Below are 56,617 nucleotides of genomic sequence, written 5' to 3'. Positions count from 1 at the left end.
AGCCAGGATCAAACTCTCCAATAAAGAGTTGATTAGCTCTAAAATAAAAAATAAGTTTAAACGTTGACGTTTTTTGTTCGTTCAGTTTTCAAAGATCAATTCTCTCGTTAGCCTCTTTTATTTTAGAGGCGACTTTTATAATATAACATTTGACGTTTTAGAAGTCAATATGTTTTTTAAAAAAGTAATATCCATCAGCTGTGAATTTCTCTTAGATCGTTTCTCAGCGACGGATATTAATATACCAAGTATTTTCGTAAAGGTCAATAGCTTTTATATTTTTTTAATATAATTTTTTCGAGAGTGTATAGTATCGATGATAGACTCCTTGCCCCTTCGTCTCTTTCATCACTACTTCAATCATGCTTTTATCGATTAAGTATTCTAGAAGCATGGTTAAATCTACATTATATAAGCTTACCTCTTCATGATTAATGATCTCATTAATCGACCAAAATTCTTTTTCAGCAAGAACGTCAACTAGATGATTCGTCCCACTTTTCATTTTTGAATGGATGAGGAATTCACTTGCTAAAAATAATAATTCTAACCTTTTATCTAATGGTTCCTCACTCGTTACTAGTTCTTCATATAGCTTCGTAATTTCTGGATCTATTTGTTTCACCTGCTGCCAAACTGTGACCTCGGGATGAAATCCTTGCTCAACAACTGCTAATCTTGCGAGATGATGAAGTGAATGAACAACATGATTGTATGCATCAAGATAATGCCCATTATCAAAAAATGCTCGTCCATCCATATAGCGACGGATTAATTTAGCAAATTCTAATCCCATTTTCAATTTTCGGCCATAGAAAGGAAATTCGATTAATTCTTTTTTTATGCCATGAATATATTCATTGCGGTCAAAGAGAATCTTTCCATTATATAACCAATCAAATATTTTCTTATTCGATCCTAGCAACAGCCATTCATTCAACTGTTGATCTGTAACCATGTACAATGCTGCCTTTTTTCCATAATACGTATAATGTTTCACAAATACAGGAACTTCAGCTTCCGAAACTAATACTAATAGAATGGAATCGAATGTATCTGTAACCGGAACGTCCTTTTCACGTTTATTTATCATTACTATACCAAGTGTATTTGCTTGGCTTGCCCGTTCTTGATAAATGGGACGGAGAATGTCTTCCATCATCATTCCTCCAATTTATTGATGAATATATCTTCGACAAATTTCTTCGATTTCCTGCTTAACTATTTCAAAAATCGTTTTCATTCTTTTTATTTATCTTCTACCAGTCTATATGATATAGTAATTCATTAGGAGGGACATACATGGTTAAATATTCTAGTAAAATTAATAAAATCCGGACATTCGCCCTTGCCCTAATTTTCGTTGGGTTTATTATAATGTACGTAGGGATTTTCTTCAGAGAATCTCCAATACTTATGACGGTCTTTATGTTCTTCGGATTCCTCTTTATGATTGCAAGTATTATTGTATACTTTTGGATTGGTATGCTTTCAACCAAAACTGTTCAAGTAGTTTGTCCTAATTGTAAGAAGCATACAAAAATACTTGGACGGGTGGACATGTGTATGTATTGCAATGAACCATTAACACTTGATCCAAAGCTTGAAGGCGAAGAGTTTGATGAAAAATATAATAAGAAACGGCAGTAACAGGCCGTTTATAAAGTAAGAATCTCCTAGATATACTTAATTATCTATAACAGAAAAGAGGCATCCAAAAGTAGAGATATGACTTCGGGACGCCTCTTATTTATTTAGATAACGAAACTTGCTATTTCATATTTTATCGTTCCAATTTTTGCACGCTTCCATTTTCCCTTAAAAAAGAGACTTCCATTTAAGCTACAGCTTCAGCAAACACAAACATAATCTAGGATCAAAAGAGCATGCGATAACTGCCCCTCTCCACGATATGCGCGAGCTAACCGCGATTGGCGCAATCGTTGCGGAGCAGTACTGAAGTTTAATAGGCGAAAGGTACCGAAGCTGGACGTAGACTAAACTAGTCATAAAGTTATATACAATATGCGATTTTATCATTTCCTAAACAAAAAAACTGTCAGCACAAAGGCTAACAGCATTTTTTTGGCAATATTTATTTAATGAGTTTCCATGTTAGGACATTCAGGACATACTCCGTAAATTTCCATTCGGTGATGACTAATTTTAAATCCTGTTACATGTGAAGCTAAGTGCTCCACCTCATCCAAGCCTGGATAATGGAAATCTACAATTTTCCCACACTTCTCACAAATTACATGATAATGATGAGATGTGACAAAATCAAAGCGACTAGATGAATCCCCATAAGTTAATTCCTTAATAAGCCCTACTTCTCGAAATACTCGCAGGTTATTGTAAACAGTTGCGACACTCATGTTAGGAAATTTTCCTTCTAGTGCTTTATAAATATCGTCGGCAGTTGGGTGTGACATTGAGTTAATTAGATACTCAAGTATCGCATGACGCTGTGGTGTTATACGCACTCCAGTATCTTTTAAAGTATCCAACGCTTCCTTTAATTCAATATGTGCCACCGCCATGCACCTCTTTTCTAAAAAGAATTCTTACTTTATAATCTTTATAAATAGTGTACTCATTTAATAACACTTTTGTCAACATAACAAACTCCAATATACATAAGATTCTCTAATTTAATTTCAACTTTTTGCTCAATAATTCGCAAACCCTCCCTCTTATTATTCGTTTATTATTAATATATGTATGAGGGCAATGTTTAAAAACTGAATGAGTGAGAAACTTAGTTTATTTTTAAAGCTCTTACTAAGTGAGTGTTGCATTTGAATCAAATTTTTAACTAACTAGGTCGGTTGATTGGAGCGGAAGATGCGAGAAACTACTTAAAAATGCTGTCGCATTCCCTTCGTTCGGTGTCAAATCAGGAAACTTAGGACAGCTAAGCCCCACTGATATCAACCTTCACCATCAATGTTCAAAAACAGCAAAAAAAAACGAATCCATTTAGATTCGTTTCAATATTGAGGAGGTATGCCCTAATACAATGATATTCAAATGAAGGTCAGTTGAGTGGACAAAAGCCTTGTTATCTAAAAATAGGCAAGCAAATCATCATGAAAGCTCGTCTCTAATAAATTGAAGGGCTTCTTCCACATGCCCCTTCACCTTGACCTTACGCCATTCCTTCACTAACTCGCCCTCTTTATTAATAATAAAGGTAGAACGTTCAATGCCCATATATTCTTTTCCAAAGTTTTTCTTTAGCTTCCATACATCGTACGCTTCTGCTACTCGATGATCCTCATCTGCAAGTAATACAAACGGCAGTTCATATTTGCTTATAAATTTCTCATGTCGAGTAAGTGAGTCCGGACTAACACCGATAATGACTGCATTTACATCTGCAAAACTTTCGTATTGATCTTTAAAATCACATGCCTGTGTCGTACAGCCTGGTGTCATATCCTTTGGATAAAAATAAAGAACGACATGTTTTCCACGATAATCTGATAACTTAATGGTTTCTCCATTGCTTCCAGCCAATTCGAATGCTGGAGCAAGCTCACCAATTTTCGCTGTCATACGTATTCCTCCTATTCAAGCGCACTTCTTTTCTTCCTATATAAGCCTATCCAATTTCTCTTTGAAAAACAATTATTTCGAATCCATTTCAAATACTGCCCTAAACACAAAGGCAGCAGGAATCGTGTAGCCGATCAACGCCTCAAGAACAGCAATCATTCTGCCAATCCCAATCGGAGAAATATCTCCATATCCGACGGAAAATAAAGTAACCGCACTGAAATAAAAACCTGTTTCTAGCCGCTGGATAAATGGCCCATACCATCCTTCCGTATCTTCCATAAACACATTAAAACCATTTAATTCTAGAAGAATATAAATTAAACCAAAGCCAATCATCACAGTTAAATAAATACATGCTAAATATAAAAAATTCTCAAAGGAAACCCGCTTCCCTTTAATCTTATGTGGCAAGAATAATGTTCGTAAGCTCATAAGCATACAAAATACAATCAGCACTAGGGATATATAAAATACCATACCGCTCCCTCTTTCCCACTTTACTCTCTTCATTTATACGCTACATTGAGATTTTGTATGACTGCTCGTACCGATTTACGACTGTTATAAAGTTGATTTACAGCAATCTCCTCATGAACATGATAAGATAATAATGCTTATCATCTATTCGTTAATTTTCAAGGAGGATCTATATGCAATTTACAAATTCTGAACGTATACATAAAAAGGCACTTGAACACATCGTTGGTGGTGTGAATAGTCCTTCCCGCTCCTATAAAGCCGTTGGCGGCGGAGCACCTGTTGTCATGGAACGCGCACAGGGTGCTTATTTCTGGGATGTAGACGGAAATCAATACATCGATTATCTCGCTGCTTACGGGCCGATTATTACGGGGCACGCACATCCACATATTACTGAAGCAATTAAGAAAGCGGCAGAAACTGGTGTGCTTTACGGAACACCTACCCCTCATGAGGTGAAATTTGCAGAAATGCTAAAGGAAGCGATGCCTAATTTAGAAAAGGTTCGCTTCGTCAATTCGGGAACAGAAGCAGTAATGACAACCATTCGTGTAGCCCGCGCCTATACAGGAAGAGATAAAATCATTAAATTTGCTGGCTGTTATCACGGGCATTCCGATTTAGTATTAGTCGCTGCTGGCTCTGGTCCGTCTACATTAGGAACACCTGACTCTGCTGGCGTACCGAAAAGTATCGCTCAAGAAGTGATTACGGTTCCTTTCAATGATATCGAACCATATAAGGAAGCGTTAGAAAAATGGGGCGATCAAATTGCTGCCGTTCTTGTCGAACCGATCGTCGGAAACTTCGGCATTGTTGAACCTAAACCTGGCTTCCTTGAGCAAGTGAATGAATTAACACATGCAGCTGGTGCACTTGTCATTTACGATGAAGTCATTACAGCCTTCCGTTTCATGTATGGTGGCGCTCAAGATCTCTTAGGTGTGACACCAGATTTAACAGCAATGGGGAAAATTATTGGTGGCGGACTGCCAATTGGCGCTTACGGCGGGAAAAAGGAAATCATGGAAACAGTGGCACCATTAGGTCCTGCGTATCAAGCAGGAACAATGGCAGGAAACCCTGCTTCCATTCTTTCAGGCATCGCCTGTCTTGAAGTATTAAAACAAAATGGCGTGTATGAGCATCTAGATCAATTAGGTGAAATGCTTGAGGCTGGCATTGCTTCCGCTGCGAAAGACTATCACATTCCAATAACAATCAACCGCTTAAAAGGCGCGTTAACCGTTTATTTCACGAATGAAAAAGTCGTTAACTATGAACAAGCAGAAAACACAGATGGAGAAATGTTTGCTCAATTCTTCAAACTAATGTTACAGCAAGGAATTAACTTGGCACCTTCTAAATATGAAGCATGGTTTGTAACTATTGCCCATACGAAGGAAGACATTGATGCAACGATTCATGCTGTTCGGAATGCATTTGAACAATTAGTAGAAAAATAATCCAAAATGTTAGAATTGGAGCGATGATTCGCTCCTTTTCCTTTAAATTTTCCGCAAAGAGAAAAGTTCAAAAAAATGCCCATTGTACTTCTTTCATTATCCATGTATAGTACAGTAATGTTGTATACTAATCAAAAGAATCATATATATGGATTATCATAACAAGAAGGGAAATATAGACATATGAAGCTTGGCGCCCGCATTTTCAAAACGGGAATTGCAATTATTCTATCATTGTTTTTATCTGAGATTTTTCAGTTTCCATCCCCTGTTTTCGCAGCCATCGCAGCCATTTTTGCGGTACAGCCGACAATCTATCGTTCATTCATTACGATTATTGAACAAATTCAAGGGAATGTAATTGGAGCAATTATTGCTGTACTATTTGTCGTGTTATTCGGAAATGATATCGTCATTATTGGACTAGCTGCAATTATCGTCATTACGATTAATTTAAAGCTAAAGCTCGAAAACACGATCTCTTTGTCACTCGTTACTTTAATTGCCATTATGGAAACACCTGGAGACGAATTTATCCAATTTGCTATCATTCGTTTTTCAACGATTATGCTAGGAGTTTTTGCTGCTTTTGTCGTGAATTTAGTTTTCCTTCCGCCAAAATATGAAAAGAAGCTCTATTTCAAGGTTTCAGATATTACAGAAGAGACAACGAAGTGGATTCGACTAACGATCCGACATGCTTCAGAGCATCGCTTACTTAAAAATGACATAGAAAAAATGAAAGAGGCCGTTAGAAGCCTTGATAATTTATATGTTATGTACAAGGAAGAGCGAAATTACTTTAAGAAAACAACACTAGCCAAATCCCGAAAGCTTGTCATCTATAGACAAATGATTTCAACAGTCAAACGATCACTTGAAATGCTTAGAAGGCTCCATCGCTTCGAGAATGACCTTCAAGAAATGCCGGATGAGTTCCAGCATGCGGTCCAACAGCAGCTTGATTGCCTCATTCATTACCATGAACATGTCATGTTGAAATTCATTGGCAAGGTGCGGCCAAATGTAACATTTGAAGAAGGAGAAATTATCTTAAATAGCAAAGAACTGCTTAATCTCTTTTTCTCTCACCAAAAAGAAGCAAAAGTCGAAGATGAAATGATTCTCTCACATACGATGCAAATTCTCTCCGCCATTATCAATTACGATGAGCAGGTCGTCCATCTGGATAAACTAATTACAAGCTTTCAAACCTATCATAAAAAAACAAGTGAGATTACTATTGAAGAATAAAAAAAGCAGCTGAGGTCAGCTGCTTTTTTATGTTTAACTTTTCATCCTCGGATCAAGCGCATCTCTTAGGCCATCACCCATTAAATTAAATCCTAAAACGGTTAACATAATCGCAATCCCTGGGAAAACCATTGTCCAAGGAGCTTGCATTAATAATGGTCTTGCATCTGAAAGCATTTTCCCCCATTCTGGGTTCGGAGCCGTAGCACCTAATCCAAGAAAGCCTAATGCAGCCGCTTCAATAATTGCTGTTGCAATTGCAAGTGTTCCTTGCACAATAATTGGCGCCATACTATTAGGGAGAACATGCCTGAACAAAATACGGTTATTTTTCATTCCGACTGCTTTTGCAGCCATAATATACTCTTCCTGCTTTACACTTAGCACCCTCGATCTAATCAATCTCCCAAAGTTCGGCACATTGATAATCGCAATCGCAATTAAGGCATTTTTAAGGGAAGGCCCTAAAACTGCGACGATCGCAATCGCTAATAGAATACTTGGAAAAGCGAGCATAATGTCAAAAATTCGAGAAATAATTGTGTCCACCCATTTGCCATAATAGCCTGCAATAATACCTAGCAAACAGCCGACAACAATGGAACCCATTACAGCAAGAAAACCAACCCATAATGAAATTCTTGTTCCATAAATGACCCTTGAAAAGATATCTCGTCCAAAATCATCGGTTCCAAACCAATGCTCTCCAGATGGTGCCTGTAAACGTTTCGAGAGCATTTGCTCATTAATGCCTTGTGGGGCAATGAATGGTGCAAAAATAGCAAGAACAATAAAGAAAAGGACAATTAATGCACCGATTAAAGCTAATTTATTCTTTCGAAAGCTTCTCCATGCTTCAAGCCAGGGGGAAACTACTTTTTCTTCTTCTGGTATGACAGGTGGCTGTAAATTTTTTTGAGTAGAAAGTTCCAAGTATGCTCCCCCTCTCTAGTTATACTTAATACGTGGATCAATTGCAGCATAGAGCAAGTCCACGACTAAGTTAATCATGACAAATATAAAGGCAATGACTAGAATTCCAGATTGAATGACAGGATAATCACGAGCGTTAATTGCATCATAGATATATCGACCCATTCCCGGCCAGCTAAAAATCGTTTCTGTTAAAATGGCTCCCCCTAATAAAAGACCCGATTGCAAGCCAATAATCGTAAGCACTGGAATGATCGCATTTTTTAAAGAGTGCTTATATACGACCCAAAACATTCTTAATCCCTTTGCTCTCGCTGTACGAATAAAATCAGATCGCATGACTTCAAGCATGGAGGAACGTGTAATCCTTGCAATGATTGCCATTGGAATGGTTGCTAGTGCAAAGGCAGGAAGGATTAAATGCTTAATTACGTCCCAAAATTGATCCATTCTTCCTTGCAATAGTGTATCAATCATATAAATATTCGTAATCGACTCCACCGGGTTCCTAACTTCCTCTCTCCCTGAGGTTGGAAGCCAATCAAGATTAATCGCGAAAACCCATTGCTCCATTAGACCAAGCCAGAATATCGGCATCGATACACCGATTAATGCAAGGACCATCGCAATATAGTCAAACCATGAATTTTGGTACCATGCACTAATGATTCCAGCATTGACACCAATGAAAATCGCGATTGCCATCGCACATACCGAAAGCTCAATTGTTGCTGCTAAATAGGGCCAGATTTCTTGGCTGATAGCTGTCTTTGTCTTAATTGATTCACCTAAATCCCCGGTAAGAAGCCCACCAAGATATGTAAAGTATTGGATATACCAAGGCTGATCAAGTCCAAGCTGCTTGGTTAATTCAGCGACTGCCTCTTTTGTAGCCAGCTGCCCAAGGATAATTTGTGCTGGATCCCCAGGAATCGCTCGAATCATAAAAAAGACGATTAAGGATAAACCTAGTAATACAGGTATTAATGACATAACCCGTTTAATTGTGTATGAAAGCATATTCTCACCTCACTGGAAGGTTGTCCAAAGATTATTTTCTACATAGAAGGAATAGAAAAGGGAGTCACTGCTGAACTCCCTTTTCATTTGCTTATTTTAATTCAACGCCTGAAAGTAAGTCAGATCCTACTGGATGTGGAAGGAAATTAGAGATACCCGCTTTACCCGCAAGGATTGGTCTTGAGTGAACAAGTGGAATCCATGGAGCATCATCTTTAATAATGACTTGTGCTTGCTTATAAAGTTCTTCACGCTCCGCTTGATCAGGGCTTGCTTGAGCTTTTAATAATAAATCATGTACTTCATCGTTTTTGTAGTATGTGTAGTTATTTGAACCAATTGCATCCTCATCTAGAAGTACATATAAGAAGTTGTCTGCATCCCCATTATCACCCGTCCAACCAAGTAAGAATGTATCTGCTTCTCCATTATTTGCCTTTTCTAAATAAGTACCCCACTCATACGATACAATTTCTGCTTTTACGCCAATGGCAGCGAAGTTTGCTTGTAATGCTTCAGCAACCTTCTGTCCATCTGGCATGTATGGACGTGGAACAGGCATTGCCCATAGTTCCATTTCAAAACCATTCTCATAACCTGCTTCTTTCAATAATTCTTTTGCCTTTTCTGGATCATACGCATAATCTTCAACCGCATCATTGTATCCAGCTACTACTGGAGGCATTGGGTTGATTGCTGGATCTGCTGCACCAGCATAGAATGCGTCGATTAGCGCTGTTTTGTCAACAGCATGGTTAAGTGCTTGACGAACTAGTTTGTCTTGTAATGGACCACGAGTATTTGTCAAACCAAGATACGCAACATTAAGTGTTGGTCTTTCGAATACTTGTAAATCAGGGTTTCCTTCGATTGTTGGCACATCACTAAAGTTCACACCATCGATTAAATCAACTTCTCCAGAAGCAAGTGCATTCAGACGTGCTGAGTTTTCTGGAATGGATCGGAAAATAACTGAATCTAATTTTGGTAATCCTTCTTGCCAGTAATCAGCAAATTTTTCAATTGTAATACGGTCATTACGCTTCCACTCTTTGAATACGAATGGACCTGTTCCAACTGGGTTTTCTTGGAATTTCTCCCCATGTGTTTCAATTGCAGTTGGGCTCGCAATGCCGAAAGGAGACATCGCTAAGTTTTTGTAGAATGGCGCGATTGGTGTATTTAAGTTAAATTCCACCGTATATTCATCAACAGCTACTACACTATCGATTTTGTCGCCAAATTGAGAGTTATAGTAATAGAATTGCTCTGCATTCCCTGCGCTCCAGCGTTCAAAGTTGAAGACAACAGCCTCTGCATTGAAGTCTGTTCCGTCATGGAACTTAACACCTTCACGTAATTTTAATGTGTGCTTTAAACCATCTTCACTCGTATCCCATTCAGTAGCAAGTCCAGCTTCGATTTCAGTGTCTTGCTCGCCAAAGTTAATCAATGTTTCAAATAAGTTTACTGTTACTTTAAAAGCTTCACCTTCTGTTGTTGAAGCTGGGTCAAGTGAAGTTGAATCTCCTCCGCGACCGAATACAAGTGTGCCACCAGTAGCTGTTTCTTCTGGCTCTTCTGCCACTTCTCCTGTTTCCCCATCCTTATTGCTGTCTGTTTCCTTCGGAGCATCCGTTTCTTCGCTTTTGCTACATCCAATCAATGCTAAGGATAATAGCAAAGCAAACACTAGCCATAAAAATCCTTTACGCTTATTCATCGTTTTCCCCCTTTTTTCTATTACCAGAAGCTTCAACTTCTGATTCTTGCAATCTATCATTCATGCAGAATTTGTCATTTGCAAAAGCTTAATTTGTTTTATACAAATGACAAGCTACAAAATGACCAGGCTCGATTTCCTCTAATTGAGGCCTTTCCGTTTTACAAACAGACATGCATTCCTTACATCTCGTATGAAAAGCACAGCCCATTGGTGGATTGGCTGGACTTGGGATATCACCTGTCAAAAGCTCCCTTTCCTTTTTCAAGCTAGGATCTGGGACAGGGACAGCACCTAATAATGCATTTGTATATGGATGCAACGGCTTTTCATAAAGCTTTTCAGCCGTCGTAATCTCTACTAATCTGCCAAGATACATGACACCTACTCGATCGCTAATATGTTTCACTACTCCAAGATCATGTGCGATAAATATGTATGTAAGCTGAAACTCCTTTTGTAGATCCTCGAGTAGATTTAATACTTGTGACTGAATGGATACATCCAATGCAGACACAGGCTCATCAGCAATAATCAATTTCGGTTTCGTCATTAATGCCCGGGCAATACCAATCCGCTGTCTTTGTCCTCCACTGAATTGATGGGGATAGCGCTTGGCATGATAGCCGCTTAAGCCAACAACCTCAAGCATTTCCTTGACCCTTTTCCTTCGTTCCTCTTTATCGCCTATGCCATGAACAATTAGCGGCTCTTCCAATATCTTTTCAACTGTATGACGTGGGTTCAATGACGCGAATGGATCTTGAAAAACCATTTGCATTTCCTTCCGCATCTTCCGCATTTCACTATCAGATAGATTCGTTAGTTCTTTTCCTTCAAAAAGTACTTTCCCCTCTGTCGGTTCAATGAGACGCATTAACATTCTGCCTGTTGTCGATTTCCCACAGCCAGACTCTCCTACAAGGCCAAGTGTTTCGCCTTTGTTAACGAAGAATGTAATATCATCAACAGCCTTCACTTCCCCAACCTTTTTGCCAAAAATACCACCTGTGATCGGAAAGTACTTTTTTAATTGATTGACTTCAAGCAATACCTCAGCCACTAACTGCACCTCCTTGTTCATGCAAGAAACACCTTACAGTGTGCTCCTCAGCGCCATTCACTTTATACAGTGGAGGATTATCTGTTAGACAGCGATCATGAACAAATTCACATCTTGCTGCAAACCGGCAGCCCGTCTTAATCGACCCTGGTTTTGGTACATTGCCTGGTATGGAATAAAGACGTTCTTTATTTTCACGGACATCTGGCACAGACTGCAATAAACCAAGAGTATAAGGATGCTTTGGGTTTTTAAATATTTCCATTACTGGTGCTTCCTCTACTACCTTTCCTGCATACATGACGATTACACGTTCACATACTTCAGCAACTACACCTAAGTCATGGGTAATGAGGACAATCGCCGTATCAAGCTTTTCATTAAGATCTTTCATTAATGAAAGAATCTGCGCTTGAATAGTTACATCTAGTGCAGTAGTCGGTTCGTCCGCAATTAGTAATTTAGGATGGCAGGAAAGAGCCATCGCAATCATTACCCTTTGTCTCATTCCCCCTGAAAGCTGATGAGGGTAGTCATTCATAATTTGTTCAGCTCTTGGCAAACCAACGAGTTTAAGCATATCCACCGCTTGCTGGAAGGCTTCCTTTTTCCCTATTTTTGTATGTATTTTGATTCCTTCGATCAGCTGATTCCCAATCGTGAAAAGCGGATTTAATGAAGTCATTGGCTCTTGAAAAATCATTGCCACTTCATTCCCTCTAATTTCACGCATCCTTTTTTCTGATGAAGCAACTAAATTCTCACCATTCAGTAAGATTTCTCCCCCAACAATTTTCCCAGGAGGCTGTGGGATTAGCTTCATGATCGATAATGAAGTCACACTTTTTCCGCAACCAGACTCTCCTACAATGCCAAGAATCTCTCCTTTATTAACAGAGAAACTCACTTCATCTACTGCAGGTATTTCTCCATCTTCTGAAAAAAATGATGTTCTTAACTGTTTTACATCCAATACTGGAGCATTAGTCACAGTGATACTCCTTTCTAGGTGTTCCACCCGTTGAATAGATTCTGAAAAATCAGAACCATATATCATTTGTTTTTTATTCTATTAAAAAAAATTATAGAAGTCCACATATTTCGCCTGAATTATATGAATATATTAAAAATTTTATATTTTTCGACAGGACGTGGCAAAAAATGACACCTTTCTCCTGATGCCCTTAACCTATACTAGTTTATGATTTAGTTAGGCAAATATGACTAAAAGCAACAAGCTTGAGTACCGCAAGCAGACTAATAATTGGAAGACATTCGAAAATTGAAAAGTAGCTTGCACTAGAACATTCATTGACTCAAAATTATTCGTTTTGTAAAAAAAAGGGTTGACTCACTGATTGAGTCAACCCTTTTTGCTTACTTTTCCAACTGCTGAACTTGAAAAAGCTTATAGTAATTCCCTTGTTTATTCATTAAATCTTCATGACTGCCAACTTCGACAATTTCTCCATGCTCAATTAAGATAATCCGATCCGCATGAGTAATTGTTGATAAACGATGGGCAACGATGAAGGTCGTCCGATCCTTTGCTAACTGCTCAAGTGCCTCTTGAATTAAATGCTCACTTTCTAAATCTAGTGCGGAGGTTGCTTCATCTAATACTAAAATAGGGGGATTCTTTAAGAACACTCTCGCAATTGCTACTCGCTGCTTTTGCCCACCTGAAAGCTTCACACCGCGTTCCCCTACTTTTGTATCATACCCTTCCGGCAAATTCATAATAAATTCATGGGCATTGGCTGCCTTTGCAGCTTCAATGACCTCTTCATCAGTTGCATTAGGCTTTCCAAGAAGAATATTTGTTTTCACAGATTCACTAAATAGAATATTATCTTGTAATACCATCCCAATTTTATCCCTTAACGTACGTACTTTAAATGAACGAATATCATTGCCATCTAGAAGGATTCTTCCTTCCGAAACATCATAGAAACGGGGGATAAGTCCGACTAAGGAGGATTTCCCGCCTCCGCTCATCCCTACAAGGGCAATTGTCTCTCCTTTTTGGGCATGAAGGTTAATGTTCTTTAAGACTTGTTCTTCCTTTTCACCATATGAAAAACTCACCTTTTCAAATTCAATATTCCCTTGAATATTCTTGCATTCGATTGCGTCTTTTGAATCTGTAATATCGTATTTCTCGTCGATTAGATCAAATACTCGGTCCATCGATGCAATGGCTTGAGTTAATGTTGTTGATGAATTCACAAGTCTTCTTAACGGATTATACAATCGATCAATATACGCAATGAATGCAGCCATTGTTCCAACAGAAAGATTCCCTTGAATGACTTGATAGCCTGAATAGCCAATGACGATTAAAGGCGCGATATCTGTAATTGTATTCACGACGGCGAAAGCTTTCGCATTCCATTTCGTATGATCAATTGCCTTCGATAAAAAATTGCTATTTTGTTTATCAAACTGTGTTTGTTCATAGTCTTCAATGGCAAAACTCTTAATAACTGCCATCCCCTGGACTCTTTCATGTAAATAGCCTTGCACCTCAGCAAGTGCCTGTGATCGCCTTCTCGTCAGCTTCCGTAAATTTCCGAAAAAGTATTTGACCGAAAAGCCGTAAAAAGGAAATAGAATTAAGGAGACAAGCGTTAATGTCGTATCCATTTGCCACATAATAACAATCGCAATGATAATGGTTGAAATATCTAACCATAAATTCATAAGCCCTGTAACAACAAAGGTCTTCGTTTGTTCGACATCATTAATGATCCTCGAAATCACTTCCCCAACTCTTGTATTTGAATAATATTTAAAACTTAGCTTTTGAATATGTGTGAACAGCTTATCTCTAATATCGTATAAAATTTTGCTTGCGACCCATTGGGCAAAATATTGCCGATAATATTCAATTGGCGGGCGTACAATCACAAAAATAATAATCATGATACCCATAATGAGAAATAGCTTGCTCGTTTGTTCCGCACTGCTTAAATTCGGATTACCTGCTATGTCATCGATCACATATTTGATTAATAACGGCGTCATTAAAGGGATCGCAAATTTTATTATACCAATAATGAGTGTCACTATAATTTGTAGCCGATATGGTTTTACAAATTCCATATAACGCTTAATACTGTCCAACTTTTTCCTCCTCTTGCCTTTATCTCTCCCCACATAAAAACCTGTTGATAGTAAGCTCAACAGGCATTATGTCTGCATTCATTTCCTTTTTAATAGCGTCTGTAAGTTAAATACCTTTCATACCACATATCAATAAAATCTGGTGCAAATGGACCTTTTCTTTGACGGATCCAGTGAATTAATTGATCCACATTGGATTTAAGAATCCGATCAATCGGCTCAGGGTAATTCATCTCTTGACGATGCCGTTCATACTCATCCTCGTCTAGCAAGTTAAATGTCATGTCTGGAAACACTTTAATATCAAGATCATAATCAATATACTTGACGGCCTCTCCATCAAAAATAAATGGTGAGCTAAGATTGCAATAATAATAAATGCCATCTTCACGGATCATGCCGATCACATTGAACCAGTATTGTGAATGAAAATAACAAATGGCTGGTTCCCTTGTCACCCAGGTTCTTCCATCTGATTCAGTTACAATCGTCCGATCATTTCCACCTATTACTAGATTTTGTGTTCCTTTTAATATGGTTGTTTCATCCCAGACGCGATGGATGTGCCCATTATGCTTATAGCTATGAATTTGTATTGGTTCTCCTTCTATGGGTACGGCCATTCTTCTCCCCTACTTTCATATACCCGGGCTTTGAACCCTAGCTAGAAATGCGCAAAGCACCTCACCCAAGGGCGCCAAACATAAGATAAGCCAGCAGAAAGGTTGTCCTTAACCTTTCGACGGATTAGCTATGACTTGGATCCCTTAGGCGCTGAAGCTAGACATCGCCTAGTTCATCTAGTTGCTATACGAATTTCAAAAAACAAAATATTTCCCTAATTCAACTAAAGGCTACAAAGTACGAATCCTTTTTCTATCTATTATAACGGTTATAGGCAGAATTTAAAACAAAGAGCCATTGAAAACATCAATGGCTCTTTGAAAAAATTGCAGGAATGATTAACATATGTATTCTATACAGAAACATTTACCTCCTGATAGGAACGAATGACTTCCTCTGTTTGACTCTCAAATATTTTGTGAATTTCTCTTAATTCATTCTTCTTATTGGCAATTTCCATTTGTAAACTTTCTAGCTCTGTTTCCTGCTGCAGCATTTTTAACTGCTCTTCAATTTCCTCGCACCGCTCAAGCTCACCTTGTAAATACAAAAGTTTCTCCATCGTTTGCATTTGTTCTGTTACTAAATGGTCAAAGCTTTTCATTGTTTGTCACCGTCCCATTTATTTTTCAATTGTATGTATTCGTTCTTCACTCTTTACTATCCTTTGACTAGTTATGTTGAGGAAAAGGAAGTTTTGTCGAATGGAGAGCCACCCTTATCTATACTAGTTATTTCTCTTCTTTCGGTAATCTAAACATAGGAAAAGCATAGGCGCTGGAGCTAGACAGTTCTCTATCTCAAAAGATATACTATTTTATCTTTTTAAAAGGATGTTTTCGCAAACTTTGTAGCTATTTTACACATAATTTTGGTAAAGGTTGATTTCCACTCCAGGTTGCTCCCTTTCCGCGGGGTAGGCGCTGAGCCTCCTCGTGCTCACGCTCCTGTGGGGTCTCAGCTGTCCTACGCATCCCGCAGGAGTCTCGCTACCTTCCGCTCCAATCAACCGATCTATTTGGTAAACCATTCATTCTAACATTTGATTTAAAAAAACAATCTTATAGAACTAAGCCTTAAAAAAAAGCATGACTGAGCTTTATTTCAGCAGCTTGTGATTATTTTATTCGGCTTTATGCAAGTTTACAAAAAAGCGAAAAGGCACCCTTCCGATTGAAGAGCGCCTTTTCCAAAAATTATTGATTGAAGTTACCAGAGTTTTTCCCTTTGCGGGCTTCTGCTTGTTGATTTTGTTGTCTTACTTCTTGTGCATTTGTTTCACTAGCAAATTCTGTACCAAATTGGCCTTGTCCCGCAGATTGTGCATTTTGTTGTCTCACTTGTTGAATATTCGTACCAGCTTTTGATTGATTTGGTTGTTTTGCCATCGTTATCACCTCCACGCATATTAATTTATCCAAGCGTGGAGGAAATATCCTCATCTAATAAAATTTTTTCTGGGCTTATACTAATAAAGAGATGCCCCCGTCAACAATGATCGTTTGACCGCGAATCATACTTGATTCATCCTTTAATAAAAACATAACCGCATTTACCATATCATCAATTTCAACCATTCGGCCTGCAGGTGTTTTTTTCCTTGCCTCAGCCAGCAGTTCTTCACGATTAGGAAAATGCTTTAATGCTTCCGTATCAACCGCTCCTCCAGAAACCGCATTGACAGTAATATTTTTTTCTGCCAACTCGACCGCTAAATAACGTGTCAATGCTTCCAATGCAGCTTTTGACACACCAACCACGGTGTAATTTTCTAAATAGCGAATCGATCCTAGCGAGCTTATACTTACAATTTTCCCGCCATTATTCTTCTCCATTAACTTGGCTGCTTCTTGTGCACAGAACAATAAAGCTTTGCTATTAATATTCATTGTCCAATTCCAATGTGATTCTTCAAGCTCCATAACAGGGCGCTGAACACCTGATGCCGCATTATTAACGAATACATCTAGTCTGCCAAATTCTTTATCAATTTCTTCAAAGAGATGTTTGATCTTTTCTACATCTCCAACATTTGCTTTCACAGTTAATGCCTTTCTTCCGAGTGCTTCGATTTCTGCTGCCGTTTCTAATGCTGCTGTTTTACTTCGAGCATAGTTGATAACAATATCATAGCCTTCCTTCGCAAGCTTCAATGCTGTTGCCTTCCCGATTCCTCTACTGCTTCCTGTAACTAGTGCTACTTTCTGTGTCATTTAAAAAACCCTTTCCTTTTCAGCGAATCAACGGATTGAACGCATCTATTATTTTTTTATTTTAGCTTTTCGATGTATATGAAGCAAACTAGAACAAACCATATAGAAGACTTGAATGAATCCTCTCCATCTGAATTATGAAAGGAAGATGAACATGTATAACGGGCGCGATATGACCGAATTATCAATGATGGCGAAAACAGATTGGGCGAATGACGAGCTTGCCTTTTTCCATCACTCTTTCCAACAGATTGTCCCCTATTTGAATACAGAAGGTCAAACAATCCAAAGGGAAATCATCGAAGAAATTCAAAATCGCGGAGGGCTAAAAAAACTTTAGCTACACCCATTTAAAAAAGGGGCGGTCGTGAATGATTAGCCCTCTTTTTCTATATGTTGAATAAATTGCTGAAAAATCTTCTGGTGTGATACAGAAAAGGTATATGCCTTCATTTCTTCGGCTGTTACTAATTTTACTTCTGCTGATTCCTTTGCAATCGATCGAACCTGCCCTTGATATGCATTAATATTCCACGTCAAATGTGAGAAAACATGCTCAATTTGCCCGATCATTTCTCCTATTTGAATCTCTGCTTCATATGCATCTTTGACCATTTCATTTAATTGGTCCTTTTCATTAATAAATGCTTGAATGACTTCTGTATTCGGAAATTCCCAAAGATTGGCTAAAAGGCCTTTATCCGGTCTTTTATGAATAAGAAATTTCCCTTCCGCATTCTGTAGAACAGCTGCGACAATTTGCACATGACGATGTTTTTTCTTCCTCGTTTTGACAGGCAACTCATTCTGCGTACCTTCACGGAAGGCATCGCAATGCTCTTGGACTGGGCATAGTAAGCAGCTTGGTGAGGTAGGTGTACAAATTAAAGCCCCTAGCTCCATTAACGCCTGATTAAAATACGAAGGATTATCATGAGAAATTAAAGCTCTAACTGCCGCTTCAAATACTTTTCTTGATGAAGCTTTCGCAATATCGTCCCATATCGATAATATTCTTGATAAAACCCTCATCACATTTCCATCAACTGCTGGTTCTGGAATGCCATATGCAATACTGAGAATCGCACCAGCTGTATATGGGCCTACCCCTTTTAAAGAAGAAATCTCTTGTGGGTCTGCCGGTACTTTCCCATCGTAATTCTCATACACTTCTTTGACAGCTGATTGAAGATTTCGTACCCTAGAGTAGTATCCAAGTCCTTCCCATGCCTTTAGTACTCGTTCTTCCTCCGCATTTGATAAAGCTTCTATCGTTGGAAATTGCTCAATAAATCCTTGAAAATATGGAATCACAGTATCCACTCGGGTTTGCTGCAGCATGATTTCTGATACCCATATTTTATACGGATCCTTGTCCTTTCTCCACGGCAACTCTCTCTGCTCTGCCTCAAACCAGCTAATTAAATCTTGTTGAAATTTATCAATATCGATGTTTTCTAATTGTTTTACTTGCGCTTTCTTCACGGTATTTCCTCCATATTGCTTTTTCGTTTGGATAATCACCTCATAAATTGGGAAAATTTATGACAGGATTTTCTTTGCCCTTTTGTCTCAAAAATTCCCCTATTTTTCACTAGTGTAACATGTGAAATAAGGATAATATTATAGTAAGGGATCTATTTGTTCACTACCTAAATAAAGGAGGTTTTTCCCTTTGGATACAGGTACTCATATCGTTATGGGCCTCGCACTTGCAGGCATTTCTACCCTTGATCCAGTCGTTGCTGAAAGTTCAGCAGCTACAACAAGCGTCATGATAGGAGTCGTTGTTGGCTCACAAATCCCTGATATCGATACCATTTTAAAATTAAAAAATAATGCTGTATATATACGCAATCATCGCGGAATTACCCATTCAATTCCGGCTGTTCTATTATGGCCAATTGCATTGACCGCTCTTATTTATCCTTTTTTTCCTGAAACTAATTTGCTCCATTTATGGCTTTGGACTTTTTTAGCTGTTTTCCTTCATGTATTTGTCGATATTTTCAATGCGTATGGAACCCAAGCATTAAGGCCCTTCTCATCAAAATGGGTAGCTCTAGGAGTCATTAACACGTTTGATCCCTACATATTTGGGATTCATATTATCGGTCTCATTATTTGGGCCTTTGGTGCAAACCCTGGCTATACATTTATTTATATATACGGTTTATTAATCGCCTATTATTTCCTGCGATTCCGTGCACGGCACAAAGTATATAAGGAAATTAAAACGATGATTCCTGATGCAACTGAAATTATTATCGCTCCTACAATGAAATTTAGCCAATGGCGAATTGCCGTCATGAACAAACATCAATTTTTCGTTGGTCGAGCAGAAAACAATCAAGTGCAAATTCTGGATCAATTCAATCGTGTACCCGTTCCAGAAACACCTGTACTCAATGCAGCGAAAAAAGATAAAAACTTATCTGCCTTCTTATCCTTTTCACCTGTATACCGCTGGGAAATTGATGAGTATGATGAGTATTATGAAGTACGCTTCATTGATCTTCGTTATCGCAGCAATGACTATTACCCATTTGTTGCCGTCGTTCAACTTGATCCTCAGTTTAACATAATTACATCCTATACTGGGTGGATTTTCAGTGAGGAAAAGCTAAGGAAAAAGCTTGAAATTATTCCGAATTAAGAAAAGCGTAAGCGCCTAAGGTCTCGGCCGTACAAACTGGAATGGACAATGATAGCGATAAAGGAAACACAGTGAGTGTGAGCAAACCCCGTTTGACGCAATCGTTGCAAAGGTGACCTGCAGTTCGATAGGCGTTAGATGCTTGAGCTAGACAATTCTCTCTCTCACAAGCTTTCTTATCTTTTAAAATATTCAGGCTGCCTCAAATAGTGAGACAGCCTGTATTAATGCCATTTATTCATATCATCTTCAAGCAAATGCTTGTATTTCGGGTTATGGGCAACAAATTCATGGAGCTTATCGCCATAATATTCAATCCATTGACTGACAACCTTCACTGTCATTTCATTGCCTTTGTATTCCCTGCCTGCTTTTGCATAAGTCGCCTCAAAATCTTCCCAAAGAAGCTCTACCCATGTCTGAGCTTGATTTGCTGATAATTGATCATTAATCTCTAACAAGCGCTCGAATAATCGCTTTTGGTATTCATTCATTTCTTCACCCCCATTACCAATAACTAACCATCATACCTTTCGTAAAGAAACCAATACTATAATTACGTGACCAGCATTCTTCAATTGTTTGCTTTTCACGGTTTTATTAAGGGTCAGGAGGAATAGCCATGCGTAACAAAGTTAAAAACTTCCCGAACCAAAATAATAATAAATTTGAAGGCGAGCCTAGAGCCAAAGCAGAATACGCTTCAAAAAGAGCAGATGGGACCATCAATACACACCCACAAGAAAGAATGCGGGCATCGACTAACCGTGATAGTGATACACCCGACTTCTAAAAAAAGCCAATCTGCATAAAAATGACTAGGAGGTTTGATGATGGGAAAACCAAAAAATTTCTTCCATACAAAATTCAATGCACCTAATTTTAGACCGAAACGTGCACACTCACAAGTGAATGGAGAAACCCAATTATCACAAAACCTGATCATTTTAGAAGCACAAACAAGAAAAAGATCTTAATTAGAAAAGCGAAAGTGCCTAAGGTTTCGCGGTACAAACTGGAAGGGCTCCGAACGAGATAAAGGAAACACGGTGAGATACGAACCGGTGTTGACTTATCGAAAAGTTTGATAGGCGATAAGGCACTGAAGCAATAAGGAGAAAGAGGCTTGTCCTCTTTCTTCTTACTTTTTCAATAATGAAATTGGCAATGCTTCTTCTGCTTTGTCTCCATTTAAACGATAGCCCCAGGCAAAGACACCATTCATGTAATCAATTTTGAAATAGGAGCCTGGATCGCCTTCAATCTCATAAATTTCTCCAGCTTTATAATCATCTGGATTTAATAAATATGACTTAGCCATCACAACTTTTCTTTCCATTACCGCAAATTCATTCACCATGCCCATTTGTTCGGCTTTTCTCGCCTTTTCATTCAATTTAGAGATCTCCTGCTGAAGCTCATATTGTGTCATTGAGCTATATCTTTTTACCTGTGTCATAGTGTCCACCCATCCCTGTCTGTATGTATATCCATTTATATTTTAATAATAGCATTTGAACATCATATTAAGTATAGTGAATAATATAGGCTTAGAAAAGGGAAAAGCATGATTCTCTTCCTTGAATAAAACGATAGAAGGAGAACAACAACAAATGAAAACAATCATTATTACAGGTGCTGGATCAGGTTTAGGGAAAGAGTTGGCATTACAATATAGCAGTAAAGGATACCATCTGCTCTTAATCGGGAGAACAGAATCAAAATTAAAAGAAATCGAAACGCAAATAAAAGATAAAGGCGGATATGCTGACTCCGTTGTACTTGATATTACTAATGATGAAGCCGTCCACTCGTTCGTAAGGATGGCACATAATCAATTTGATCTTTATGGATTAATCAACAACGCAGGAGTCGGTCACTTCGGTCCTTTCGAAAAAATGACTGCTACAGAAATTATGGAAATGCTTCATACGAACGTCTTGGGCACCATCTACATGTCACAGGCACTTCTTCCAGTTCTACAAGGAAAAGAGGAAGCACTCTTGATGAATATCATTTCAACAGCTGGACTAAAAGGAAAAGTAAATGAGGCTGGCTATGTCGCCTCCAAATTTGCTGTGCGTGGATTGACAGAAAGCCTTCAAAAGGAATATGAACATACGAATGTAAAAATTAAAGCGGTATACATGGGTGGAATGGATACCCCTTTTTGGGATCATAACGATCATATTCAGGATAAATCCCGCCTGCGCTCACCTGCGGACGTTGCCGAAATGATTATCGCTAATACCGCAAAGGATGAAATTATTATTGAATCTAAATAACGTAAAAAAAGCTGTTCATTTTATGGACAGCTTTTTACATTAAATGATCGTATTTTAATGAAATTGGGCTCAAGTTTATTGCCACTTTTCCTGATTTAACGGCTACTCATTAGTAAGCACAACTTTTTTAAAACAACGTCCATTACTTTTCTGCAAGCTCTTCCAACACCAATTCGATCTGTTCAAGTGTAAAGCCTTTTCGATAAAGGGTTTGTTTCATTTTTTGCTTATATTCAAACTCGGGCAGATTTGCATATTTTCGATGGGCCTTTTCTGTTTGTGTGCGCAAGGCCATCATTTCTTCATCCTCTGCTTTTTCCATATTCGCTTCAGCAATGGCCGCTTGGATCATTTCAAATGAGTAACCCTTTCGTGTAAGCATCATTTCTAGCTTTTGCTTCATTATTTTCGAGGAATCACATGAGTTTTTTTGAACAAATTTCTCACTAAGGGCAATCGCTGTTTCTAGTTCCTTCTCATAAGGGTATTCTTGTAATGCACGATCAATCGTATTTTCTAGAATCCCCTTCTCACGCAGCTCCCTGTGAATCAGTTCTTTCCCTTTATCGGTCGTGTTCATTTGAGTTCTTACGAAAGCAATAGCAAATTCCTCGTCATTTAAGAAGCGATATTGATGCAATCGATGAACGACTTCCTGAATAATCGGTTCATCTACTTCCTTTTCCTTCAAATGCTTTCGCACTTCCGCTTCTGACCGCATTCTCCTCGACAAATACTGGATGGCCAAATTATATGATTTTCGAATGTCATCCTGATAGGCAATTTCTGAAAGCTGGAACTCATCTAGCTCCATTCCCTTTTTAAGCTGATGCTTAATTAATACATCTTCATCAACACTGAAAGCATATTTTTCATCTAAAAAGATATTATAGCGATCTGTCTTTTTTTGCTGGATTGATATTTTCGTTATGATAGGCATTTTCTTCACCTCTCCATTAATGTAACACATTTTTTTAAAAGGGATTATGACTTATTTGAAGAAAGTAACTCTATATCGTTTTGCAGACATAGGAAGAGGAGGTTAGAAATGAAAATTGCCATTTCAGGTGGAACAGGATTTGTCGGCCTTTCATTGACAAAGGAATTGATCGATAAAGGGCATGAGGTTTTTATCTTAACTAGAAGCATTAAAAATAAAAAGAATACGGAGAAAATGACTTATGTACAATGGCTGAATGAAGGTGATCACCCCGCTAGAGCATTAGAAGGCATTGATGTACTGATTAATCTTGCGGGTGAATCGATAAATAGCGGCAGATGGACAGACAAAAGGAAAAAGAACATTTTAGATAGCCGAATTTTTACAACAAAAGAGATACTAAACATACTGAACCAATTTCAAAAAAAACCACAGGCATTCATCCAAGCGAGTGCCATTGGTTATTATGGTTTATCAAATACACTTACTTTTACAGAAGAATCCACTCATACTGGTTCAGACTTTCTAGCGCAAACGGTTCAGAAGTGGGAATTACAAGCTTCTGCAGCAAAGGAAGAGAAGATTCGAACTGTTTACTGTCGTTTCGGAATCATCCTTGATAAAAATGGTGGAGCGCTGCCGCGTATTGCTATGCCCTATTCATTTTTTGTTGGTGGTACGGTTGGCTCGGGAAAGCAATGGGTATCTTGGATTCATTTGCACGATGTTGTAAAAGCGATTGAGTTTGTGATAACTACGAATGAAATAGAAGGACCTGTTAATTTCACAGCACCAAATCCCGTTTCGATGAGAGAATTTGGCAAGACGCTTGGAAAGGTGCTGGAGCGCCCACATTGGATACCAGCACCAGCATTTGCTTTAAAAATAGCATTAGGTGAGATGAGCATACTCGTGCTAGAAGGACAAAAGGTCATTCCGAACAAGCTCGTATCACACGGCTTCACCTTCAGCTTTCCAAAGCTAGACGATGCGTTAAAGGATATTTATCGGCCTGTGACCAATTAGGAAATATTATCGATTCACCTGTATCAATCCTTTCTAATTAGGGAAAAATAAGAAGTGTGTAAATTAACCTTATTTTGAAAGGATGATTGAAATGGATAAGAAAACAAAAGATAAAAAGAAACGATCATTATCGAGTATGCAAGAGGTTCTTTACTCACGTGAATTTAAGATGGCCGATCGAGCTGGGGGCTATGTCGGAAGAAACACCAAACATTAATTTCCATACATATCACTCCTTAAAAAGGCAAAAATAAAAAAGGAAAGCATATGCTTTTCGCGATTATTTATGCTGAAAGGGGTTTTGGCAATGGGTCGTTCACGCGGACAAAGATCTCGTGATAAAAACAAAGCATCACTGCCACAAGTACCACAAAACATGAAATCCGATGGAATTGACGAAGAGTACTCAGCAGAGCTCGCTGATCAAGCAGATTTGGAGGCACAAGCCCGAGCAAATGCTGCCAATCAACGAGTAAAAGGTAAACAGAGAAAGAGTTAAAAAATAAAAAAAGGAAGCAAATTTCCTTCATCTTGGAAATCTGCTTCCTTTTACATTTATTTATAAGAGGGTTAATTCGTATTCGCTGCTTCAGTCTTATCTCCACGTTTGTTAATTAGGTTTTTCACGTATGGGATTGCAAAACGGTCAACACCCCAGAAGTAAGCGCCAGTACCAGTAAAGAGTAAGATGATTGCTGTAGTATAAAGAACTGGATTAGTGCTGACTGTACCTGCTAATAAGAAGTTAAGATTCATGAATGCTCCTGCAATTAATGCTGGAATTGTTGCTGCACCAAGGATAAGACCAATACCGACTAATACTTCACCATATGCAACCAATGTGCTGAATAAATCTGCATTCGGTAATGCTACTGTTTCAATAAAGCCTGCATACCAGCCTTGCACTGTTGGGTTTTCCCCTGCAGCCTTTGCAATAGCTCCTTGCATAAATCCACTTGCATCAAATCCGTCAACCACTTTATGCCATCCACCTTGAATCCATTGTACACCTAGCCAAATTCGTAAGATCGTCCAAACAACTGCTACTTGAGGAGTTTTCCACCATTTCATAGTAATCATCTCCAGATTTTTATTTTATTGTGATGTGATTCACAATGTTTGCGAAATTTTTTTACCCATTCAAGGGTGTTAAGCCGGCCAGCTTATTTTAGTAGAAAGCTATTTAAGTGACTTAGCTATTTTTGTGAAATGTTTCACTTGCTTTCTACACTTTTAATATACGCTGTATTCATCCTATTTGCAATCGACTTCACATATCTTTCACATAAGTTCTTTTGAATTTGAACAAACTGTGAATTGCAAGTTATGCACAATCCTGTGGGTAATGTGAATAACACCTTGAAACCCTATTATATCAATACTTTTAGCAACTATTAAATTCCTCGCTTCTTACTGTGGATAATGTGGAAAAGTCTGTGGATTACTTATGATTTCTACATTTTTAATGTTGATAAATACTCGGATAACTTTTCGCCTTTTTCATCGAGGGACCCTTTAGTTTTCAGAATCTTCATTCCTCGCTCGTCACCTTTTATGGTACATTAATTATATACTTGTCACACAAGGAGGATGTTCAAATGAGTTCAATCAGCTTACTAAAAAAATCCGCACAAATTGTTTTGGAAAAAAAGAATTTAACGAATGTTTCAGCAAGAGTTGCACTTGTTTTGGATATTTCAGGATCGATGCGCCGGCTTTATAAAAACGGAACGGTTCAAAAAGTAGTCGAACGTATTCTTGCTGTTGCTAGCCAATTTGATGATGATGGATCATTAGATGTTTGGGTGTATGATAACGAGTTCTCCAGACTAAAACCTGTGACAGAAATAGATTTTGCTGGCTATGTAGACGATTATATTTTAAATAATTCCCTTATTCATAAGTTTGGAAGAAATGATGAACCACCTGTAATGGAGGATGTCATCCATAAGTATACGGTAGAAGATCCTAGTGCTGATCCTGCTTTTATCGTATTTATTAACGATGGCGGATGCAAAAGAACGATAAAAAGACCTGTCGTCTCATCTTCTAATAAACCTCTATTCTGGCAGTTTGTCGGCATCGGCGACTCTAATTTTGAAGTGCTGGAAAAATTGGATACGATGGAAGGCCGATACATCGATAATGCTAACTTTTTCCACATAAAAGACATCGAGAAAATAACAGATGATGAGCTCTATCAATTACTGTTAAATGAATTTCCTGAATGGCTAGAGGAAGCAAAGGAAAAAGGGGTACTTTAAAATAAAAAAGCCAAGAAGAATGATCAATCATCTCTTCCTGGCTTTTTTGCTTGGGAGCTCCTTAGCGACCGGGTAATCGATTTTGAATAAATATCGGTCGACATGGGAGCTCCTTGGCGACCGGGAAGTCGAGTTTGAACTATTATCGGTCGACATGAATGCTTCATAGCGACCAGGAAGTCGAGTTTGAACAATAATCGGTCGACATGGGAGCTCCTTGGCGATCGGGTAATCGAGTTTGAACTATTATCGGTCGACATGAATGCTCCATAGCCCCCCAATATTAGAGAAGCGGAGAAACTCCCTTTTCAAACATCCTACATTCAGTTTTAACAACAGGTTCTTTCCTTAAAACGATGCAGCGGACTTTCCGTGCAGCTGATAATAAAAACCTTCCCTCTCAAGCAATGTTTCATGTGTGCCTTCTTCAATGATCTGCCCGTCATCAAGGACAAAGATTCTGTCTGCATTCTGAATGGTATTCAAACGATGGGCAATTACAAAGCTTGTTCTTCCCTTCATTAATTCCTGTAATGCCGCTTGGATCTTTAATTCAGTAATCGTATCGATGCTGCTTGTCGCCTCATCTAATACTAAAAGTGAAGGTCTCGCAAGAAAGGCTCTTGCAATCGAAAGCAATTGTTTCTGCCCTTGACTGATCCCGCTCCCATCCTGACTTAATAACGTATCATAGCCATCCGATAGCTTTGTTATAAAAGAATGAGCATTTGCGAGCTTTGCAGCCTCCACTACCTCTTCATCTGTTGCCTCAAGCCTGCCGTAGCGAATATTCTCCCGAACGGTTCCTTGAAAGAGAAAGGGATCTTGGAGAACAAAACCCATTTGCTTGCGTAAACTTTCTTTTTTCACATTAGCAATATCAACACCATCAATCAATATTTGGCCGCTATCTACTTCATAAAATCGTGAAAGTAAATTGATCATCGTTGTTTTCCCTGCACCTGTCGGACCGACAAACGCTGCTGTTTCACCTGGATAGACATGGAGATGTACATTCTTAACCGTTTTACTTTCTTCTTCATATGAAAAGGTTACATTGCTAAAGACAACATCCCCCAAAACTTTTGATAATTCTTGAAGCCTGCTTTCTTCTTTAAATTCTCCCTCTTCATCGATGATTTCAAACACTCTCTCTGCACCTGCAATAGCAGAGAGTAAGGTATTGAACTGATTAGCAAGATCATTCAGAGGACGAGTGAACTGACGTGAATACTCGACAAAAATGACAATCACACCGATCGAGATCGCTCCATTTAACGCAAGGATCCCGCCAATCCCAGCAATAACAGCAAAACTAAGATTGTTTAATACGTTCATCAGCTTCGGAATAAAGCCAGAATACGTCTGTGCCCAAAAACCTGCTACTCTCAGTTTTTCACCTTTCTCCAAAAATTCCGCCGTCACCTTCTCTTCTTGTGAAAAGGTTTTAATAATTCGCTGGCCAGAAATTGTTTCCTCGATAAACCCATTTAATTCACCAAGGTTCTTCTGCTGCTCCTTAAATAATCTGCCCGTGCGTTTTGTAATCCACTTCATTCCGAAATACATTAGCGGAACAATGATTAACGTTAATCCTGTCAATAACGGGCTAAGCCAAAGCATGACAGACACTGTACCTATAAGGGTAAGTATGCTAGAAAAAATCTGAATCACAGAGCTATTCAGGGTCGAGCTGACATTTTCAATATCATTTGTGATTCGGCTCATTAATTCGCCATGCTGGCGTTTATCAAAGAAAGGAATCGGCAGCTTATGAAGATGCTTAAAAAGCCGCATCCTCATCGTATTCACCGTATTTTGTGCAATCCCAATCATCCAATAGTTTTGAAACCATAAAGCTAAAGAATTGAACACATAAATACATGCCAATCCAATAAGAAGAGGAATAAATCCCTCGATTTTTCTAGTGACGATATAATCATCAATCGCCATCCCAACCAAGAATGGGCTAAGCAACCCAAGAGCTGAGCTGACAACAACTAATAACAGGACAATATATAGCAGCCCTTTATTCATAGAGAGGACTTGCCAAATTCTTTTTAATGTCCGTAAATAATTTTTTGATTTTCGCTTTTTCTCATTTTCTTCATCTGTGATCTTCTCATTTTTAAGAATTCTTTCATATTGAAAAGGCCTTTTAAGCTCTTTAAGCATAATCTCTCTCCTCTCTCGACTGGGAGTGGAAAATTTCCTTGTATAGCTGAGAAGTTTGAAGCAAGGATTGATGGGTACCTTCTGCTAACAATTTGCCATCCTCTAAAAGAATGATTTTATCTGCTTCCATTGCTGTACTAATTTTCTGAGTGATTATGAGCGTTGTACAAGTATATTTTTTTAATGCTCTCAGCAAGTTTGCCTCCGTTTTCATATCTAGCGCACTTGTACTATCATCAAGAAGCAATATTTTTGGCTTTCTTATGAGTGCCCGTGCAATCGAAAGGCGCTGCTTTTGGCCACCTGATAGATTCACGCCTTTTTGTCCAAGCTTTGTTTCAAATTGGTTTGGCAGTTTTTTGATTGTTTCATAGATTTGTGCATCCTTTGCCGCTTCAATGATTTCGTCCATTCCTGCATTTTCCTTGCCCCACGCAATATTTTCCTTCACACTCCCTGAAAACAACAGTGCTTCCTGCGGGACAAAGCCAATTTTCCTTCGCAAGCTTTCTATTTTCAGTTCACGAATGTCCTGTCCGTCCACAAATAATGTTCCATCATTTACATCATAGAGTCTTGGAATTAATTGAAATAGCGTTGTTTTCCCCGAGCCTGTTGCTCCTAAAATCGCTACAGTTTGACCTGGCTGCAAAGTAAAGCTAATGTTTTCTAATGCCGGTGAATCGGTGTCTGGATATTGAAACATAACATGATGAAATTCAATTTTTCCATATGTAATTGTTCCATGAGGATCCACATCTGTCCGGTCGATTAGATCGGCTGGCGTTTCTAGGACTTCAACGATTCGATTCGAAGACGCCTTTGCTCTTGAAAAAGCCATAATAATAAATGAAAAGACAGAGAATGCGCCTGTGATTCGTGTCGCGTAATTGACGATGGCCACAACTTCCCCTACCTGCACGCCCCCAGTATTCACTTGAATGCTGCCAAACCAAAGCACACCCATAATACTAAGATTCATGATTAGAAGCAGAACAGGCATCGTAATTTCCATTACCCGTAACGCAACTTCAGATCGTTCCTTTAAGTCTTCATTCACCTTCGTGAAACGATTAACCTCATGCTTTCTTCTAATAAATGCTTTGATGAGCCGAATTCCTGTTAGTGTTTCCCTCATAACCGCATTAACAGTATCTAACTTTTCTTGCACCTCTTTGAATAGCTGTTCACCCTTTTTCATAAGCCACATGAGAAAAATAAATAAAAATGGCACGACAATTGATAATATAAGGGCAAGCTTTACATTCACAATAAATGCCATAAGGATGCCGCCAATAATAAGCAATGGTGCCCGAAGCATAATTCTCAAGCTCATAAAAACGGTATTTTGAATTTGCGTAATATCATTTGTCATTCGGGTAATCAATGAGGATGTAGGAAATAAATTGAAATTAGCAAAGGAAAAGGACTGTACTTTATCAAATACCTTTTTCCTTACATCAAACCCAAAGCTATAGCTGACATGAGCGGCATAAAAGGAATTGATAATTCCTGCGAAAAAAGCAATGATTGAACAGCCAATAAGGATGCCGCCCCATTTCGTCACAGCAGATAAATCATTCGCCAATATGCCGTCATCAATAATCTTTGCCATGATAAGCGGCTGTACAAGCTCAACTGCAAGCTCTGTTAGCATTAATAAAAGAGCAAACGCAATCGCAATCCGGTACGGCTTTAAATAGGATAATACCTTTATCATTTTTCGTCCCCCAAGTTGGTTTCTTTCCTTCCGTATAAAACCTATATATATGATTGGAAATTCCTTCGAATCCCTAAATAATTAATATAGTACTATCATATCCCCTTTTACCGAATTTTTAAATAACTTTCTCTAAAAAAAGAATAGATCCTACATCGAGTTGCAGGACCTACTAAATAATTATGCATGTATGGGAGCTTGTTTATCATTATGTAAGTAGCCAACGACATGATCGTAGCTTAGCGGTTTACTGAAATAAAAGCCTTGAACCGCGTCACAGGCATGCTGCTTAACGAGTGAAAGCTGTTTGAAGTTTTCTACTCCTTCTGCAATAACCTTTAAATTAAGATCATGCGCTAAGGTAGTGATCGCCTTTGTCAGTGCGATGCTGTTCGGATTTGTATCAATGTCATGAATAAATGAGCGATCAATTTTCAACGTATCCACTGGAAACTCTTTTAAATAATTCAACGAGGAATACCCTGTTCCAAAATCATCAATCGAAATTTGAATGCCTAATTCCTTTAATTGCCGAAGAATGATAATCGCTGAATGGACATCATGCATCACCATATTTTCCGTAATTTCAAGCTCTAAATAGGATGGACTTAACCCCGTATCCTGTAAAATCCTCTTCACATTTTCTACTAGACCGCTTTTTAAAAACTGTCCAGCCGATAAATTGACGGCAACTCTTACAGGGGGATAGCCTGATTCTTGCCATTCTTTCATTTTTCTACATGCTGTCCTTAGCACCCAATCGCCAATTGGAATAATCAATCCTGAATCCTCAGCAATGGGAATAAAGTCTCCTGGAGGAATCATGCCTAAATCTGGATGATTCCATCTTAGCAGTGCTTCTAATGATTTCACCTGATTCGACTTTAAATCCACTTGTGGTTGAAAGTGTAAGAGCAGCTCCTCTCTTTCAAGTGCGCCCCGCAAATTATTTTCCAGCAGCAGTCTTTCAAATCCCCCTGCATTAATATCAGCACTAGCCATCATATACTGATTGCGTCCCTTTTTCTTTGCACGGTACATCGCCGTATCCGCATTCGTAATAAGCTGCTCCACCTCATCCCCATCATATGGGTATAAGCTAATTCCTATACTCGTCGTTATGTACATATCTGTTTCAGCTAAAGCAAATGGTTTAGCAAAGGCTGTGATGATCCTTTTTGCAACATGCTCCGCCTCTTTCTCATCCTTCACATTCTCAATAAAGCAGACAAATTCATCTCCACCCATACGTGCTAGTACATTCTCTTCCCCTATAACCGATTCGATTCGTGCCGCAGTTTCTGATAGTAATTGGTCACCAGATGAATGGCCTAATGTGTCATTAACAAACTTAAAGCGGTCTAAATCTAGGAATAAAACAGCTAGAGTTGATTGATTTTCTCTTGCTCGATTAATTGCAGTCGTCAACTTTTCATTTAGTAATGATCGATTCGGCAGCTCTGTTAGTGGATCCAATCCACAAGTTTGGACTGATGTCATTAACCAAATATAGTATTCTTCTAGCCTATCTGTTGTTTCTACTTGTTTAACAGAGAGACGCCGGAAAATACTCTGTCCATCTTTCTTTCTTAAGCTAACTTCACTTGTCTTTTTTTCTTTAAAAATCTCACTTCCTTTTATGATCGTTTCAATCTTCTGGTCAAGTAGTTCGTCTTTCTCATAGCCACTTAGCTCAATAAAGGAGGAATTGACCAAAGCTATGATGCCCTTTTTATCTGTTATTAAGGCACTAATCATCAGTTGCTCAAATATTTGTTCATATATCTTTCCATTGATCTCCATCATCCACACCCCTTTAGTCTTCAACTACTCAGTTTACAACTTTTCAACAGGAATAATGTTGATATAAATCAATGTTTTGGCAAAAAAAATCAAATATAATAGGAAAAGAGAAAGTTTTTTCGTATATAAGATAAAATTAAAATTTTTTCGATACATAGAAATAAGTAGCTTAGGGTGATTGCCACCTATCAAACTTTAGCACTTCTAGTTCGATAGATGCCGTTCATGTCCCTTTTCTAGCAGGAGGAGAAATAAATGACTTTATTTACTTTTGATGATATGAAAAAAATTAAACGCGAGACTTTAGGCGGCCTTGTCCCTCTTGAATTATTCCGATCTGTCAGGCTTATTGGCATGTACCAAGGTTTGCCAATGAAAGGCAAAAATACAACATTAACGGTTGGGAGAGAAATTGGCAAAAGCATGCCCGTTGAGTCGCTTGAAGATGTACTAACTCTTTTTGAGGAACTCAAAATTGGCATTCCGAAAATCATTGAAAGGACGGAAAATAAGATCCATATTGTCATTGAAGACTGTTTCTGTGAAGGCCTTCCTGTAAATGAAGGCAATATGGTTTGTGACCTTGAAGGCGCAATTTTAGAAGGGGCACTCTCAAAAATTTATGAAGGCAAAATCAATATTCGAGAAATCAAGTGCAATGTCAATGGAGATGAAAACTGCGAATATTTGATTCATATTTCCTAAGAAAAGCGGAGGCACCTTGTCGGGTCTAGGTGCAAGGGCTAGACAATGAAAAGCGGGAGGATCATTCCTCCCGCTTTTCCCTATCTACTGAAGCTTAATGTAACCAACTTCCTCAACAATCTGCTGTCCCTGTGGTCCTGTCATCCACTCAAGAAATGGCTTAATTGTTGGATTTTGAGTATCCTTCAATGTAATCGCATATAAGGATGCGGTAAATGGATATTTTTCAGTTGAGATATTTTCTGGGCTCGGTTCTACCCCATCAATGGCGAGCAATTTAATATCTGAAGTAGGATTCATTCCTGTTGCAAAGAAGCGGAAGGAGAAGCCAATTGAATTTTCGTAATTCCGATAATCAGCCACCTGTTCCAATATTCCGCCCATGCCAGCAGGTACTTCCTCCTTCAGCGGATTCATAATCGGTGTATCTCCCATGATTTTCTCCAAAAGCGTTTGGCTTCCAGAATTTTTTGGACGTTGGAAAGCAATGATTCTTTCATTTTTCCCATTTAATTCGGACCAGTTTTTTATTTTTCCTGAGTAGATTGCTTGAATCTCTTTAACAGTCAAACGATTGACTTGATTATCTGGATTTACAAAGAACACGAAGGCTTCTTTGCCGATCGGTGTCATGACGATTTCCTTCCCTTGTCTCTTTGCCATCTCTTGTTGCTCCACTGAAGGCTCTGCACCGAAGTATATATCTACTTTCCCCGATAATAACCGTTCATAGGAATAGATTGTATTCGTAAAGGACAATTTCTCATGATTCACATTGATATTTGCGATATTTTCATAGACTGCATTTGCAAAAGCAGAATAAACTGGAAAGGCAGCTTCAGCACCATCTAGAACAGGCATATCCGACGGGTTTGAAATGGTAAATGTAGAAGGTGAATCAAGCTTTGGCAATTGATTATTTGGATTTGTTACATCATAAGGATATAAATCGGTGCTTGAATAACCGCCACCATAATCAAATCCATAGGATGGCAATACCGTTTGATTTCGTTGCCATTGAATGGTGGCACCTGTCCCAAAACCAAGAACGATGAGAACAAGTACTGTTATCATTGAGCGCATTTTGAGAAGAGGGCGTTCTTTCTTGATGATCATTGCTGCGATCATCCCCAAAAAAATTGCTAGTTCAAATGCAAGTGGCGCCCATATAAATAATAGCCCAATACCCATTAAGGAGGACATGAAATAAATCGGCGCATAAGCGATATGAGTGATTGCAAAAATAAACCAAACATCATCACCATAAAAACCACTGCTAACGAGCATAAAAATCGCCCACAAGATTGCCGTATATGCAAGAGGGACACAAAACAGAAGCCATCTTTCCCCCATGTCTTGATCTCGCAAGCTCTTGATACTTTTATACCCAATCAAACATCCACCAATAGCAAGTGGCAAAACAGAAGCAAGCATCAAATTTTCTATGCCGATACTCATTAATGCAAAGGTTAAGAAGGACAACGCAAATGGAAAGAACCCAAAATACAATAAGATTGCACCCGCTCTTTTTAACACAGAAACCATCTCCTATATTATATTTAGTGTAATATTACACTAAATATGTTGATTTTACAATAAAAAAGTTACCATCTTTAACCATGGTAACTTTCTATCACTTTTATAGGAGATCTCTTCTTAATTCTGCTGCCGTTTTTGGTGATAAATACACAGGCGGAACTTCTAATACGGATTTTGCCCCTGCTTGTCCTTCCTTATTTAATCGATGAGCTGCACGTGCATAAGCAACAAGCACACTCGATGTAAATTCTGGATTGCTTTCAAGCTTTAATGAAAACTCAATAATTTGTTTGTTTTCTCCACCAGATTCTCCACCGCGAATAACAAATCCCCCATGTGGCAGGCTAGAATGTTTTTCGGCCAATTCCTCTTCCGTAATAAAATTCACTTCTGTTTTATACTCTGCAAAATAGTTCGGCATTGTTTTGATTTCTTTTTCAATTTCCTCTTGATCATATCCTTCTTCTGACACAACATAACAAACACGCAAATGCTTTTCAGCTGTTGAAAGCTCCGGATTTTCTCCACTTCTTACACGATCAACTGCCTCGTTAATCGGAACCGTATATTGTACAGCGCCTTTCACCCCTTCAATTCGACGGATGGCATCTGAATGCCCTTGACTAACCCCATTCCCCCAAAACGTATACGTTTCTCCTTTAGGTAAAATCGCTTCAGACATTAAACGATTAATGGAAAATAGACCTGGATCCCAGCCAACAGAAATGATGCTTGTCTTCCCACTTTCTCGTGCTGCCTTATTAACTGAATCAAAATATTCCGGAATTTTCGCATGTGTATCATAGCTATCAACTGTGTTGAACATCTTAGCAAATTTTGGGCCTTGCTCTGGCAAATCGGTTGCTGAGCCCCCACATAAAATCATCACATCAATTTCATTCTTATATTTTTCTACTTCAGAAATATGCTGCATATTTAAATCTGCTTGATTCATAGAGATACTTTCTGGTGATCGTCTAGTAAAAATACCGACTAATTTCATATCGGTATTTTGTTGAATGGCAGAAACTACTCCTCTTCCTAAGTTCCCATACCCAACAATGCCTACTTTAATTTGATTATTCATTGCTATTCCCCTTTCGTATCTCTATTCTAGAACCTTCACATTCTATTTTTTTATGTTACCTTTTTTTAATGAACTACTCAACAAAAGAAAGATTCATTTTTCAAATTAATTAAGCAAATAAGAAAGATTGGTCTATTAATTTAGGAGAATAGTCAAGGGGTATTCATCCATTAAACCGCTCTAAAATATACCTCTAAAACCTATTCCTTACATAATCATAAGACTATCGCTTTATTTTTTTCTTATCAATCGAATTCCATCTAAAAAGCATGTATAATAGGAACCTGCAGGAGAATTGATTCAAGTAAGGAAGTGTATGTATTAGATGGGATGGATGTTAGGTATTTTATTTGGAATAGCGATCGTGCTGCTCGTTTTATCTTTTTTACAAACAAAGCAATCAACGAATAAATTAGAGCAGCATATCGATCAAGTTTCTTTTTCATTAATGAATGAAGTAAATGAGCTGCAGCAGCAAATTAGAAATGTTGAATTTGATACAGAAATTATTGTTCATGAAGCAGGCATTCTAGCAGAGGATCCCGAGCAGAGAATGTTGTTGAAAGACATGCTTGATTTACATAAGCGCGGATATTCGCTCGATAGCATTGCAGCAGAAAAGCAGCTTACGATAGATGAGGTAGAGAACTTCCTTTTTCCTTATATAAACAAAGGAAGAAAGGAGTCCAATTAAAAAATGAAACCAGAAACGATGCGCAGTTTTGCCGCAGGACTTCTCGTAGCAGCCAGTATGTGTGCGGCCGTCTACTTCCTTGATTCAGAAAAGGAAACAAACACAAAGGTTGTCCAGCAACTTACAGAAGACGAGATGAAAACTGCATTAACAGATAAAGGATATGTCATTCATACAGAAGAAGAATGGAATAATCAGCTTGCTGCCACTCAAACGGATGAACAAAAAAAGCCGAAGGAAGAAGAAGGCACAATTGTTTACCGGACGATGCTTACTGTTTCATTAGGGATGACAAGCATTGATGTCGGCAAGGCGCTAGAAAAAGCACAAATTATTGACAGTGCGAAGGATTTCTTCAATGAAGTAGAAAAACGTGGTGTATCAACGAAACTTCGTCCTGGTACGTATGATGTAGAAAGTGGAATGACAACAGACGAAATTATCGCAGCCATTTTCAAGTAATACGAGCACTTGTGAGCGGAAATCTCCCCTTACCTAATTATGTGTAACTAGCAACACTAGTTATGAAAACAGCCAAAATAAAAAAATGCAGCATATAATTGCTGCATTTTTTCTATTTAAATCTCAGCCAATTTCGCGGCCATTAATTGAAAATGGTCAGAAGCAAGTTCTGTCACTGTAACATTTAATCCAAATGAAGATAAAGCATTAATTAATGGTTCCGCATAAAATGGAACATGGATTTCAAAAATCGTCCCAACTGGCGCTTCTTTTACATATTTAAATACTTCATTTTTCGGATGTTCCCCTCTTGCAATATTTCCTCGAATATCAATAATTGCACGGTTCCCATCTAATTGTATATCTAACATATTTATTTCCTCCATTTTCTTTTATCTAAAGTCTAGTTTAAACGCTAACCTGTTCATATATGATGAGATAAATCACATTTCCACAGAAAGAGTACTAATTTTAAAATAATATCAGTGAATTGAGGTGATAATGAGAAAAAACAATACGGAGGCTCATTTTATGGAATTATCTTGGATGGCATTTGCGATGATCGTTTTAGCAAGTTATCGGTTAACACATTTAATTGTTTTTGATAAAATTGCTGAACCATTGAGAAACCTATTTCTAAAAGAAAAAGAAACGGCCTCACATGAAATCAAAAAGGTGCCTAAATCAATGATCGGTTATTTATTAACATGTTACTGGTGTACAGGCATCTGGTCGGCACTCCTCCTTGGTTTGTCCTACACACTCATCCCCGATATCGCCAAATACATCATTTTCATCCTTGCGATTGCTGGTGCACAGGCCATTTTGGAAACCTTTGTCGGGGTAAATATAAAAAAAACGGAAGCATACAATGAACAAATTAAACAAAGTAAAAAAGCCTCATCTACCATTGAGTAGATCAGGCTTTTTTATTGATTAAACTTTTAAAGAGATTCAATAATTTTTTGTGCTGTTTTCTCACCATTTTCGATGCAGTCGGGAATGCCAACACCATAATAGGAACAGCCAGCAAGTTCAATGCCTGGATAAGAAGCTGTGAGCTTTGCTTCAATGGCTTCTACACTTTTACGGTGGGTAATCATATAATTTGGCATTTGATCAGACCAGTTCGTTACTTCACTTGAAACTGGCTCTGCATCAATTTTAAGGCTTTTCTTAATGTCTTCACGTGCGATTTGCAGCAATTCCTCTTCATTCAAATCCTTGATTGAATCAAATGCAGGGTGCACACTTTTATAAAATAACCTTACAAGTAAATTGCCGCTTTCTGAAGTATGTCCCCATTTTCGGCTTGTCCACGTACAAGCATTGCACATCAAATCATTATCCTCTGCAGCGATATATCCTGTTCCGTCCGCTGGAAGCACATGATCTGGTATGTCATATCCAACATATACACTAATGAGTGAACTATTTTCCAGTGAAGCAAATTCATGCTTTAACTGTTGATCATCTAATAAATTTTCTGCAGCAGAATGAGGGATGCTTAACACGATATGATCCGCTTCAATCATTTCTTGATTATTGAATGTCACTTGATAATGATCATTGATCTTTTCAATTTTTGTCACGGCTGTATTTTTCATCATTTCCGCTTCATCCAGCTTCTTTTCAAAGGCATCAATCATTGCACCTAGCCCATTTCGGAAGGAAATAAATTTTTGACCGCCTCGGCTTTGGAACTTTGCTTTATTTGCTTCAAAGCCTTTAATAATGCTTCCATGTTCTTCCTTATAATCAAATACATATGGTAGTGTGTTTGCAATCGTTAAATCTTCAAGTTTTCCTGAATACACACCAGATAGGACGGGAGCAATTTGTTTCTTAACAATTTCCTTTCCTAGAAAATGCTCAAGGAATGCACCAATCGAATCATTTTTCGTGAATGTTTCGTTTTTCGTATATAAATCCTTTAACGCTTCCACTTTCCCTTCTGCAGAGATTAATGTACTTTTTGCAAGTGATTCCACACTTGCTGGAATTCCGAAAACAGCATCTGCGGGGATCGGCTTGATTTCACCATCTGTATAAATGAATGAACGTCCTGAAGCATTATAAACAATTTCATCTTCTAGCCCTAGTTCTTCAATGAATGTCATCATATTCGCTTTTCTAGTTACAATCGAATCTGCTCCAGCTTCCATTAAGAAGCCATTTTCTTTAATCGTGTGAATCTTCCCGCCAAGCTCACTATTTGCCTCAGCAAGAACAAGCCTAATATCTGATTGATTTGCCTTCTTCCATTTATGTAATTCATACATGGCTGATAATCCTGTCACTCCGCCACCTATAACTAGAACTGTTTTCATTATTACACACCTCTATTTGTATTCTGTTCTCAGTATATTAAATTGTATCATACTGTCATTTTAAAAATGGTGTTAGTCGTCACGGCAAAACTGAAAAATTAGTGTCAGCTTTCAAATCAAATCTTTTCGTATTGTTTGTCCTTTCTCCCGCATACAGTGTTATGAAAGGAGGAGTTGACCATTTATTCTACTATGTCTAGTGTTCATTACATTCGTTATGCAGTTGCTTACGTCTTTATCATTTCCGGCCTCATGAAATTCATAAATGAGGAGTTAAGCCATTCTTTTATTAGCTTAGGTCTGCCTTATCCCTTAACTTTAATGTATATTGTTGCCCTTCTTGAAATCATTTGCGGCATGGCCATATTGATGAATAAATATATCAAACATGCAACCATTCCTTTAATTATCATTATGATTGGTGCCGTACTATTAACGAAGATTCCCATTTTGCACACGGGATTCATGGCTTTTGCTTTTCAAGCAAGATTAGACATTATTATGTTAGTATTATTGACTATCCTTTATTCACAATCGACCAAACGCTTGTAAGCAAGAAGAAAGCGAAGTTTATGGTTATACATCAAAACGAGGGTCTCTTGGAAAACTCACTTCCTTCTAAAAAGAGAATCAAGTAACGAGCACAAAGAAAATAAACGGAGTTTTTCCGGTTAAATGCAGAATGAAGCTCGTTTCCAAGGAAATAAGCGGAGATTTTCCGCCTATTCACTGAAAAATTCACTGTTTTTGAATTTTCTGAGGTAATAGGCGGAATTTCTCCGTCTATTTAAGCTTTTTTTATTAATAAATACGAATTAAGCGGAATATTTCCGTCTATTTATCAGCTCAGGTGCACAACCAACAATTGGTAAGGACCTTCTTACTCCTAGACAATCCCTCTTTCTGTTTTACCAATACAATATTGAACAACGATAAAAAAATAAATAGGCCCAGTCCGCTGACTGAGCCTTCATATTTGTCCTAATTAAAGATTGGCAACGTAACGATGACCATCATTACAAATAGGATCATTATATAATTGACGGAGCAAAGAAAATTCATATGCGCCCATTTAAAATCATCTTTTGTAAAGAATCCACTTATGCCAACAGCCAACCAACCTACATTCATTAATGTCGCAATGACCATAAATATAGTGCCAAGCGAAGCTAATAAGAATGGCCATGGAAGCAGACAGGCAATATAAATGACCATTTGTCTTTTTGTCATTTCAAATCCGTAGACAACTGGAAGCATCGCCACTTTAGCTGCTGCATATTCTTTATGTTTCTTCATCGCGATCGAAAAAGTATGGGGCATTTGAAAAATAAATAAGATCATGAATAGGACGATCGGAACCAAATGAAAGCCAGAATCGATCGCTGTCCAGCCAATCATTGGTGTAACCGCTCCAGAAACACTTCCAATAACTGTATTTAACGTGTATCTTCGCTTTGACCACATCGTATATAATACAACATAAACAAACCATCCAATTAACCCATAAATGGCTGCCTCAATCGTTGTAAAAAGCAAGAAAATAAAACCAATAACAGATAATGAAATCCCTAGTATTAAAACTACTTTAAGTGAGATATTCCCCGTAACGGTTGGACGATTCATCGTTCGATCCATTTTTGTATCTATATCAACATCATACCAATTATTGATAATTAGTGCTCCGGCCACTATCAAAGTACTCCCTAACATTGTTAGAACAAACAATGGCCAGTGATCAGCAAAAGTTAGATTTGAAAAATATAATGCTAGCCAAAACCCTGTAAAAACAGGCAGCACATTTGCCATCAACACTGGTAACTTAAATAGTGATTTAAGATCAGCAAATATTGTAGCAGGCGTCTGCTCACTTGATAAAATTGCCATTTCCCCCTTCTGTGGAGAAGTTTTTACAAATTTACTCATCTATATCCTCCCCATAGAATTAAATAGTATATCTTTGTACATACTTCAATAAAGATACTATATCATTTTTTGAGCCACAATATAAAGACTTTAAAATTCACGTAATCTTCCGAAAATACAAGAAGTATGAATATCCGCGAATTACCTCACGAAAACAAAAGGGGTTTCCCATTAAGAGGAAAACCCAGAACAATTATAATGGTACTTTAATTAATCGAGGTTTTCCCCCTCTGAATGCTCATTGCAACTAAATCGGTTTTCAATATCGAGCTTTTACAGGCAGCCAACCCTACTGCTCATTTATTAAATTGTAAGCCTCTTTAAGCGTTTTAACAAATGTGACAGCAAACTTTGTTTCCATTACAACTTGTTCGATTTGTTGTTGAGCTAACTGACAGTTTGCCTGAACAGCAATTGTTTTCCTAAATTTAGCAGATGAATATAGATTTAAGACATGAACCATATCAACGATAATTTCCTCATCAACTGCCTCTTGTCCATTTACATCCATTATTAATGTATAAACTGATGGATTAATTGTATTTACATGTGTTTGAAAGTCACTTATGTATAGTTTAGAATGATCCACTTCAAACTTTCCATTCACATTAACGTATAATATGCATTTCTCTTTATCTAGCTTAATATCATACAATTTTTCCAAAACGACTGTTCCCCCAAGATCTTCTTTTTTTCTTTTCCGTATTATTATATATAATATTACCAAAATCAACAAACATCATCATAATAATTGGAAGTTTATTAGGTTTATTGACCTATAAATGAATAGTTATAAAAGGGAGAACAGTCTTTATTTTTGGAATTAATCTTCCTTTTTCTTGTTTCTTTATTCATGATTGTTGTGATCATATGCCCTTATCACGATTGAAAGCAAGTGCCTCTCATCTATCATCAAGGCCTTCTTACCACCATACACAAACTTCCAGCAAAATAGCCTTAACATAGAAATTACATTTTTTAATCCAAACCTCATGCAAAAAAAAGCCATAAATTACATGGCTTCAAGCTTCCTTTTTAAAACATTCTTTTCATCTAGCTGCGGATGTACCTTCGCCAAAACGGATGGTCTAGCAAGGATAAGAACGATACTAATAAGTAGAATAGATGAAACGACTAATATCCATTGTGGTGGCAATACATCATATAAATATCCGTAAAGCACCATTCCTAATGGCATTAATGCCATTGCCATTGTTTCAAATATCGCAAAAACACGCCCTTTATAATCATCATCAATCTGCTTCTGCAGCATCACTTGTAATGGGGTATTCACGATAATAATAATCACACCAAAGCCGAACATAATTACAGCATAGTAAGCAAAGACAACACCATAAGAAAGGGAGATTATTAGCGGGAGTGAGATTCCACTTAAAATTGCGCCCATCCCAAGAATACCTCTTTTCGATACAAGAAGGGGAAACATCACTTCTTTTCTTACAGAAAAATAAATGGACATCATTAACATTCCCACTGCAAACGCCCCTTGCGTTAGACCGAAATGCTGAGGATCTATTTTTAATTTTTCAACGAGAATAAAAGAATAACCAACCTCAAATGCACCAAGCAAGAAATTCACTAGCAAAGCAATCCAGATAACGGTCATTAGAAGTGGCTGCAGCTTCATATAAGCAATTCCTGCCTTCATGCTTTGCCGCATCGATTCTTTTGATTGTTCTGCCGTTTTTTCCTTCCTTTTAGCAAACAGTTTGAAATTCATTGTTGATTCTAGAATAAGAGCGAAAAATGATGCAATCATATAAATCACGAGAAATACAGGCATCGTAACAGCACCATAAAGCAATCCGCCAATTGCTGGGCTTCCAATTGATGCGAATGAAATGGACATTTGGTTCAATGACATCGCTTTTTGAATACGCGCTTCATCTACAAGTCCTGTAATAGAAGAAGAGAAAGTAACCCCAGAAAATGTTGATGTAATCGACAATACACATGTCGTTGTATAAATAGCAGCAAGGGATAGACCGTAATTGATGCTAACAAATAAAAGGCCACCTATTGCAAAAGTTGTCGCTATTTGGGCAGCAATGATAATCATCTTTCTTGAATAATTATCAGCGACATATCCGACAAAGGGCGCAATAATGGTACGTGGCAAAATACTGCAGATAAGATTTGCCGCAAAGCTTGTTGCAGAACCAGTCAATTGCAAAATATATAAGCTGATGGCAAAAGCATATACTTGTGCACCAAATGAGGAAATTAGCTTACTAATTGTGAAGGTCCAAAGGTGATACGTTGCCCTTTTAAGCATGAAGGCATTTTCCATGTCATACATCCTCCAAAGAAAGTTTAATTTAATTAAACAAATCATAACATTCCGCCACTTTCTTTTCAAGAGAAAGTTTAATATAATTAAACTTAATTATGAAGCTAGGAGCAGTGATTCAAATGTTAGGTGAACGGATACGAAGTTTAAGAAAACAGAAAAGAATGACCCTTGAAGCACTAGCTGGCGACGCACTTACAAAAGGCATGCTTAGCTTAATTGAGAATAATAAAGCAAAACCTTCAATGGAAAGCTTGACATACATTGCTGAACGGCTAGGAGTAGAAGTATCTAGCCTTTTGGAGGATATTAGCATACAAGAATTAAGGACTGTTCTTGAACAGGCCGAAAAATTATTCAATCTCCTTTCTCCAAAAAAATCTGAAACAAATAAACAAATTATTGCCCTAATTGACCCGTATATTGAAAACTTATCGAATGGTTATGAAGCTGCTCGGTTATTAGATATATACAGTCATTGCCTTTTTAAAGAAAAGAAGGTCGGATGGATGCCTTATTTAGATAGAGCTGCGGATATCTATGATCAAATGAATCTTACTTCTAATCGAGCATCCCTTGGCATCTTTCGTTCAACAGTTATATTTATTGCTCACGACTACCAAGAAGCATTACGTACCTTTTTACATGAACGTTCATTAATTGAAGCCAATCATGCATATATCGATCCAATCACGAGATTATCGCTTGATTACCATGAAACAATCTTGTATTTCGCAGTAGGTGATGCGAAGTCTGCCTTACATGTTATGAATCATGCCATTTCCTTTTCAAATAAAAATCGGATTTACTATCAGATTGATGATTTATACCGGATGGCTGCTGGGCACGCCATGATGTCTAAGAACAAAGAAGAAATGGCCTATTATGCAACAAAGTTAAAACAATACGGAGAATTTGCTGATGATCCCAATTCTCTCCTTTTTTACAAATTACTAATGATTGAATCCCTCATCTTTGAAGAAAAGCAATATGATGAGGTAATTAAATTAATTGATGAGTTACATACGGAAAATCATTTGAACGAAGTATATAAACCCTATTTCATGCTTGAAAAAGGACGAGCATTATATGGCATGGGTTTATACGCTGAAGCACTCCAATACTTGAATGATATCCACTTTCCAGATTACATGCACCATCCCTTTGACTTATCGATTTTCTATATTGCTGATTCCTACATCGCCCTTTGTCATCTAGAGCTTAAAAATGAACATGAAGCATTGAAAGCAGCAAAAAAAGCGATCGACCGATTCGAACCATTGCCAGAAACATCGTATAAGGATTTCAGTATGGAGACGTATCAGCTCATTAAATCCTCATTAAAACAAATCAAACCAGCAGATGAATAACAACTCTGCTGGTTTGATTTGTTTTCTCGCTGCTTTATTCGAAAAGTATTATTTGTTATAGACATCATAGAACAGTTTTGTTATAATAAATATAGAACAGATTGGAGGGAAGTAATGATTATTCTAATTGAAGCAGAATCAGAGATTCCTATTTATTCACAATTAACGAACCAAGTAATTGAAGGCATTGCAAGGGGCGATCTATGTCCTGGGGATTCACTTCCTTCTGTCAGAGCCTTTGCTGCAGATATTGGTGTGAATATGCATACCGTAAATAAAAGCTATCATGAATTAGAAAAGAGAGGGATTATCAAAATTATTCCAAAGTCTGGGGCAGTCATTTCTACTCATACAGAGATTCCTGAATCCACCTCTCAACGGCTATCTAATGAATTGAAGCCGCTCATTGCAGAATCACTTGTGATCGGTATGACAGAAGAAAAAATCCACGAACTTGTTACATCCATATTGAAGGAGTTCAAACAAAATTAACAATCATTCAGCAAATGAAGGAGGAGTTGTCCATGGCTTTAACAATATTTTTCATCATTATTCTTTTTCTCGCCTTAGTTCAAACAGCCATTCCCTATTTAGTGAAACGCACGATTGTATTTGGTGTGACCATCCCTGAAAAACATATTCATGACAAGAGACTTACTTCCTATAAAAAACGATACGCAGTCATTACTTTTCTAATTTCTATCATTCTTTTAGGTATTTTTACGACTTATGCACTTACTGTTCAACCAACTGAAGACCAAATGGCATTAATCGGTACATTTATTCTTTTTGCCATTATTCTGATCAGTATGTCGCTCTATTTTTATTTCCATGGCAAAACCATTCAATTAAAAAAAGCAAATAAATGGGTAGAAAACTTAAAACAAGTGCAAATGACTGATTTATCAATCCGTTCTCAAGATGAAATGCTCCCTTGGTATGTCTATCTACTCCCAATTATTGTTACACTTGGCTTGATTGTTTACACGATCCCTCAATATGACATCCTGCCAGATCAAATACCCACACATTGGGGACCAAATGGAGAAGCAGATGCGTTTACAGCGAAATCACCTATTTCTGCCATACAGCTTCCACTCGTACTTTTCGTTATGCAGCTTATGTTCTTAGGAATCCATTTTGCCCAAAAGAATTCTGGAATCAAATTAAGCGCAACAAGCAAAGCAGCTTCCCAAAAGAGACAGCTAACATTAAGAAAATATACGAGCTGGTTTTTATTTTTAACCAGTCTCTTAGTTACGATGCTATTTAGTTTCTTGCAATTAACAACAATCCATCCTGACATATTTAAGGATACAACAATGATTGCGATGCCATTTGTCTTTATCCTTGTTATCTTAATTGGCACAATTATTTTCGCAGTGAAGGTTGGACGTGCGGACAAACAGAGTAACGTCCAATTTAAAGGGGAAATTACGGATAAAGATGAGGATATGTATTGGAAGGGCGGATTATTTTATTTTAATAAAAATGATCCATCTATTTTCGTAGAAAAACGCTTTAGTGTTGGTTGGACACTTAACTTAGCTAACCCAATTGGCTACCTCGTTTTATTTGGCCCAATCATTCTGATCTTATTGATTACATTTTTGTAGGGATAAGGGGAACAGAAATATTGTTCCCCCTGTCTCTTTTTTATTTTCTCACAAGGCTTGTAACGACTTCCACATTGGAACAGTGTGGAAACATGTCTACTGGCTGTATTTCTTCAACATTATACTTTGAACTAAGAACCGCAAGATCCTTCGCAAAAGTAGATGGATTGCAGGAAACATAGACGACCTTTTTCGGCTTTACTTTTAAAATCGTATTTAATAGATACTGGTCCATTCCTGTTCTTGGTGGATCAACAATGATACAATCTGGTTTCCAGCCTTCCTTCACCCATTTCGGCAGCCATTCTTCCGCTTTGCCTGTTACGTAAGTGGCATGTGTTATTCCATGACGAGCTGCATTTTTCTTTGCGTCCTCAATTGATTCTGAAATAATATCCATTCCGCGAATTTCTGCCGCTCGGTCAGCCACCCATAAACCAATTGTTCCTACTCCACAATAAGCATCCACTACTTTTTCTGTCCCTGTTAAAGCCGCTGCTTTTTTCACTTCATTATAGAGCTTAACCGTTTGTTCGGGATTCAATTGAAAAAATGTGCGCGCTGAAAGTTCGAATTGCAGATCCCCTAACGTCTCTTGAATGAAGTCTTTTCCTTCAAGATTAACCGTCTCCTCGCCAAAAATCAGCGAAGTTTTCTGTCCATTAATATTTTGAATAATCGACTTTACTTCTGGCAATCGCTTTTTGATTTCTTGAATGATCTGATCCTTTTTCGGGAGTTCTTTCTTTGTTGTGATTAGGACGATTTGCAGCTCACCTGTTTGTACCCCTACTCTGGCGACAATTGTGCGCACAAGCCCTTTTCTCGACTTTTCATTATAGATCGAAATCTTAAATTCCTGAAGAATTTGTTTCACTGTTTTCGTTGCCTTATTCGTTTGTGGATGTTGAACCGCACATTGCTCGATATTAATAAGATGATGGGAATTCATGCCGTATAATCCAGCTAATACTTTTCCATCTTTCACGCCTACCTGGAATTGACTTTTATTCCGATAGTTCCATGGATCCTCCATGCCAATTGTTTCTTTTATCGTAATTTGTTCCAGATTAAGCTTTGTATGTCTTTCCAAAGACTGAATCACAATATCACGTTTTTCAATTAGCTGTCGATCATAGCGAAGATGCTGCAGTTGACAGCCTCCACACTCTTCATAAATTGGACATGGCGGCTTCACACGGTATTCCGACTTTTTGCGGATCTTCTTCACTTTTGCTTCAGCAAATTTCGGGTGAACCTTTGTTGCTTCTACAACGACCTCTTCACCTGGAAGGGCACCTGGTACGAAAACAACCTGCTTTTTGAAATAGCCAACCCCTTCTCCATTGATGCCAAGCCTTTTGATCGTCAGTGGAAAGGTTTGATTTAGTTTTATTTTTACTGTTTGTTCCTGTGTCATGCGCTGTAATCACTCCAAATTATTCAATGCTTCTCCATAAATAAAGGGAAGCATAGCTTAAGTAAGGCGCCCAGTCCTTTGACAATTGCTCCATTTCTTCAAAGGTTGGCTTTGCCTCTAATTCATATCGTTTTTTTATTGCATTTTGAATGCCAATATCCGCATAAGGGAAGAGATTCTGTCTGCCAAAACCAAACATCAGGAAGTTTTGCACAGTCCATGGACCGACTCCGCGCAATTTAATTAATTGATCATAAACTTCTTGATTTGAACCGTCTTTTAGCTGTTCAAAATTTAAATGACCTGAAGCCGCTTCCTTGGCAATTCCGATCACATACTCTGCTTTTCTGCCACTAAATTGAAGCTCGCGTAATTGTTCAACCTTTAACTCCGCTACTCTTTCAGGCAGTGGGTAGAACCAAATGCCGTCTTTTTCAAAACCAAATGTATGAACAAATCGCTCTGTTAGCGTATGTGCAAATGATAAATTCAATTGCTGATGGATAATACATTTTAACAAGCAGCTATATGGATCAAACTCTAATACTAAAGGAGTCCCATAATGCTGTTCGAAAAGAGTGCGTAAGTCTGTCTGCTGAAAATGGCGATGAATGCTCTCAAGCGGGATATTCCATTGAAAGATCGCCGTCACTCTTTCAATGGCTCTTTCACGAAAAGAATCTTCTATGCCAGAAATAATAAACTTCGGTTGATCGATTGTTCCGACTGCTTTCACATGTGCGACCATTGGCTTTTGATCAAACACTAGTGGTACTTTTACCGAGCGCTCCGCAATATCAACATGATTAAGTCGGTCCAGGGATAGCCTGTCCAATACTAGATCAAAATTATAAGGGCCATTAATAGAGATGGTTTCCAACAATGATCCGTCCTTTAACATTTTCTCGTATTATATCATTTTTACGGATACATTTCTTAATCTAAATGCTTTAAATTAAATTAGACCCGATCTGTTGAATAGAATCGGGCCATTCTTTTTTGATTTAATGCTGCTTTCAGTTTTCTCTTTGCATTATTTGCGTGCTACATCCTGATTTTTGGTATTTGCTTTTCGACTTTTTTGGATTACCTGTCACTTTTGGCTGTTTACATGCCACTTTCTCCACTTTACAAGCTACTTTTCTTTTTACATGCTTCTTCGATTAGGTTACACGCCACTTTTGGCTATTTACGCGCTACTTCGCTCGATATCAGCCTTTATTAGTAAGCTACTTAAAATAGTCGCCATTTCTTCCTAAGCAAGCTTTCATTAAAACTCAATACAGCATACTTTCCTTAATGGAATGGCCCATCATTAAATCGTCTAAGCTTTTAAAAGAATAGCCTCTTGCCTGTAAATCTATAATGACTTTTTCAAGTGCATCGGCGTTATCTTTTGAAACGGTATGGAGCAAAAGGATGGCGCCTGGATGGATTTGACGCATAATGTTGTCATAGGAATATTGCCAGCCCTTTTGTTCATCTGTTACCCAATCTTTAAATGCAAGCGACCAAAAAATATGTGTATAGCCTTGCTCTTTCGCTAAATGGATCGTTCTTTCACTGAAAATTCCTCGGGGAGGGCGTAAGTAGGACATCTGCTTTATTCCTGTTAGTTTCTCGGTTCCTTCTCGAACTTTTTCTAACTCTTCAGCAAATCGTTCACGACTAATTCTTGTCATATCTGGATGATGCCATGAGTGGTTGCCGATAATATGCCCTTCTGCTGCCATTCGCTTTACTAAATCAGGAGCTGTATTGATGTAATGGCCTGTAATAAAAAAGGCGGCAGGAACATGTTTATTTTTTAATATATCTAATATTTTTGCTGTATAGCCATTTTCGTAGCCATTGTCGAATGTTAAATAAATTTCCTTCTTAGAGGCATCCCCTTTATAAATTGCGCCCATTCTTTCTAGCATGGCATCCAAAGGTTTGCCAGCTTCCGCTTGTTCTTCATTTGCTCCTTTATTAAAGCCCCAATGAATTGGCGAGTTAGCAAATTCAGCGTATACCGTTGTTGAACATAATAAGAGCAACCCCGTTAGGATGATCAGATATTTTCTCTTTATCATCTTCACTCCTCCTCTTTTTTTCCTTATTGTTTGTGAACGGCAAAAAAACATTCACTGTAATTCATGGAAAAACGAAGAAAAGGAGACAGTGATGTTTATAAAAAAACACTTCGTTAGTTACGAACCTAACGAAGTGTTTTTCTTACTTAAAATACACGTTCTTTAAATTGAGCTAGTTTTTCCAATGAAGATTTATCCACATCTGCATGTAAGCTATTTCCATGAGAATCCATTGTGACAACTGCTGTAAATCCTTCTACCTTCAAATGCCACATCGCTTCTGGAATGCCGAATTCCATTAAATCGACGCCTTCAACTGCTTTAATACAATCTGCATAATATTGAGCGGCTCCACCGATTGCATTTAAGTAGACACCGCCATGATCCTTAAGGGCTGCTAACGTTTTCGGACCCATTCCACCTTTGCCAATGACTGCACGGATGCCGAATTTCTTCATGATATCCCCTTGATATGGCTCTTCGCGAATGCTCGTTGTTGGTCCTGCTGCTTTCACATGCCAATTACCTTCGTTATCTTTCAGCATGACAGGGCCACAGTGATAAATAACTTGGCCATTTAAATCAACTGGTGCATCATGCTCCATTAGGTGATGGTGGATCGCATCACGGCCAGTGTACATTCTCCCATTAATTTGAACGACATCTCCAACTTTTAAGCCGCGGATTTGCTCTTCTGTAATCGGTGCTTGCAATGAAATCACTTCTGTTCGTGTATCTGAAGCAGCTGCTGTTTCTTTCTCAGCTTCTGTTGCACCAAAGTCGATATTTTCCCCTTCTTGATACATCCATTCATTAATTTCACCTGTTTCTGGATGAACAGCCACACCAAGGCGACGGAATGCCCAGCAATTATACGCAACTGAAACGAAGAAGCTGGCAGGAATCCGGTTCATTACACCAACTTTACATCCGAGAAGGGTCGTTTCACCGCCGAAGCCCATAGTGCCGATTCCAAGTTCATTTGCATTGTCCATAACATATTCTTCCAACTTACGAAGATCCTCATTTGGATTCACATCTTCCACTGTGCGGAAAAGTTGTTCTTTCGCTAAATCATAGCCTGCAGATCGGTCTCCCCCAATGCCAACTCCAATAAAGCCTGCACTACAGCCTTGTCCCTGTGCTTGGTAGACCGAATGCATAATACATTTACGAATGCCATCAAGATCACGACCTGCACGACCTAAGCCTTCAAGCTCACAAGGAAGACTATATTGAATATTTTTATTTTCACAGCCGCCCCCTTTTAAAATAAGTCGAGCATCAATATACTCTTTTTCCCATTGCTCGAATTTAATAACAGGTGTTCCTCCACCAAGATTGTCTCCGCTATTTTCCCCTGATAAGGAGTCCACTGAATTTGGACGCAGCTTTCCATCCTTTGTCGCTTCGGCAATCGCTTGTTTGATCGCTTCCTTCATTAAAAGCTGGTTCGCTCCAACAGGCGTTTTAATTTTAAATGTAGGCAAACCTGTATCCTGACAAATTGGAGAAACATTTTCATCCGCCATTTTAATATTATTCGTAATCGTTGCTAAGCTCATCGCTGATCTTGTGCCAGCACTTTCACGTTCCTTTGCTGCCTTAATTGCACGTCGAACATCCTTAGGAAGTCTCGTGGAAGTTTCAACAATCAACTGATACATACTTTCCTGAAATTTTTCGATATTCATTTTTTTGGAATCCCCTTCCCTTTGTTCCGCTTATATATATCTATTATGAAAATTATAATAATTATCATCTATTATTATACCGCTATCAGGATCGGTTGGAAAGAGCAAGCTGTTGGTTAGAAGCAGTAACTGCTTCTACCGGCATTTCAAACTGATGATGGACAAAACTTGGTGAAATGCCTGCTAAAATGGCCTTCATCTAACGGATGATGGACATTACTCCATGATTTGCTGCTAAAAATGGCCTTCATCTAACGGATGATGGACATTACTCCATGAATTCCTGCTAAAAATGGCCTTCATCTAACGAATGATGGACATTACTCCATGATTTGCTGCTAAAAATGTCCCTCATCTAACGAATGATGGACATTACTCCATGATTTGCCTGCTAAAATGGCCTTCATCAATGGAATGATGGACATTACTCCATGATTTGCCTGCTAAAATGTCCTTCATCAATGGGATGATGGACATTACTCCATGAATTGCTACAAAAAATGTCCCTCATTTAACGGATGATGGACATTACACCATGATTTGCCTGCTAAAATGGCCTTCATCTAACGGATGATGGACAAACCTCAGTGAAATGCTGCTAAAAATATGCCTTTATCAAAGGGAAGCCAGTCAGCCTATATCTTTATATTAAAAAAGAGCCTCATCGGCTCTTATTCATCACGGTTATTAAATTCACGGCATTTAGACTCAAGCTCATCAATCATTTCAATTAAGCGATCAATGTCTTCAAGTTCAGTTTCTTCTGGTTCAATTGCGTCTAATACATCAAGGAACATATTTAAACGTTGTTTCAAAAAAGAAACTTGGCCATTTTTATCTGTTATCGGACTGCCCAAAAAAGTTCTCTCCTTTCGTCTCGTTTCCATCCTACCGAAAAACACAGGAATTCGCAAGGTCCATTGCCATGAATCGAACCGGGGAAGTTTCCATAGATTAGTCCTGTAGCGATTGAAATATTGGATGTCAATCTGTAACTATTAGCAGTTGATTAAACTCATCCGAATCTATTGACAATCTCCCGCGTAATATTTAACATATCTAAAGTTAATAGAAAGGAAGTAAAGAATGAATATGTCTGCAATTAGTCCAAAATACGATCCATGGGAAGCTTATATGGATATGGATGAGTTTGGAAAATTAACTTTATCAAATATTGAATTTACGACAACTACTTTATGCAATATGAGATGTGAGCATTGTGCCGTTGGATATACATTACAGCATCAAGATCCTGATGCACTCCCTGTTGACTTTTTACTGAAACGTCTGGATGAGATCCCTCATTTGCGCTCATTAAGTATTACGGGCGGGGAACCAATGCTCTCCAAGAAATCTGTTGAGTCCTATGTTGTGCCTTTGCTTCGTTATGCACATGATCGCGGCGTTCGTACACAAATCAATTCCAATTTGACGATTGAGCTAAGTCGCTATGAGGCAATCATTCCTTATTTAGATGTTCTTCACATTTCCCATAATTGGGGTACGGAGGAAGAATTTATTGAAGGTGGCTTTGCCAGAATGGAGCGGAAGCCCACTTTTGAGCAAAGAGGCAAGCTTTTTGCACGAATGATTGATAATAGCCGCCAGCTGACGAGTGCAGGGGTGATGGTATCAGCAGAAACAATGCTAAATAAACGCACACTGCCCTATCTTGAAAAAATTCACAACCAAATTGTCGGTGAAATGAATTGTGGCCGTCATGAAATTCATCCGATGTATCCCTCTGATTTCGCATCTACTCTAGAGACACTTTCGTTAGATGAAATCCGTTCTGCTATCCATCATTTATTGGATATACGGAATGAAGATACGTGGATGCTGTTTGGTACCCTGCCATTTTATGCTTGCAGCTCAAACGAGGACGATTTGGAATTGTTGAAGCGTTTATATCAAGCGAAGAATGTAACTCTCCGTAATGATCCAGACGGACGTTCTCGTTTAAATGTGAATATTTTTACGGGCGAAGTAATTGTGACTGATTTTGGTGATGCCCCAGCACTTGGTAATATTAAAGAACATGCACTAGAAGATGTATTTTCTAAGTGGATGAACACAAAGCTTGCTCAATCTTTAAATTGTCATTGTCCGCAAGTCAAATGCCTTGGACCAAATGTGTTAGTAAAAAATAGTTATTATCAGGATCTTGATTTTACATCAAGAAAATCATTATTAGACATGACAACAACCAGCCGATAAAGGATTGCTGGTTGTTGTTTGTATCTTTTTTTTGCACGACTGCTTATCTTGGGCGTTCTGATGCAAAGAACCCAAAGGAAACATGGTCTTGGATCGGAATCCATGCACCTACGCCTTGTGAGGTGACATTTTTAACGATAATCATTTTCTTGCTCCCTTTTAACATTAAATACACTTCTCCATACGTGACCTTTCCTTTTTCATTTACTGCAGGTGCATAGCCATATAAATAACCTAATCGTTTTTGAGGGATATTGTACTTATGATCCTTTTTCGTCCCTGCCCCGATAATTGTTTCAAAATTAAGCGGCAAGCCTGACTTTTCCATTGCCTTTAGGAGCATCATTTTTTTGACATCTTCCGTATTTGGTACTTTTGCAGTCAGCCCGCCACGAACAATTTTTTGCGCTTCTTGCACATAATGAATTTGATATGGCGCATTCCCGCCACGGTTATCAAAATAATTCGTATTGATCTTTTGATATTCCCAGTTTGGCGATGTTTCAGCTGATTCATAATTCAGTGGCCATTGTCCAAGGTATATAATTGCACGGTACCCAATTGCAAATGGTGTGCTATTTACGGTTGTTTCATTCAGCATTCGAATCAAATCAGGATTTTCAATTTTCACTTTCGATGAATCAATCAGCTTTTGTGTCAGCTCACTTGGCTGTAGTGTGGGCATATCCTGCACTGGATTCGGATACGTATTTTCCTTCGTTATTTGCAGCACTGAGTTCGGAACTGTAATCGACTTTTGTTCGGGTGCAGGAGCAGGCTCTGCTTTTTTTTGTTCCTTACTTGCACCTGCCGGATGCTGAAAAGAAAACAGAATGATTAGACCGATGAAGAAAATAGACAGGTATTTTTTCACGAATTAATAAACCCCTTTCCAATCACTATCTTTTTAGGTTTGCTACTAGTTTTTTCGGAGTTCGACAATATTATCCATCCAATGAAATTAATTTATTTTTGAAATGAAAGATTTGTAACATTATTGTAAAAATCAGAATATTTACATTTATTAATAATCAGTGTATAATAAATTTACTCATAAGAAAAAGGAGGGCCGTTAAGTCAATTCGCTTAATAAAATAAGGAGGATGACAAATTTATTGCAAAGAAATCATCGTTCCATTATAGGTTTTATGGTCAAATAACAACATGAAAGTTGGTGATCAATGCCTGCAAGCGAGTAGATTTACATCCTTTTCTCATTTTCAAAAAATGACTCTGAGATTTTTTCAGAGTCATTTTTTATTTTCCTCCTTTTTCCCCTATATTTTTATCTTGCCAATCCTCCGTTCTCTCGGTACCATCATGGGGAGCACATTAAATTTTCAAAATTGAAATCGAGGTATGATTGAATGTATAAAGAAAATATCAGGTTTTGGATTTTAGTAAGCATTGTTGCGATATCTGGCTTTAGTCAAGGGATGCTCCTTCCGTTGATTGCGATTATTTTTGAAAATGAAGGCATTTCATCGAGTTTGAATGGGTTAAATGCAACTGGATTGTATATTGGTATCCTCCTCATATCGCCATTCATGGAATATCCTTTACGCAAATATGGCTATAAACCTGTTATCATTCTCGGTGGTTTACTAGTCGTCGTATCACTTGTCCTCTTCCCTCTTTGGAAGTCCTTTTGGTTTTGGTTTGTATTAAGACTTTTCATCGGAATTGGTGACCATGCCCTTCATTTTGGGACGCAAACATGGATTACTTCTTTTTCACCCGAACATAAAAGGGGAAGAAACATCTCCCTATATGGATTATTTTTTGGTGCGGGCTTTGCAGTCGGACCATTGATGGCTCCACTTGTCGAAATAAATGAAGCGTTGCCCTTTATCATTTCATCTATTCTTTGCCTCATTGCTTGGCTGTTTCTATTTACATTAAAAAATGATTATCCTGAACAAACAGTTGAGGTGAATTCATTAAAAGAAACATTGAAGCGTTTTAAGAAAGCAACTAAATATGCGTGGGTCGCCTTTCTCCCCCCTTTAGGCTATGGCTTTCTTGAAGCATCATTGAACGGGAGCTTTCCAATCTATGGGCTCCGAATTGGTCTAGATGTATCTGATGTATCGATCTTGCTCACTTCCTTTGCAGTTGGAGCGATTATTTTTCAGCTGCCACTTGGCATTCTCAGTGATAAGTATGGAAGAAGAAATGTCTTAATGTTTATTTTATTTGCAGGGTTTATTAGCTTTACAGCTGCTGGTTTCCTCGAAGAATTTATGATTGGATTAACGATTTGTCTATTTGTTGCTGGAATGGTTGTTGGCTCTACTTTCTCACTTGGAATCAGTTATATGACTGATTTAATGCCTAGGAATTTGCTTCCTACCGGCAATCTGCTATGTGGCGTTGCCTTTAGTATTGGCAGTTTAATCGGCCCATATTTAGGTGGACTATTTATCCAATATTTCAAATCGATCAGCTTCTTTAGCATTATCAGTCTCATGCTCTTATTCATTTTCGTCATTGTCGTCTTTTTTGGTCACAAACAGGGTTCTGCCAATAACAAGCAAGAACCGCATTTTTATAGTTAGCAGCCAAAGCATATTAGCAATTGCGCAATCCTGCAGCAGCCCGTTCTGTTATTATTTACTGTTCATTTCCATGAATGTATAACTAGTAATAGGCGGAAATTTTCCGCCTATTATATATAGATCATGCTGAAGAAGCAGAAATAAGCGGAGAAATTCCGCTTATTTGCTCTAAATTAGACAAAAATCAGTCAAGTCCACAATATTGTGTAAAAATGATTTACAATGTTTTATCTTATTGATCTTACTTTGGGTTATGGCTGAATTTTGTAAGGAAAAAGGGG

Annotated in this window: 57 protein-coding genes; 22 read left to right on the top strand and 35 right to left on the bottom strand. The window is 38.1% G+C overall.

Features of this window, described 5'->3' with window-relative positions; all coding sequences use genetic code 11:
- Nucleotides 1-283 precede the first annotated feature (283 nt).
- Nucleotides 284-1,159, bottom strand: coding sequence for a nucleotidyltransferase-like protein (locus J2Z40_RS16150; RefSeq protein ID WP_066391807.1), 876 nt, complete (start codon nt 1,157-1,159; stop codon nt 284-286).
- Between the two features lie 143 nt (nt 1,160-1,302).
- Here J2Z40_RS16150 and J2Z40_RS16145 point away from each other — a divergent pair, with 143 nt between their 5' ends.
- Nucleotides 1,303-1,650, top strand: coding sequence for a YgzB family protein (locus J2Z40_RS16145; RefSeq protein ID WP_066391805.1), 348 nt, complete (start codon nt 1,303-1,305; stop codon nt 1,648-1,650).
- Nucleotides 1,651-2,099: 449 nt separating this feature from the next.
- Here J2Z40_RS16145 and perR read toward each other — a convergent pair whose 3' ends face one another.
- The 3 genes from perR to J2Z40_RS16130 all read right to left on the bottom strand — a co-directional run bounded on the left by perR (nt 2,100) and on the right by J2Z40_RS16130 (nt 4,041).
- Nucleotides 2,100-2,537 carry a peroxide-responsive transcriptional repressor PerR gene (gene perR, locus J2Z40_RS16140; protein WP_157087790.1) on the bottom strand — a complete coding sequence of 146 codons (438 nt, stop codon included), beginning with the start codon at nt 2,535-2,537 and terminating at the stop codon, nt 2,100-2,102.
- A 553-nt stretch (nt 2,538-3,090) separates the two neighbouring features.
- Complete coding sequence (gene bcp, locus J2Z40_RS16135) at nt 3,091-3,561, bottom strand: thioredoxin-dependent thiol peroxidase (protein WP_066391800.1); 471 nt, start codon at nt 3,559-3,561, stop codon at nt 3,091-3,093.
- 72 nt (nt 3,562-3,633) lie between these two features.
- Nucleotides 3,634-4,041, bottom strand: coding sequence for a potassium channel family protein (locus J2Z40_RS16130; protein ID WP_066391797.1), 408 nt, complete (start codon nt 4,039-4,041; stop codon nt 3,634-3,636).
- Nucleotides 4,042-4,214: 173 nt separating this feature from the next.
- Between J2Z40_RS16130 and J2Z40_RS16125 the strand changes: the two genes are divergently transcribed.
- Nucleotides 4,215-5,510, top strand: coding sequence for a glutamate-1-semialdehyde 2,1-aminomutase (locus J2Z40_RS16125; protein WP_066391795.1), 1,296 nt, complete (start codon nt 4,215-4,217; stop codon nt 5,508-5,510).
- Between the two features lie 183 nt (nt 5,511-5,693).
- Entirely contained in the window at nt 5,694-6,764 is a 1,071-nt protein-coding gene (locus tag J2Z40_RS16120) for an FUSC family protein (RefSeq protein ID WP_066391792.1), read from the top strand.
- 33 nt (nt 6,765-6,797) lie between these two features.
- Here the strand turns inward: J2Z40_RS16120 and J2Z40_RS16115 are convergent, their stop codons facing one another.
- The 10 genes from J2Z40_RS16115 to fabL form a co-directional block, all read right to left on the bottom strand.
- Nucleotides 6,798-7,697, bottom strand: a complete 900-nt coding sequence (locus J2Z40_RS16115) for an ABC transporter permease (RefSeq protein WP_066391791.1) — start codon at nt 7,695-7,697, stop codon at nt 6,798-6,800.
- Between the two features lie 15 nt (nt 7,698-7,712).
- Entirely contained in the window at nt 7,713-8,717 is a 1,005-nt protein-coding gene (locus J2Z40_RS16110; RefSeq protein WP_066391790.1) for an ABC transporter permease, read from the bottom strand.
- Nucleotides 8,718-8,808: 91 nt separating this feature from the next.
- Nucleotides 8,809-10,440, bottom strand: a complete 1,632-nt coding sequence (locus tag J2Z40_RS16105; protein ID WP_066391789.1) for an ABC transporter substrate-binding protein — start codon at nt 10,438-10,440, stop codon at nt 8,809-8,811.
- An 88-nt stretch (nt 10,441-10,528) separates the two neighbouring features.
- On the bottom strand, nt 10,529-11,503 hold the full coding sequence (locus tag J2Z40_RS16100; protein ID WP_066391788.1) for a dipeptide ABC transporter ATP-binding protein: 975 nt from the start codon (nt 11,501-11,503) through the stop codon (nt 10,529-10,531).
- Nucleotides 11,496-12,494 carry an oligopeptide/dipeptide ABC transporter ATP-binding protein gene (locus J2Z40_RS16095; RefSeq protein WP_066391785.1) on the bottom strand — a complete coding sequence of 333 codons (999 nt, stop codon included), beginning with the start codon at nt 12,492-12,494 and terminating at the stop codon, nt 11,496-11,498. Before J2Z40_RS16095 ends, J2Z40_RS16100 begins: the two co-directional genes overlap by 8 nt.
- Before the next feature lie 386 nt (nt 12,495-12,880).
- Entirely contained in the window at nt 12,881-14,629 is a 1,749-nt protein-coding gene (locus tag J2Z40_RS16090; RefSeq protein WP_066391783.1) for an ABC transporter ATP-binding protein, read from the bottom strand.
- A gap of 89 nt (nt 14,630-14,718) precedes the next feature.
- The gene (ntdP, locus tag J2Z40_RS16085; RefSeq protein WP_066391781.1) at nt 14,719-15,252 is read right to left on the bottom strand and encodes a nucleoside tri-diphosphate phosphatase; all 534 of its coding nucleotides are present in this window, start codon (nt 15,250-15,252) and stop codon (nt 14,719-14,721) included.
- A gap of 353 nt (nt 15,253-15,605) precedes the next feature.
- Nucleotides 15,606-15,857 (bottom strand): YgaB family protein, encoded by a 252-nt coding sequence (locus tag J2Z40_RS16080; RefSeq protein WP_066391780.1) that lies wholly within the window; start codon nt 15,855-15,857, stop codon nt 15,606-15,608.
- A gap of 592 nt (nt 15,858-16,449) precedes the next feature.
- A complete protein-coding gene (locus J2Z40_RS16075) occupies nt 16,450-16,641 on the bottom strand; it encodes a gamma-type small acid-soluble spore protein (protein WP_066391779.1) in 192 nt (63 codons plus the stop codon).
- 75 nt (nt 16,642-16,716) lie between these two features.
- Complete coding sequence (gene fabL, locus J2Z40_RS16070; RefSeq protein ID WP_066391778.1) at nt 16,717-17,466, bottom strand: enoyl-[acyl-carrier-protein] reductase FabL; 750 nt, start codon at nt 17,464-17,466, stop codon at nt 16,717-16,719.
- Nucleotides 17,467-17,620: 154 nt separating this feature from the next.
- Here fabL and J2Z40_RS16065 point away from each other — a divergent pair, with 154 nt between their 5' ends.
- The gene (locus J2Z40_RS16065; protein ID WP_066391774.1) at nt 17,621-17,806 is read left to right on the top strand and encodes a hypothetical protein; all 186 of its coding nucleotides are present in this window, start codon (nt 17,621-17,623) and stop codon (nt 17,804-17,806) included.
- Nucleotides 17,807-17,841: 35 nt separating this feature from the next.
- Here the strand turns inward: J2Z40_RS16065 and mutY are convergent, their stop codons facing one another.
- The gene (gene mutY, locus J2Z40_RS16060; protein ID WP_066391772.1) at nt 17,842-18,951 is read right to left on the bottom strand and encodes an A/G-specific adenine glycosylase; all 1,110 of its coding nucleotides are present in this window, start codon (nt 18,949-18,951) and stop codon (nt 17,842-17,844) included.
- Between the two features lie 190 nt (nt 18,952-19,141).
- Here mutY and J2Z40_RS16055 point away from each other — a divergent pair, with 190 nt between their 5' ends.
- Nucleotides 19,142-20,122, top strand: a complete 981-nt coding sequence (locus J2Z40_RS16055; RefSeq protein WP_066391771.1) for a metal-dependent hydrolase — start codon at nt 19,142-19,144, stop codon at nt 20,120-20,122.
- A gap of 224 nt (nt 20,123-20,346) precedes the next feature.
- Here J2Z40_RS16055 and J2Z40_RS16050 read toward each other — a convergent pair whose 3' ends face one another.
- Nucleotides 20,347-20,616, bottom strand: a complete 270-nt coding sequence (locus J2Z40_RS16050) for a YfhJ family protein (protein ID WP_066391770.1) — start codon at nt 20,614-20,616, stop codon at nt 20,347-20,349.
- 128 nt (nt 20,617-20,744) lie between these two features.
- Between J2Z40_RS16050 and J2Z40_RS16045 the strand changes: the two genes are divergently transcribed.
- Both J2Z40_RS16045 and J2Z40_RS16040 read left to right on the top strand, forming a co-directional pair.
- The gene (locus J2Z40_RS16045) at nt 20,745-20,915 is read left to right on the top strand and encodes a small, acid-soluble spore protein K (RefSeq protein ID WP_066391769.1); all 171 of its coding nucleotides are present in this window, start codon (nt 20,745-20,747) and stop codon (nt 20,913-20,915) included.
- A gap of 40 nt (nt 20,916-20,955) precedes the next feature.
- A complete protein-coding gene (locus J2Z40_RS16040; RefSeq protein WP_083953834.1) occupies nt 20,956-21,099 on the top strand; it encodes a YpzG family protein in 144 nt (47 codons plus the stop codon).
- A gap of 164 nt (nt 21,100-21,263) precedes the next feature.
- Here J2Z40_RS16040 and J2Z40_RS16035 read toward each other — a convergent pair whose 3' ends face one another.
- On the bottom strand, nt 21,264-21,581 hold the full coding sequence (locus tag J2Z40_RS16035; RefSeq protein WP_066391768.1) for a YfhH family protein: 318 nt from the start codon (nt 21,579-21,581) through the stop codon (nt 21,264-21,266).
- Nucleotides 21,582-21,735: 154 nt separating this feature from the next.
- Between J2Z40_RS16035 and J2Z40_RS16030 the strand changes: the two genes are divergently transcribed.
- Nucleotides 21,736-22,407 carry an SDR family NAD(P)-dependent oxidoreductase gene (locus tag J2Z40_RS16030; protein ID WP_066391767.1) on the top strand — a complete coding sequence of 224 codons (672 nt, stop codon included), beginning with the start codon at nt 21,736-21,738 and terminating at the stop codon, nt 22,405-22,407.
- Nucleotides 22,408-22,549: 142 nt separating this feature from the next.
- Here J2Z40_RS16030 and recX read toward each other — a convergent pair whose 3' ends face one another.
- On the bottom strand, nt 22,550-23,347 hold the full coding sequence (gene recX / locus J2Z40_RS16025; RefSeq protein WP_066391766.1) for a recombination regulator RecX: 798 nt from the start codon (nt 23,345-23,347) through the stop codon (nt 22,550-22,552).
- 108 nt (nt 23,348-23,455) lie between these two features.
- Between recX and J2Z40_RS16020 the strand changes: the two genes are divergently transcribed.
- From J2Z40_RS16020 to J2Z40_RS16010, 3 genes are all read left to right on the top strand, one after another.
- Complete coding sequence (locus tag J2Z40_RS16020) at nt 23,456-24,373, top strand: TIGR01777 family oxidoreductase (protein WP_066391764.1); 918 nt, start codon at nt 23,456-23,458, stop codon at nt 24,371-24,373.
- A gap of 91 nt (nt 24,374-24,464) precedes the next feature.
- On the top strand, nt 24,465-24,590 hold the full coding sequence (locus tag J2Z40_RS16015) for a YfhE family protein (RefSeq protein ID WP_083953833.1): 126 nt from the start codon (nt 24,465-24,467) through the stop codon (nt 24,588-24,590).
- A gap of 90 nt (nt 24,591-24,680) precedes the next feature.
- Entirely contained in the window at nt 24,681-24,872 is a 192-nt protein-coding gene (locus J2Z40_RS16010; protein WP_053478895.1) for a YfhD family protein, read from the top strand.
- Nucleotides 24,873-24,943: 71 nt separating this feature from the next.
- Here the strand turns inward: J2Z40_RS16010 and J2Z40_RS16005 are convergent, their stop codons facing one another.
- Nucleotides 24,944-25,444 (bottom strand): DoxX family protein, encoded by a 501-nt coding sequence (locus J2Z40_RS16005; protein WP_066391762.1) that lies wholly within the window; start codon nt 25,442-25,444, stop codon nt 24,944-24,946.
- Between the two features lie 527 nt (nt 25,445-25,971).
- Between J2Z40_RS16005 and J2Z40_RS16000 the strand changes: the two genes are divergently transcribed.
- A complete protein-coding gene (locus J2Z40_RS16000) occupies nt 25,972-26,637 on the top strand; it encodes a vWA domain-containing protein (RefSeq protein WP_066391760.1) in 666 nt (221 codons plus the stop codon).
- 348 nt (nt 26,638-26,985) lie between these two features.
- Here J2Z40_RS16000 and J2Z40_RS15995 read toward each other — a convergent pair whose 3' ends face one another.
- The 3 genes from J2Z40_RS15995 to J2Z40_RS15985 all read right to left on the bottom strand — a co-directional run bounded on the left by J2Z40_RS15995 (nt 26,986) and on the right by J2Z40_RS15985 (nt 32,338).
- Nucleotides 26,986-28,812: an ABC transporter ATP-binding protein gene (locus tag J2Z40_RS15995; protein WP_066391758.1), complete on the bottom strand. Its 1,827-nt coding sequence runs from the start codon at nt 28,810-28,812 to the stop codon at nt 26,986-26,988.
- Nucleotides 28,805-30,532 carry an ABC transporter ATP-binding protein gene (locus tag J2Z40_RS15990; protein WP_066391753.1) on the bottom strand — a complete coding sequence of 576 codons (1,728 nt, stop codon included), beginning with the start codon at nt 30,530-30,532 and terminating at the stop codon, nt 28,805-28,807. Before J2Z40_RS15990 ends, J2Z40_RS15995 begins: the two co-directional genes overlap by 8 nt.
- A 180-nt stretch (nt 30,533-30,712) precedes the next feature.
- Nucleotides 30,713-32,338 (bottom strand): sensor domain-containing protein, encoded by a 1,626-nt coding sequence (locus tag J2Z40_RS15985; RefSeq protein ID WP_245350134.1) that lies wholly within the window; start codon nt 32,336-32,338, stop codon nt 30,713-30,715.
- A gap of 252 nt (nt 32,339-32,590) precedes the next feature.
- Here J2Z40_RS15985 and J2Z40_RS15980 point away from each other — a divergent pair, with 252 nt between their 5' ends.
- Nucleotides 32,591-33,040 carry a V4R domain-containing protein gene (locus tag J2Z40_RS15980; protein WP_066391748.1) on the top strand — a complete coding sequence of 150 codons (450 nt, stop codon included), beginning with the start codon at nt 32,591-32,593 and terminating at the stop codon, nt 33,038-33,040.
- Nucleotides 33,041-33,124: 84 nt separating this feature from the next.
- Here J2Z40_RS15980 and J2Z40_RS15975 read toward each other — a convergent pair whose 3' ends face one another.
- Nucleotides 33,125-34,576 carry a substrate-binding domain-containing protein gene (locus J2Z40_RS15975; RefSeq protein ID WP_066391746.1) on the bottom strand — a complete coding sequence of 484 codons (1,452 nt, stop codon included), beginning with the start codon at nt 34,574-34,576 and terminating at the stop codon, nt 33,125-33,127.
- 103 nt (nt 34,577-34,679) lie between these two features.
- Nucleotides 34,680-35,666, bottom strand: a complete 987-nt coding sequence (locus tag J2Z40_RS15970) for a diaminopimelate dehydrogenase (RefSeq protein ID WP_066391743.1) — start codon at nt 35,664-35,666, stop codon at nt 34,680-34,682.
- A 325-nt stretch (nt 35,667-35,991) separates the two neighbouring features.
- Between J2Z40_RS15970 and J2Z40_RS15965 the strand changes: the two genes are divergently transcribed.
- Nucleotides 35,992-36,360 (top strand): hypothetical protein, encoded by a 369-nt coding sequence (locus tag J2Z40_RS15965; RefSeq protein WP_066391741.1) that lies wholly within the window; start codon nt 35,992-35,994, stop codon nt 36,358-36,360.
- 3 nt (nt 36,361-36,363) lie between these two features.
- Nucleotides 36,364-36,822 carry an MltG/YceG/YrrL family protein gene (locus tag J2Z40_RS15960; RefSeq protein ID WP_066391739.1) on the top strand — a complete coding sequence of 153 codons (459 nt, stop codon included), beginning with the start codon at nt 36,364-36,366 and terminating at the stop codon, nt 36,820-36,822.
- Between the two features lie 116 nt (nt 36,823-36,938).
- On the opposite strand, the gene J2Z40_RS15955 is transcribed toward J2Z40_RS15960, so the two are convergent.
- A complete protein-coding gene (locus J2Z40_RS15955) occupies nt 36,939-37,193 on the bottom strand; it encodes an amino acid decarboxylase (protein WP_066391738.1) in 255 nt (84 codons plus the stop codon).
- Between the two features lie 160 nt (nt 37,194-37,353).
- On the opposite strand from J2Z40_RS15955, the gene J2Z40_RS15950 reads away from it, so the two are divergent.
- The gene (locus J2Z40_RS15950; protein WP_083953832.1) at nt 37,354-37,740 is read left to right on the top strand and encodes a DUF1360 domain-containing protein; all 387 of its coding nucleotides are present in this window, start codon (nt 37,354-37,356) and stop codon (nt 37,738-37,740) included.
- A gap of 26 nt (nt 37,741-37,766) precedes the next feature.
- On the opposite strand, the gene hemG is transcribed toward J2Z40_RS15950, so the two are convergent.
- Complete coding sequence (hemG, locus tag J2Z40_RS15945) at nt 37,767-39,152, bottom strand: protoporphyrinogen oxidase (protein WP_066391736.1); 1,386 nt, start codon at nt 39,150-39,152, stop codon at nt 37,767-37,769.
- A gap of 174 nt (nt 39,153-39,326) precedes the next feature.
- On the opposite strand from hemG, the gene J2Z40_RS15940 reads away from it, so the two are divergent.
- Nucleotides 39,327-39,704 carry a DoxX family protein gene (locus J2Z40_RS15940; protein ID WP_245350133.1) on the top strand — a complete coding sequence of 126 codons (378 nt, stop codon included), beginning with the start codon at nt 39,327-39,329 and terminating at the stop codon, nt 39,702-39,704.
- Between the two features lie 429 nt (nt 39,705-40,133).
- Here the strand turns inward: J2Z40_RS15940 and cyoE are convergent, their stop codons facing one another.
- The 3 genes from cyoE to J2Z40_RS15925 form a co-directional block, all read right to left on the bottom strand.
- The gene (cyoE, locus tag J2Z40_RS15935) at nt 40,134-41,075 is read right to left on the bottom strand and encodes a heme o synthase (RefSeq protein WP_066391728.1); all 942 of its coding nucleotides are present in this window, start codon (nt 41,073-41,075) and stop codon (nt 40,134-40,136) included.
- A gap of 289 nt (nt 41,076-41,364) precedes the next feature.
- The gene (locus J2Z40_RS15930; RefSeq protein ID WP_066391725.1) at nt 41,365-41,739 is read right to left on the bottom strand and encodes a hypothetical protein; all 375 of its coding nucleotides are present in this window, start codon (nt 41,737-41,739) and stop codon (nt 41,365-41,367) included.
- A 348-nt stretch (nt 41,740-42,087) separates the two neighbouring features.
- Nucleotides 42,088-43,386, bottom strand: coding sequence for an MFS transporter (locus J2Z40_RS15925; RefSeq protein WP_066391723.1), 1,299 nt, complete (start codon nt 43,384-43,386; stop codon nt 42,088-42,090).
- A gap of 122 nt (nt 43,387-43,508) precedes the next feature.
- Between J2Z40_RS15925 and J2Z40_RS15920 the strand changes: the two genes are divergently transcribed.
- From J2Z40_RS15920 to J2Z40_RS15910, 3 genes are all read left to right on the top strand, one after another.
- Nucleotides 43,509-44,756: a helix-turn-helix domain-containing protein gene (locus J2Z40_RS15920; protein WP_066391722.1), complete on the top strand. Its 1,248-nt coding sequence runs from the start codon at nt 43,509-43,511 to the stop codon at nt 44,754-44,756.
- Between the two features lie 114 nt (nt 44,757-44,870).
- Entirely contained in the window at nt 44,871-45,248 is a 378-nt protein-coding gene (locus J2Z40_RS15915; protein WP_066391721.1) for a GntR family transcriptional regulator, read from the top strand.
- A gap of 32 nt (nt 45,249-45,280) precedes the next feature.
- Entirely contained in the window at nt 45,281-46,372 is a 1,092-nt protein-coding gene (locus J2Z40_RS15910) for a DUF1648 domain-containing protein (protein WP_066391720.1), read from the top strand.
- A gap of 40 nt (nt 46,373-46,412) precedes the next feature.
- Here J2Z40_RS15910 and rlmD read toward each other — a convergent pair whose 3' ends face one another.
- The 5 genes from rlmD to J2Z40_RS15885 all read right to left on the bottom strand — a co-directional run bounded on the left by rlmD (nt 46,413) and on the right by J2Z40_RS15885 (nt 52,418).
- The gene (gene rlmD / locus J2Z40_RS15905) at nt 46,413-47,792 is read right to left on the bottom strand and encodes a 23S rRNA (uracil(1939)-C(5))-methyltransferase RlmD (protein ID WP_066391719.1); all 1,380 of its coding nucleotides are present in this window, start codon (nt 47,790-47,792) and stop codon (nt 46,413-46,415) included.
- Between the two features lie 19 nt (nt 47,793-47,811).
- Entirely contained in the window at nt 47,812-48,693 is an 882-nt protein-coding gene (locus J2Z40_RS15900; RefSeq protein ID WP_066391718.1) for a DNA-3-methyladenine glycosylase family protein, read from the bottom strand.
- Nucleotides 48,694-49,069: 376 nt separating this feature from the next.
- Nucleotides 49,070-49,867, bottom strand: coding sequence for a delta-lactam-biosynthetic de-N-acetylase (gene pdaA, locus J2Z40_RS15895; protein ID WP_066391710.1), 798 nt, complete (start codon nt 49,865-49,867; stop codon nt 49,070-49,072).
- 146 nt (nt 49,868-50,013) lie between these two features.
- Complete coding sequence (locus J2Z40_RS15890; RefSeq protein WP_066391709.1) at nt 50,014-51,561, bottom strand: fumarate hydratase; 1,548 nt, start codon at nt 51,559-51,561, stop codon at nt 50,014-50,016.
- A gap of 671 nt (nt 51,562-52,232) precedes the next feature.
- Nucleotides 52,233-52,418 carry an SE1561 family protein gene (locus tag J2Z40_RS15885; RefSeq protein ID WP_066391707.1) on the bottom strand — a complete coding sequence of 62 codons (186 nt, stop codon included), beginning with the start codon at nt 52,416-52,418 and terminating at the stop codon, nt 52,233-52,235.
- Between the two features lie 229 nt (nt 52,419-52,647).
- On the opposite strand from J2Z40_RS15885, the gene yfkAB reads away from it, so the two are divergent.
- Entirely contained in the window at nt 52,648-53,778 is a 1,131-nt protein-coding gene (gene yfkAB, locus J2Z40_RS15880) for a radical SAM/CxCxxxxC motif protein YfkAB (RefSeq protein WP_066391704.1), read from the top strand.
- Between the two features lie 43 nt (nt 53,779-53,821).
- Here the strand turns inward: yfkAB and J2Z40_RS15875 are convergent, their stop codons facing one another.
- A complete protein-coding gene (locus tag J2Z40_RS15875) occupies nt 53,822-54,652 on the bottom strand; it encodes a YfkD family protein (RefSeq protein WP_066391702.1) in 831 nt (276 codons plus the stop codon).
- 493 nt (nt 54,653-55,145) lie between these two features.
- Here J2Z40_RS15875 and J2Z40_RS15870 point away from each other — a divergent pair, with 493 nt between their 5' ends.
- Nucleotides 55,146-56,336: an MFS transporter gene (locus tag J2Z40_RS15870; RefSeq protein ID WP_066391699.1), complete on the top strand. Its 1,191-nt coding sequence runs from the start codon at nt 55,146-55,148 to the stop codon at nt 56,334-56,336.
- The last annotated feature ends 281 nt before the right edge of the window (nt 56,337-56,617 follow it).

The sequence above is a fragment of the Cytobacillus eiseniae genome, from assembly GCF_017874625.1.
GTDB lineage: Bacteria > Bacillota > Bacilli > Bacillales > Cytobacillaceae > Cytobacillus > Cytobacillus eiseniae.
Note: the sequence above shows the minus strand (reverse complement) of the source record. Positions and strands in the feature narration are given on the sequence as shown.

Bases quoted from the DNA above. Each gene is read 5' to 3' on its own strand.
- J2Z40_RS16150 (WP_066391807.1), bottom strand. From the start codon at position 1,159: ATGGAAGACATTCTCCGTCCCATTTATCAAGAACGGGCAAGCCAAGCA.
- J2Z40_RS16145 (WP_066391805.1), top strand. From the start codon at position 1,303: ATGGTTAAATATTCTAGTAAAATTAATAAAATCCGGACATTCGCCCTT.
- bcp (WP_066391800.1), bottom strand. From the start codon at position 3,561: ATGACAGCGAAAATTGGTGAGCTTGCTCCAGCATTCGAATTGGCTGGA.
- J2Z40_RS16130 (WP_066391797.1), bottom strand. From the start codon at position 4,041: ATGGTATTTTATATATCCCTAGTGCTGATTGTATTTTGTATGCTTATG.
- J2Z40_RS16125 (WP_066391795.1), top strand. From the start codon at position 4,215: ATGCAATTTACAAATTCTGAACGTATACATAAAAAGGCACTTGAACAC.
- J2Z40_RS16120 (WP_066391792.1), top strand. From the start codon at position 5,694: ATGAAGCTTGGCGCCCGCATTTTCAAAACGGGAATTGCAATTATTCTA.
- J2Z40_RS16110 (WP_066391790.1), bottom strand. From the start codon at position 8,717: ATGCTTTCATACACAATTAAACGGGTTATGTCATTAATACCTGTATTA.
- J2Z40_RS16105 (WP_066391789.1), bottom strand. From the start codon at position 10,440: ATGAATAAGCGTAAAGGATTTTTATGGCTAGTGTTTGCTTTGCTATTA.
- ntdP (WP_066391781.1), bottom strand. From the start codon at position 15,252: ATGGCCGTACCCATAGAAGGAGAACCAATACAAATTCATAGCTATAAG.
- J2Z40_RS16080 (WP_066391780.1), bottom strand. From the start codon at position 15,857: ATGAAAAGCTTTGACCATTTAGTAACAGAACAAATGCAAACGATGGAG.
- J2Z40_RS16075 (WP_066391779.1), bottom strand. From the start codon at position 16,641: ATGGCAAAACAACCAAATCAATCAAAAGCTGGTACGAATATTCAACAA.
- fabL (WP_066391778.1), bottom strand. From the start codon at position 17,466: ATGACACAGAAAGTAGCACTAGTTACAGGAAGCAGTAGAGGAATCGGG.
- J2Z40_RS16065 (WP_066391774.1), top strand. From the start codon at position 17,621: ATGTATAACGGGCGCGATATGACCGAATTATCAATGATGGCGAAAACA.
- J2Z40_RS16050 (WP_066391770.1), bottom strand. From the start codon at position 20,616: ATGAATGAATACCAAAAGCGATTATTCGAGCGCTTGTTAGAGATTAAT.
- J2Z40_RS16045 (WP_066391769.1), top strand. From the start codon at position 20,745: ATGCGTAACAAAGTTAAAAACTTCCCGAACCAAAATAATAATAAATTT.
- J2Z40_RS16040 (WP_083953834.1), top strand. From the start codon at position 20,956: ATGGGAAAACCAAAAAATTTCTTCCATACAAAATTCAATGCACCTAAT.
- J2Z40_RS16035 (WP_066391768.1), bottom strand. From the start codon at position 21,581: ATGACACAGGTAAAAAGATATAGCTCAATGACACAATATGAGCTTCAG.
- J2Z40_RS16030 (WP_066391767.1), top strand. From the start codon at position 21,736: ATGAAAACAATCATTATTACAGGTGCTGGATCAGGTTTAGGGAAAGAG.
- recX (WP_066391766.1), bottom strand. From the start codon at position 23,347: ATGCCTATCATAACGAAAATATCAATCCAGCAAAAAAAGACAGATCGC.
- J2Z40_RS16020 (WP_066391764.1), top strand. From the start codon at position 23,456: ATGAAAATTGCCATTTCAGGTGGAACAGGATTTGTCGGCCTTTCATTG.
- J2Z40_RS16015 (WP_083953833.1), top strand. From the start codon at position 24,465: ATGGATAAGAAAACAAAAGATAAAAAGAAACGATCATTATCGAGTATG.
- J2Z40_RS16010 (WP_053478895.1), top strand. From the start codon at position 24,681: ATGGGTCGTTCACGCGGACAAAGATCTCGTGATAAAAACAAAGCATCA.
- J2Z40_RS16005 (WP_066391762.1), bottom strand. From the start codon at position 25,444: ATGAAATGGTGGAAAACTCCTCAAGTAGCAGTTGTTTGGACGATCTTA.
- J2Z40_RS16000 (WP_066391760.1), top strand. From the start codon at position 25,972: ATGAGTTCAATCAGCTTACTAAAAAAATCCGCACAAATTGTTTTGGAA.
- J2Z40_RS15995 (WP_066391758.1), bottom strand. From the start codon at position 28,812: ATGCTTAAAGAGCTTAAAAGGCCTTTTCAATATGAAAGAATTCTTAAA.
- J2Z40_RS15990 (WP_066391753.1), bottom strand. From the start codon at position 30,532: ATGATAAAGGTATTATCCTATTTAAAGCCGTACCGGATTGCGATTGCG.
- J2Z40_RS15985 (WP_245350134.1), bottom strand. From the start codon at position 32,338: ATGATGGAGATCAATGGAAAGATATATGAACAAATATTTGAGCAACTG.
- J2Z40_RS15980 (WP_066391748.1), top strand. From the start codon at position 32,591: ATGACTTTATTTACTTTTGATGATATGAAAAAAATTAAACGCGAGACT.
- J2Z40_RS15970 (WP_066391743.1), bottom strand. From the start codon at position 35,666: ATGAATAATCAAATTAAAGTAGGCATTGTTGGGTATGGGAACTTAGGA.
- J2Z40_RS15965 (WP_066391741.1), top strand. From the start codon at position 35,992: ATGGGATGGATGTTAGGTATTTTATTTGGAATAGCGATCGTGCTGCTC.
- J2Z40_RS15960 (WP_066391739.1), top strand. From the start codon at position 36,364: ATGAAACCAGAAACGATGCGCAGTTTTGCCGCAGGACTTCTCGTAGCA.
- J2Z40_RS15955 (WP_066391738.1), bottom strand. From the start codon at position 37,193: ATGTTAGATATACAATTAGATGGGAACCGTGCAATTATTGATATTCGA.
- J2Z40_RS15950 (WP_083953832.1), top strand. From the start codon at position 37,354: ATGGAATTATCTTGGATGGCATTTGCGATGATCGTTTTAGCAAGTTAT.
- hemG (WP_066391736.1), bottom strand. From the start codon at position 39,152: ATGAAAACAGTTCTAGTTATAGGTGGCGGAGTGACAGGATTATCAGCC.
- cyoE (WP_066391728.1), bottom strand. From the start codon at position 41,075: ATGAGTAAATTTGTAAAAACTTCTCCACAGAAGGGGGAAATGGCAATT.
- J2Z40_RS15925 (WP_066391723.1), bottom strand. From the start codon at position 43,386: ATGGAAAATGCCTTCATGCTTAAAAGGGCAACGTATCACCTTTGGACC.
- J2Z40_RS15920 (WP_066391722.1), top strand. From the start codon at position 43,509: ATGTTAGGTGAACGGATACGAAGTTTAAGAAAACAGAAAAGAATGACC.
- J2Z40_RS15915 (WP_066391721.1), top strand. From the start codon at position 44,871: ATGATTATTCTAATTGAAGCAGAATCAGAGATTCCTATTTATTCACAA.
- J2Z40_RS15910 (WP_066391720.1), top strand. From the start codon at position 45,281: ATGGCTTTAACAATATTTTTCATCATTATTCTTTTTCTCGCCTTAGTT.
- rlmD (WP_066391719.1), bottom strand. From the start codon at position 47,792: ATGACACAGGAACAAACAGTAAAAATAAAACTAAATCAAACCTTTCCA.
- J2Z40_RS15900 (WP_066391718.1), bottom strand. From the start codon at position 48,693: ATGTTAAAGGACGGATCATTGTTGGAAACCATCTCTATTAATGGCCCT.
- pdaA (WP_066391710.1), bottom strand. From the start codon at position 49,867: ATGATAAAGAGAAAATATCTGATCATCCTAACGGGGTTGCTCTTATTA.
- J2Z40_RS15890 (WP_066391709.1), bottom strand. From the start codon at position 51,561: ATGAATATCGAAAAATTTCAGGAAAGTATGTATCAGTTGATTGTTGAA.
- yfkAB (WP_066391704.1), top strand. From the start codon at position 52,648: ATGAATATGTCTGCAATTAGTCCAAAATACGATCCATGGGAAGCTTAT.
- J2Z40_RS15870 (WP_066391699.1), top strand. From the start codon at position 55,146: ATGTATAAAGAAAATATCAGGTTTTGGATTTTAGTAAGCATTGTTGCG.